57 protein-coding genes and 3 tRNA genes (2 of these 60 cut by a window edge) are annotated in these 55642 nt (G+C 71.9%); 24 read left to right on the top strand and 36 right to left on the bottom strand.

Features of this window, described 5'->3' with window-relative positions; genetic code table 11:
* The 11 genes from ABZ621_RS15155 to ABZ621_RS15105 all read right to left on the bottom strand — a co-directional run.
* Positions 1-1819: the 5' portion of a glycosyltransferase family 39 protein gene (locus ABZ621_RS15155; RefSeq protein WP_360604442.1), read on the bottom strand. It extends 407 nt beyond the left edge of the window; the window shows 1819 of its 2226 coding nt (coding positions 1-1819); it begins with the start codon at positions 1817-1819; its stop codon lies beyond the left edge, outside the window.
* Positions 1816-3099 (bottom strand): bifunctional glycosyltransferase family 2/GtrA family protein, encoded by a 1284-nt coding sequence (locus ABZ621_RS15150; RefSeq protein ID WP_360604440.1) that lies wholly within the window; start codon positions 3097-3099, stop codon positions 1816-1818. Before ABZ621_RS15150 ends, ABZ621_RS15155 begins: the two co-directional genes overlap by 4 nt.
* Before the next feature lie 26 nt (positions 3100-3125).
* Positions 3126-4706, bottom strand: coding sequence for an ATP-binding protein (locus tag ABZ621_RS15145; RefSeq protein ID WP_360604438.1), 1581 nt, complete (start codon positions 4704-4706; stop codon positions 3126-3128).
* 5 nt (positions 4707-4711) lie between these two features.
* Positions 4712-5467, bottom strand: coding sequence for a response regulator transcription factor (locus ABZ621_RS15140; RefSeq protein ID WP_169093979.1), 756 nt, complete (start codon positions 5465-5467; stop codon positions 4712-4714).
* Between the two features lie 80 nt (positions 5468-5547).
* Positions 5548-6426 (bottom strand): amidohydrolase family protein, encoded by an 879-nt coding sequence (locus ABZ621_RS15135; RefSeq protein ID WP_360604436.1) that lies wholly within the window; start codon positions 6424-6426, stop codon positions 5548-5550.
* Positions 6413-6748, bottom strand: a complete 336-nt coding sequence (locus ABZ621_RS15130; protein ID WP_360604434.1) for an antibiotic biosynthesis monooxygenase — start codon at positions 6746-6748, stop codon at positions 6413-6415. Before ABZ621_RS15130 ends, ABZ621_RS15135 begins: the two co-directional genes overlap by 14 nt.
* Positions 6749-6829: 81 nt before the next feature.
* Positions 6830-7705, bottom strand: a complete 876-nt coding sequence (locus tag ABZ621_RS15125; RefSeq protein WP_360604432.1) for a DUF2797 domain-containing protein — start codon at positions 7703-7705, stop codon at positions 6830-6832.
* A 15-nt stretch (positions 7706-7720) separates the two neighbouring features.
* Positions 7721-8542 carry a Bro-N domain-containing protein gene (locus tag ABZ621_RS15120; protein WP_360604430.1) on the bottom strand — a complete coding sequence of 274 codons (822 nt, stop codon included), beginning with the start codon at positions 8540-8542 and terminating at the stop codon, positions 7721-7723.
* A 135-nt stretch (positions 8543-8677) separates the two neighbouring features.
* Entirely contained in the window at positions 8678-9043 is a 366-nt protein-coding gene (locus ABZ621_RS15115; protein WP_043224835.1) for a PH domain-containing protein, read from the bottom strand.
* Between the two features lie 135 nt (positions 9044-9178).
* A tRNA-Arg gene (locus ABZ621_RS15110) sits at positions 9179-9251 on the bottom strand.
* Positions 9252-9589: 338 nt separating this feature from the next.
* A tRNA-Ser gene (locus ABZ621_RS15105) sits at positions 9590-9680 on the bottom strand.
* Between the two features lie 233 nt (positions 9681-9913).
* Here ABZ621_RS15105 and ABZ621_RS15100 point away from each other — a divergent pair.
* Entirely contained in the window at positions 9914-10366 is a 453-nt protein-coding gene (locus ABZ621_RS15100; protein ID WP_360604428.1) for an SSI family serine proteinase inhibitor, read from the top strand.
* Between the two features lie 155 nt (positions 10367-10521).
* The gene (locus ABZ621_RS15095; RefSeq protein ID WP_360604426.1) at positions 10522-14439 is read left to right on the top strand and encodes a PAS domain-containing protein; all 3918 of its coding nucleotides are present in this window, start codon (positions 10522-10524) and stop codon (positions 14437-14439) included.
* A gap of 51 nt (positions 14440-14490) precedes the next feature.
* Here the strand turns inward: ABZ621_RS15095 and ABZ621_RS15090 are convergent, their stop codons facing one another.
* From ABZ621_RS15090 to ABZ621_RS15040, 11 genes are all read right to left on the bottom strand, one after another.
* Positions 14491-16143, bottom strand: a complete 1653-nt coding sequence (locus ABZ621_RS15090; protein ID WP_360604424.1) for a long-chain fatty acid--CoA ligase — start codon at positions 16141-16143, stop codon at positions 14491-14493.
* Between the two features lie 149 nt (positions 16144-16292).
* Positions 16293-16904 carry a SigE family RNA polymerase sigma factor gene (locus ABZ621_RS15085; RefSeq protein WP_169093991.1) on the bottom strand — a complete coding sequence of 204 codons (612 nt, stop codon included), beginning with the start codon at positions 16902-16904 and terminating at the stop codon, positions 16293-16295.
* 303 nt (positions 16905-17207) lie between these two features.
* Positions 17208-18374, bottom strand: coding sequence for a lipid-transfer protein (locus ABZ621_RS15080; RefSeq protein ID WP_360604422.1), 1167 nt, complete (start codon positions 18372-18374; stop codon positions 17208-17210).
* Positions 18371-18769 (bottom strand): MaoC family dehydratase, encoded by a 399-nt coding sequence (locus ABZ621_RS15075; RefSeq protein ID WP_360604420.1) that lies wholly within the window; start codon positions 18767-18769, stop codon positions 18371-18373. The genes ABZ621_RS15080 and ABZ621_RS15075 overlap by 4 nt, the downstream gene beginning before the upstream one ends.
* On the bottom strand, positions 18766-19803 hold the full coding sequence (locus ABZ621_RS15070; protein WP_360604418.1) for an acyl-CoA dehydrogenase family protein: 1038 nt from the start codon (positions 19801-19803) through the stop codon (positions 18766-18768). Before ABZ621_RS15070 ends, ABZ621_RS15075 begins: the two co-directional genes overlap by 4 nt.
* 1 nt (position 19804) lies before the next feature.
* Positions 19805-20938 (bottom strand): bifunctional MaoC family dehydratase N-terminal/OB-fold nucleic acid binding domain-containing protein, encoded by a 1134-nt coding sequence (locus ABZ621_RS15065; protein ID WP_360604416.1) that lies wholly within the window; start codon positions 20936-20938, stop codon positions 19805-19807.
* Complete coding sequence (locus tag ABZ621_RS15060; RefSeq protein ID WP_360604414.1) at positions 20935-22101, bottom strand: acyl-CoA dehydrogenase family protein; 1167 nt, start codon at positions 22099-22101, stop codon at positions 20935-20937. The genes ABZ621_RS15065 and ABZ621_RS15060 overlap by 4 nt, the downstream gene beginning before the upstream one ends.
* A gap of 234 nt (positions 22102-22335) precedes the next feature.
* Positions 22336-22641: a hypothetical protein gene (locus ABZ621_RS15055; RefSeq protein ID WP_043224849.1), complete on the bottom strand. Its 306-nt coding sequence runs from the start codon at positions 22639-22641 to the stop codon at positions 22336-22338.
* 395 nt (positions 22642-23036) lie between these two features.
* Entirely contained in the window at positions 23037-23624 is a 588-nt protein-coding gene (locus tag ABZ621_RS15050; RefSeq protein ID WP_360604412.1) for an O-acetyl-ADP-ribose deacetylase, read from the bottom strand.
* Positions 23625-23704: 80 nt separating this feature from the next.
* Positions 23705-24091, bottom strand: a complete 387-nt coding sequence (locus ABZ621_RS15045) for a hypothetical protein (protein ID WP_360604410.1) — start codon at positions 24089-24091, stop codon at positions 23705-23707.
* Between the two features lie 104 nt (positions 24092-24195).
* Positions 24196-24282, bottom strand: a tRNA-Ser gene (locus ABZ621_RS15040).
* Positions 24283-24499: 217 nt separating this feature from the next.
* Here ABZ621_RS15040 and ABZ621_RS15035 point away from each other — a divergent pair.
* Positions 24500-24952 (top strand): hypothetical protein, encoded by a 453-nt coding sequence (locus ABZ621_RS15035; protein ID WP_360604408.1) that lies wholly within the window; start codon positions 24500-24502, stop codon positions 24950-24952.
* A 39-nt stretch (positions 24953-24991) separates the two neighbouring features.
* Here the strand turns inward: ABZ621_RS15035 and ABZ621_RS15030 are convergent, their stop codons facing one another.
* Complete coding sequence (locus ABZ621_RS15030) at positions 24992-25561, bottom strand: hypothetical protein (RefSeq protein ID WP_360604406.1); 570 nt, start codon at positions 25559-25561, stop codon at positions 24992-24994.
* Positions 25562-26044: 483 nt separating this feature from the next.
* On the opposite strand from ABZ621_RS15030, the gene ABZ621_RS15025 reads away from it, so the two are divergent.
* Complete coding sequence (locus tag ABZ621_RS15025; protein WP_360604404.1) at positions 26045-26446, top strand: hypothetical protein; 402 nt, start codon at positions 26045-26047, stop codon at positions 26444-26446.
* 18 nt (positions 26447-26464) lie between these two features.
* Here the strand turns inward: ABZ621_RS15025 and ABZ621_RS15020 are convergent, their stop codons facing one another.
* Positions 26465-26914, bottom strand: a complete 450-nt coding sequence (locus ABZ621_RS15020; protein WP_360604402.1) for a DoxX family protein — start codon at positions 26912-26914, stop codon at positions 26465-26467.
* Positions 26915-27115: 201 nt separating this feature from the next.
* Between ABZ621_RS15020 and ABZ621_RS15015 the strand changes: the two genes are divergently transcribed.
* Positions 27116-28333, top strand: a complete 1218-nt coding sequence (locus ABZ621_RS15015) for an amidohydrolase family protein (RefSeq protein WP_360604681.1) — start codon at positions 27116-27118, stop codon at positions 28331-28333.
* 61 nt (positions 28334-28394) lie between these two features.
* Here the strand turns inward: ABZ621_RS15015 and ABZ621_RS15010 are convergent, their stop codons facing one another.
* From ABZ621_RS15010 to ABZ621_RS15000, 3 genes are all read right to left on the bottom strand, one after another.
* On the bottom strand, positions 28395-28880 hold the full coding sequence (locus ABZ621_RS15010) for a hypothetical protein (RefSeq protein WP_360604400.1): 486 nt from the start codon (positions 28878-28880) through the stop codon (positions 28395-28397).
* Between the two features lie 271 nt (positions 28881-29151).
* Entirely contained in the window at positions 29152-29385 is a 234-nt protein-coding gene (locus tag ABZ621_RS15005) for a hypothetical protein (RefSeq protein WP_360604398.1), read from the bottom strand.
* Positions 29386-29594: 209 nt separating this feature from the next.
* A complete protein-coding gene (locus ABZ621_RS15000; RefSeq protein ID WP_360604396.1) occupies positions 29595-30128 on the bottom strand; it encodes a hypothetical protein in 534 nt (177 codons plus the stop codon).
* Between the two features lie 664 nt (positions 30129-30792).
* Here ABZ621_RS15000 and ABZ621_RS14995 point away from each other — a divergent pair.
* Positions 30793-31716 carry an FkbM family methyltransferase gene (locus ABZ621_RS14995; protein ID WP_360604394.1) on the top strand — a complete coding sequence of 308 codons (924 nt, stop codon included), beginning with the start codon at positions 30793-30795 and terminating at the stop codon, positions 31714-31716.
* A gap of 98 nt (positions 31717-31814) precedes the next feature.
* On the opposite strand, the gene ABZ621_RS14990 is transcribed toward ABZ621_RS14995, so the two are convergent.
* From ABZ621_RS14990 to ABZ621_RS14980, 3 genes are all read right to left on the bottom strand, one after another.
* A complete protein-coding gene (locus ABZ621_RS14990) occupies positions 31815-32162 on the bottom strand; it encodes a hypothetical protein (RefSeq protein ID WP_360604392.1) in 348 nt (115 codons plus the stop codon).
* Positions 32159-32896, bottom strand: coding sequence for a GntR family transcriptional regulator (locus ABZ621_RS14985; RefSeq protein WP_360604390.1), 738 nt, complete (start codon positions 32894-32896; stop codon positions 32159-32161). The genes ABZ621_RS14990 and ABZ621_RS14985 overlap by 4 nt, the downstream gene beginning before the upstream one ends.
* A gap of 727 nt (positions 32897-33623) precedes the next feature.
* Positions 33624-33926 carry a hypothetical protein gene (locus ABZ621_RS14980; RefSeq protein ID WP_360604388.1) on the bottom strand — a complete coding sequence of 101 codons (303 nt, stop codon included), beginning with the start codon at positions 33924-33926 and terminating at the stop codon, positions 33624-33626.
* A 75-nt stretch (positions 33927-34001) separates the two neighbouring features.
* Here ABZ621_RS14980 and ABZ621_RS14975 point away from each other — a divergent pair, with 75 nt between their 5' ends.
* Positions 34002-34757: a GntR family transcriptional regulator gene (locus ABZ621_RS14975; protein ID WP_360604386.1), complete on the top strand. Its 756-nt coding sequence runs from the start codon at positions 34002-34004 to the stop codon at positions 34755-34757.
* On the opposite strand, the gene ABZ621_RS14970 is transcribed toward ABZ621_RS14975, so the two are convergent.
* Positions 34747-35505: a glycosyltransferase family 2 protein gene (locus tag ABZ621_RS14970; protein WP_360604384.1), complete on the bottom strand. Its 759-nt coding sequence runs from the start codon at positions 35503-35505 to the stop codon at positions 34747-34749. The genes ABZ621_RS14975 and ABZ621_RS14970 overlap by 11 nt on opposite strands.
* An 8-nt stretch (positions 35506-35513) precedes the next feature.
* Positions 35514-36302 carry a GntR family transcriptional regulator gene (locus ABZ621_RS14965; RefSeq protein WP_360604679.1) on the bottom strand — a complete coding sequence of 263 codons (789 nt, stop codon included), beginning with the start codon at positions 36300-36302 and terminating at the stop codon, positions 35514-35516.
* A gap of 327 nt (positions 36303-36629) precedes the next feature.
* Here ABZ621_RS14965 and ABZ621_RS14960 point away from each other — a divergent pair, with 327 nt between their 5' ends.
* The 12 genes from ABZ621_RS14960 to ABZ621_RS14905 all read left to right on the top strand — a co-directional run bounded on the left by ABZ621_RS14960 (position 36630) and on the right by ABZ621_RS14905 (position 46063).
* The gene (locus ABZ621_RS14960; protein WP_360604382.1) at positions 36630-37004 is read left to right on the top strand and encodes a hypothetical protein; all 375 of its coding nucleotides are present in this window, start codon (positions 36630-36632) and stop codon (positions 37002-37004) included.
* Between the two features lie 111 nt (positions 37005-37115).
* Positions 37116-37430, top strand: coding sequence for a hypothetical protein (locus ABZ621_RS14955; RefSeq protein ID WP_360604380.1), 315 nt, complete (start codon positions 37116-37118; stop codon positions 37428-37430).
* Positions 37427-38371, top strand: a complete 945-nt coding sequence (locus tag ABZ621_RS14950; protein ID WP_360604378.1) for a DUF2637 domain-containing protein — start codon at positions 37427-37429, stop codon at positions 38369-38371. The genes ABZ621_RS14955 and ABZ621_RS14950 overlap by 4 nt, the downstream gene beginning before the upstream one ends.
* Before the next feature lie 96 nt (positions 38372-38467).
* Positions 38468-40666, top strand: coding sequence for a cell division protein FtsK (locus ABZ621_RS14945; RefSeq protein ID WP_360604376.1), 2199 nt, complete (start codon positions 38468-38470; stop codon positions 40664-40666).
* A 141-nt stretch (positions 40667-40807) separates the two neighbouring features.
* Positions 40808-41062 (top strand): hypothetical protein, encoded by a 255-nt coding sequence (locus tag ABZ621_RS14940; protein ID WP_360604374.1) that lies wholly within the window; start codon positions 40808-40810, stop codon positions 41060-41062.
* 143 nt (positions 41063-41205) lie between these two features.
* A complete protein-coding gene (locus tag ABZ621_RS14935) occupies positions 41206-41394 on the top strand; it encodes a hypothetical protein (RefSeq protein WP_360604372.1) in 189 nt (62 codons plus the stop codon).
* A 16-nt stretch (positions 41395-41410) separates the two neighbouring features.
* Positions 41411-41752: a hypothetical protein gene (locus ABZ621_RS14930; protein ID WP_360604370.1), complete on the top strand. Its 342-nt coding sequence runs from the start codon at positions 41411-41413 to the stop codon at positions 41750-41752.
* Between the two features lie 89 nt (positions 41753-41841).
* Entirely contained in the window at positions 41842-42726 is an 885-nt protein-coding gene (locus ABZ621_RS14925) for a bifunctional DNA primase/polymerase (protein ID WP_360604368.1), read from the top strand.
* Positions 42723-43322 carry a hypothetical protein gene (locus tag ABZ621_RS14920; RefSeq protein WP_360604366.1) on the top strand — a complete coding sequence of 200 codons (600 nt, stop codon included), beginning with the start codon at positions 42723-42725 and terminating at the stop codon, positions 43320-43322. Before ABZ621_RS14925 ends, ABZ621_RS14920 begins: the two co-directional genes overlap by 4 nt.
* Positions 43319-44338 (top strand): AAA family ATPase, encoded by a 1020-nt coding sequence (locus ABZ621_RS14915; protein WP_360604364.1) that lies wholly within the window; start codon positions 43319-43321, stop codon positions 44336-44338. Before ABZ621_RS14920 ends, ABZ621_RS14915 begins: the two co-directional genes overlap by 4 nt.
* Before the next feature lie 65 nt (positions 44339-44403).
* Positions 44404-44619 (top strand): helix-turn-helix domain-containing protein, encoded by a 216-nt coding sequence (locus tag ABZ621_RS14910; RefSeq protein ID WP_360604362.1) that lies wholly within the window; start codon positions 44404-44406, stop codon positions 44617-44619.
* 64 nt (positions 44620-44683) lie between these two features.
* Positions 44684-46063, top strand: a complete 1380-nt coding sequence (locus ABZ621_RS14905; protein ID WP_360604360.1) for a site-specific integrase — start codon at positions 44684-44686, stop codon at positions 46061-46063.
* A 97-nt stretch (positions 46064-46160) separates the two neighbouring features.
* On the opposite strand, the gene ABZ621_RS14900 is transcribed toward ABZ621_RS14905, so the two are convergent.
* Entirely contained in the window at positions 46161-47024 is an 864-nt protein-coding gene (locus ABZ621_RS14900) for a hypothetical protein (protein ID WP_360604358.1), read from the bottom strand.
* A 707-nt stretch (positions 47025-47731) separates the two neighbouring features.
* Here ABZ621_RS14900 and ABZ621_RS14895 point away from each other — a divergent pair.
* Positions 47732-48589: an MHYT domain-containing protein gene (locus ABZ621_RS14895; protein WP_360604356.1), complete on the top strand. Its 858-nt coding sequence runs from the start codon at positions 47732-47734 to the stop codon at positions 48587-48589.
* A 95-nt stretch (positions 48590-48684) separates the two neighbouring features.
* Here the strand turns inward: ABZ621_RS14895 and ABZ621_RS14890 are convergent, their stop codons facing one another.
* Positions 48685-50205 (bottom strand): trypsin-like peptidase domain-containing protein, encoded by a 1521-nt coding sequence (locus ABZ621_RS14890; RefSeq protein ID WP_360604354.1) that lies wholly within the window; start codon positions 50203-50205, stop codon positions 48685-48687.
* Between the two features lie 187 nt (positions 50206-50392).
* On the opposite strand from ABZ621_RS14890, the gene ABZ621_RS14885 reads away from it, so the two are divergent.
* From ABZ621_RS14885 to ABZ621_RS14875, 3 genes are all read left to right on the top strand, one after another.
* Positions 50393-51232 (top strand): glycerophosphodiester phosphodiesterase, encoded by an 840-nt coding sequence (locus tag ABZ621_RS14885; RefSeq protein WP_360604352.1) that lies wholly within the window; start codon positions 50393-50395, stop codon positions 51230-51232.
* A gap of 77 nt (positions 51233-51309) precedes the next feature.
* Positions 51310-51915, top strand: coding sequence for an ATP-binding protein (locus ABZ621_RS14880; RefSeq protein WP_360604350.1), 606 nt, complete (start codon positions 51310-51312; stop codon positions 51913-51915).
* 217 nt (positions 51916-52132) lie between these two features.
* Entirely contained in the window at positions 52133-53110 is a 978-nt protein-coding gene (locus ABZ621_RS14875; protein ID WP_360604348.1) for a DUF5926 family protein, read from the top strand.
* Positions 53111-53328: 218 nt separating this feature from the next.
* On the opposite strand, the gene ABZ621_RS14870 is transcribed toward ABZ621_RS14875, so the two are convergent.
* A complete protein-coding gene (locus ABZ621_RS14870) occupies positions 53329-54015 on the bottom strand; it encodes a hypothetical protein (RefSeq protein ID WP_360604346.1) in 687 nt (228 codons plus the stop codon).
* A 151-nt stretch (positions 54016-54166) separates the two neighbouring features.
* The gene (locus ABZ621_RS14865) at positions 54167-55018 is read right to left on the bottom strand and encodes a bifunctional DNA primase/polymerase (protein ID WP_360604344.1); all 852 of its coding nucleotides are present in this window, start codon (positions 55016-55018) and stop codon (positions 54167-54169) included.
* 492 nt (positions 55019-55510) lie between these two features.
* Between ABZ621_RS14865 and ABZ621_RS14860 the strand changes: the two genes are divergently transcribed.
* Positions 55511-55642, top strand: the 5' portion of a protein-coding gene (locus ABZ621_RS14860; RefSeq protein WP_360604342.1) for a PP2C family protein-serine/threonine phosphatase. 1362 nt of this gene lie beyond the right edge of the window; only the first 132 of its 1494 coding nucleotides appear in the window; its start codon is at positions 55511-55513; the stop codon falls past the right edge of the window.

The following is a 55642-nucleotide window of genomic DNA, read 5'->3' as shown; positions in this document are numbered from 1 at the left end:
CCATGCCGCCGCGCTCGCCGAAGGCCGGCATCCGACCGGTCTGGCCCGTGGGGGGCTGCTGACCGCCCTGGGTCTGACCGCCGCCCTGGGTCTGACCGCCGCCGGGGAAGCCGTTCGGGGGCTGCATGCCGTTGGGAGGCTGTGCGCCGCCCGCCTGGCCGCCGCCGTCCGTGCCCTGGCCGCCGTCCGCGCCCTGGCCGCCGCCGTCCATCCGCTGCGTCCCGGCCGGGAGTTCGCCGCCGCCCGGGAACCCGCGGCCGCCGCCGCCCGGTCCCCGGCCGCCGAAGCCGGCGCCCGCCGGGCCCGCCGTGACGATGGAGCCCTGGTGACCGGTGGAGAGCGTCTCCAGGGTGTACGCGAACGGGGCCGCGAGGCCCGCCGCCAGGCCGAGGCCCGCCGCCGCCAGGCCCAGGCGCCGGTCGACCCGGCCCGCGGCGAGCAGGCCGAGCACGGCCACCGCGCCCGCGACGAGCACGGTCCAGCGCAGCCAGGGGAGGTAGTCCGGCGTACGGCCAAGCAGCGTCCAGGACCACCAGGCCGTCACGCCGACCGCGGCCGCGAGGCCGGCGGAAGCGGGCAACCGGGTCCGCTCCTCCCACAGCACCGCCGCGCCCATGCCGACGAGGGCGGCGAGGTACGGGGCCAGGGCCACCGTGTAGTACTCGTGGAAGATGCCGGCCATGAAGCTGAAGACGCCGAGGGTCATCAGCAGCGAGCCGCCCCACACGAGGAACGCGGCCCGGGCCGTGTCCGTGCGCGGCGCCCGCCAGGTGACGACGAGTCCGGCGACGAGCAGCAGCAGCGCGGCCGGGAGCAGCCAGGAGACCTGGCCTCCGATGGAGTCGTTGAACATCCGCAGCAGCCCGGTCTCGCCCCAGCGGCCGCCCTGTCCGCCGCCGGGTCCGCCCCCGCCGCCGACGCTGCCGACCTCGTCGCCGTTGATCCGGCCCAGGCCGTTGTAGCCGAAGGTCAGCTCCAGGAAGCTGTTGTTCTGCGAGCCGCCGACGTACGGGCGCGAGGCCGCCGGCCAGAGCTCGACGAGCGCCACCCACCAGCCGCCGGAGACGATCAGCGCGAGCCCGGCGAGGCCCAGCTGGCCGCACCGCTTCAGCGGCCGGGAGGGCGCGCACACCGCGTACACGAGCGCGAGCGGCGGCAGGATCAGGAAGGCCTGGAGGGTCTTCGTCAGGAAGGCGAAACCGAACGCGACCCCGGCCGCGACCAGCCACTTCGTGGAGCCCTCGGCCCGCTCCAGGGCCCGCAGCACCGCGTACGCGGCCACGGTCATGAGCAGGGCGAGCAGCGCGTCCGGGTTGTTGAAGCGGAACATGAGCGCGGCGACCGGGGTGAGCGCGAGCACCGTGCCCGCGATCAGGCCGGCGCCCGCGCCGAAGCGGCGGCGGACGGCCGCGTACAGCACGGCGACCGTGCCCACGCCCATCAGCACCTCGGGCAGCAGGATCTGCCAGGAGCCGAGGCCGAAGAGGCGGACGGAGAGCGCCATCGGCCAGAGCGCGGCCGGCGGCTTGTCGACGGTGATGGCGTTCGCCGCGTCGAGCGAGCCGAAGAAGAAGGCCTTCCAGCTCTCGCCGCCGGCCTGGACGGCCGCCGAGTAGAAGGAGTTGGCGTAGCCGGAGGCGGTCAGGTTCCACAGGTAGAGCGCGGTGGTGACGGCGAGCAGGCCGAGGAAGGCCGGGCGTACCCAGGGGGCGTCGTCGGGACGGCCGCGCCACAGCCGGGCGAGCCGGCCGGGGGCGCGGGGGCCGGCGTGCGCGGCCGGCGGCGCGGGTGGGTTCACGGGCGGGGTGAGGGCGGTCATCGGGGGTCCCCCGTGGGGTGTCGGCGGTCCGGGAAGACCCAGAGCCGGAAGAGCAGGAAGCGGAGCACGGTCGCGGCGAGGTTGGCGACGACGAGCACGGCGAGTTCGGTGGAGTGCGCCGGGTCGCCGGTGGCCGCGCCGAGCGCCGCGAGGGAGCCGCTGGTCAGGGCGAGGCCGATGGCGAAGACGACGAGTCCCTGCGCCTGGTGGCGGACGGCCCGGTCGCGGCCCCGGACGCCGAAGGTGAGCCGGCGGTTGGCGGCCGTGTTGGCGACGGCGGAGAGGAGGAGGGCGGCGGCGTTGGCGAGCTGGGCGCCGGTGCCGAGCCGGAAGAGGGAGTAGAGCGCCAGGTAGAAGAGGGTGGAGAGCACGCCGACGACGCAGAAGCCGACGAGCTGGCGGGCGAGTCCGCCGGGCACCCCGGAGAGCTCGCGGTCGCGCGGGTCGTCGCCGAAGGGCCGGGCGAGCCGGTCCAGCGGCAGCGAGCCGGTCGCGAGCGCCCTCCCGACCCGCCAGACGCCCTTCAGGTCGTCGGTGGCGGTCTTCACGAGGTGCACGGTCGAGTCGGGGTCGTCGATCCAGTCGACCGGCACCTCGTGGATCCGCAGTCCGGCCCGCTCGGCGAGGACGAGCATCTCGGTGTCGAAGAACCAGCCGGTGTCCTCGACCATCGGGAGCAGCCGCTCGGCGACGTCGCGCCGGATCGCCTTGAAGCCGCACTGGGCGTCGGAGAAGCGGGCGGCGAGCGAGCCGCGCAGGATCAGGTTGTAGGCGCGGGAGACGAACTCCCGCTTGGGCCCGCGCACCACCCGCGAGGAGCGGGCGAGCCGGGAGCCGATGGCCAGGTCGGAGTGGCCGGAGATGAGCGGCGCGACCAGCGGGAGGAGCGCGTTGAGGTCGGTGGAGAGGTCCACGTCCATGTAGGCGAGGACGGGGGCGTCGGAGGCCGACCACACGGTCCGCAACGCCCGGCCGCGGCCCTTCTGTTCGAGCCGTACGGACCGCACCTCGGGCACCTCGGCGGCGAGGGCGGCGGCGATGGCGGGCGTGGCGTCGGTGGAGGCGTTGTCGGCGACGGTGACGCGGAAGCCGTACGGGAAGGTGCGCGTGAGGTGCGCGTGGAGCCGGCGGACGCACGGCTCCAGGTCCTTCTCCTCGTTGTAGACGGGGATCACCACGTCCAGAACGGGCCGGCCCGCTTCGCTCACCGGCAGGTGCTCCCGGGCGGGGAGGGTGCCGGGGGCCTGCGTCGCGGGCCCCGCGAGGGTGTGGGTTCGCATGTCCACGACCCTCGACGGGCCCGCTGTCACGGCTGTGTGATCAGCCTGTGGTCAGCCTGTGAGTGCGCGCCCACGGGGTTCTTCTCCGCCGGGAGGATCACCGAGAAGACCGTCCGTCCGGGGACCGAGGCGACGGTCACCTCGCCGCCGTGGGCGGCGACGACGGCGCGCACGATGGCGAGGCCGAGCCCGGTGGAGCCGGCCTGCCGGGAGCGGGAGGCGTCGCCGCGGGCGAAGCGTTCGAAGACGGCGGGCAGCAGCCCGGGCGGGATGCCGGGCCCGTCGTCCTGGACCTCGACGACGACGGCCGCGCCCTCGCCCCGGACGCGGGCGGTGACGGTGGTGCCGGGCGGGGTGTGGGTGCGGGCGTTGGCGAGCAGGTTGAGCAGCACCTGCTGGAGGCGGGCCCCGTCGCCGCGGACCGCCGTCTCCCGCCCGTCCCCGGGCAGTTCGAGGCGCCAGTGGTGGTCGGGCCCGGCCGCGCGGGCGTCGCCGACGGCGTCCACGACCAGCGGGACCAGGTCGGTGGTCTCGTCCGAGAGGGGGCGTCCGGCGTCGAGCCGGGCGAGCAGCAGCAGGTCCTCGACCAGGCCGGTCATCCGGGTCGCCTCGGACTCGATCCGGCCGAGCGCGTGCCGGGTGTCGGGGCCGCACTCCTCCCGGCCGCGCCGGGTGAGTTCGGCGTAGCCGCGGATGGAGGCGAGCGGGGTGCGCAGTTCGTGGCTGGCGTCGGCGACGAACTGCCGGACCCGGGTCTCGCTCTGCTGGCGGGCGTCGAGGGCCGCGTGCACGTGGTCGAGCATCCGGTTGAGCGCGGCGCCGACCTGTCCGACCTCGGTCCGTGGATCGGCCTCGGCGTCCGGCACCCGCTGGTGGAGCGCGACCTCGCCGCTGTGCAGCGGCAGCCGGGCGACCTGGGCGGCGGTGGCGGCGACCCTGCGCAGCGGCCGCAGCGCGATCCGGACGAGGACCGTCCCGGCGAGGGAGGCGGCGGCGAGGGAGGCGCCGGTGAGGCTGAGCTCGACGAGGACGAGGGTGGAGAGGGCGTTCTCGACCTCGGTGAGCGGGATGCCGGTGAGGAAGGCGCCGTGGGCGCCCTCGGTGTGGACGACCCGGTACGAGCCGAGCCCGCCGGGGAGGTCGACGGTGTGCGCCCGGCCGTCGCGGGGCACGGCGGCGAGCGCGCTCTCCTGCGCCGCGTCCAGCTCCCTGACCGGGAAGCGGGGTCCGTCGCCCGTGCCGCTGCCGGCCACCTCCGTCGAGTACCCGGCCTCGGTGACCTTCCCGTCGTCGACGACGGCGCCGAGCGTGCCGATCGGCGAGCCCGGCGTGCCGAGGAAGGCGAGCGGCTCACGGCCGCGGAGCGGGTCGGGTCCGAGCGGCGCTCCCGGCGGCCCGGCGGCCCGCTGGGCGAGGCCGGTGAGCTGCTCGTCGGCCCGGTCGTAGAGGTAGGAGCGGTACGCGATGGTGGTGACCGCGCCGATGACGGCCGCGACGACCGCGATCAGCGCGACGGCGGAGACCACGAGCCGTGTCCGCAGCGACCACGGCCGCCGGGATCCGCTCCGGGGACGGAGGAGGGGGCGGAGCCGGGGACGGAGGCGCACGGGGCCTACTCCCCCGGCTTGATGAGGTAGCCGGCCCCCCGCCGGGTGTGGATCATCGGCGAGCGCCCGGCGTCGATCTTCCGGCGCAGGTAGGAGATGTACAGCTCGACGACGTTGGCCTGGCCGCCGAAGTCGTACGACCACACGCGGTCGAGGATCTGGGCCTTGCTGAGCACCCGGCGCGGGTTGCGCATGAGGTAGCGCAGCAGCTCGAACTCGGTGGCGGTGAGGTGGATCGAGTCGCCGCCCCGGGTGACCTCGTGGCTGTCCTCGTCGAGGGTGAGGTCGCCGACCACGAGGACCGACTCGCTGCGGGCCTGCGCCGCGCCCGAGCGCCGGATCAGGCCGCGCAGCCGGGCGACGACCTCCTCCAGGCTGAACGGCTTGGTGACGTAGTCGTCGCCGCCGGCCGTGAGCCCGGCGATCCGGTCCTCCACGGCGTCCTTCGCCGTCAGGAAGAGGACCGGCACCTCGGGCAGCTCGCGCCGGATCGAGCCGAGCAGGCTGAGCCCGTCGACGTCCGGGAGCATGATGTCCAGGATGACGACGTCGGGCCGGAACTCGCGGACGGCCCGCAGGGCACCGGCCCCGTCGCCGGCGCTGCGGACCTGCCAGCCCTCGTAGCGCAGGGCCATCGAGAGCAGCTCGGAGAGGGAGGCCTCGTCGTCCACGACGAGGACGCGGACGGCGGTGCCGTCGGCACGGAGCAGATCGGCGCGGGTGCCGCGGCGGGCTGAAGTGCTGCGAGTGGTGACGGTCATGGCACCACGCTGGCCGCCGCCGCTGAGATCCCCCTTGCGCTTTCCTGTGAATTCCCTGAGAAAGCCGTGGGCCTCCCCGGTCAGGGTTTCACGTGAAACATCGCGGCGCCGTTGTCGTGCAGCACCGCCCGGAGCCAGTCGTCGCCGAGCCCGAGCCGCTCCAGGGCGTCGAGCTGGTGGACGTACGGGTACGGGATGTTCGGGAAGTCGGAGCCCAGCAGGATCCGGTCCTGGAGGTCGACGAGCCGCTTGAGCGCCTCGCGCGGGAAGGGCGCGAGCCGCTCGCTGAAGTCCGTGAACGCCATGGTGGTGTCCAGGTGCACGCCCGCGTACCGCTCCGCGAGCCCGAGGAAGTCCTCGTACTCCGGCATGCCCATGTGCGCGACGATCATCCGCAGACGGGGATGGCGGGCGAGCAGCTCCCCGGCCGGTCCCGGTCCGGTGAAGGCGCCGGGCGCGGGCCCGGAGCCGCAGTGGACGACGACCGGCGTCCCGCTCTCGGCAAGCAGTCCCCACACCTCTTCGAGGAGCGGGTCGTTGGGGTCGAAGCCGCCGACCTGGACGTGCACCTTGAAGACCCTGGCCCCGGCGTCGAGGGCCCCCCGGACGTACCCGGCGGCCCCGGGCTCGGGGAAGAAGGTCGCGGTGTGCAGACAGCCGGGCGTCCGCGCGGCGAAGTCGGCGGCCCAGGAGTTGAGCCAGGCGCCCATCCCCGGCTTGTGCGGGTAGAGCATCGAGGTGAAGGCCCGCACGCCGAAGCCGCGCAGCAGCTCGACCCGCCGGTCCTCCTCCTCGCGGTAGGTGATGGGCCAGGGCTGCCCGGTCATCGGCCCGACGGCGTCGAAGTACGCCCAGACCTTGTCGAGCACGTTCTTCGGCATGAAGTGGGTGTGGACGTCGACGAGCCCGGGCAGCCCGAGCCGGGCGGTCAGTCCCCGTACGGCCTCACGCTCGTTCAAAGCCGTAGCTCCGCTCGACCTTCCCGATGTGGCAGCTGTACGCCTCGTACCAGTGCTCGCGCCCGTACGACTTCGCCGCCAGGTGCGCGGAGTCGAGCCGCCAGGCGTCGAGGGCCTCCAGGTCACGGAAGTAGGCGACGGTGATGCCGAGGCCGCCGGGGGTGCGGGCCGACTCGTAACCGAGGAAGCCGGGGACGGAGGCGACCCGCTCGCGCAGCTCGGCGGCCGTGTCGGCGTACCCCTCGGGGGCGTCGGGCCGCAAGGAGGTGAAGACGGCGGTGTAGTACGGCGGTTCGAGCCCGGAGATCGGTTTCTGCGTCATGCGATCACCCTCGCCGGGCGGCCCGGACGCTGTCCACGGCCGCCGGCCAAAGGGATCCAAGACTTTACGAACGGGAGCCGGTCAGAACAGCCCGTCCTGCCCGCTCCCGGCGGCGGCGACGCCCACGGGCACGCTCCAGACGTCCGCCTCCCCGCCCCTTTCCAGCCCCCACCCGCCGAGCAGCCGCCCGTCGAGCACGAGATGGCGGCCGGCGGGATCACGCAGATGCAGGTCGGGGCCGGCCGCGGCGAGCACCCGCCCGGTGACGATCCCGCCGTCGACGAGCTGGGTGACGCTCCCGTCGAGCGCGGGCAGCTCCCCGAGCCCGAAGACCTCCCCGTGGTCGTACGCGGCGAACGGCAGCGCCTCCAGGGTCTCGCCCCAGCCCCCGACGCCCAGGGCCCGGCCGTACAGCTCCTCGATCTCACCGCGCCGGGCGGCGGGGTCCGGCAGCCCGACCCGCAGCGCCCGCTTCCGCTCGTACGACACCCGGTCGGGCACGCCGAGCGCCTGCCGCAGCACCTCCTCCGTCCGCCGGGCGGCCATCAGCGGCCCGCGCCCGAGCCAGCAGAAGGCGACCGCGCCCTGTTCGAGGAGACGCGCGGACCCCCGGTGCTCCCCCGTGATCCCGACCTTCACGGCGCCGGGCCCGAACCAGGCGAGGTAGACGCGGTAGGGCCGGGGGTCGTCCGCGAAGGTGTCGGCGGCCACGGAGTGCGCCCGGTCGAGCCGCGCGCACGCGGGGCAGAGCCCGCCGGTGGACCGCCCGGGCACGGCGGCGCCGAGCGGGCAGGCGTTCCCCCGCACCCCGGCGCAGACCCGGCCGCCGACGGCCCGGAAGCCGAGCGGCCGCCCGTACGCGACCGGGCTCGTCCGGCCGCCCCACCACCGCAGCACGGCCGCACCGTCGACCCACCCGACCCCGCCGCTCCGCCACACGCCCCGGTCACCTCCCATGCCCCCATCCTCCCCTCAGGGCAGGACGTAGATCCGCGTCCCGTCCGGGCAGGGGTCGCCGACCTCGCGCATGCAGCCCCGCTCGATGAGCCGCCGGACGCAGTCGCGGACGCGCTCGCCGGAGAGGCCGGTGCGCCGGGTGACGTCCTGGGGGCGGCAGCGGACGCCGCCGCGGACGAGGGCCGGGGCGAGGTAGCTGGCGACCGCCCGCATGTCGCCGCTGATCTCCCAGGACTCGACCAGCTCCTGCGCGCTGAGCGGCGGCGGACCTTCGCCGCCCCGCTGGCGGGGCACGGCGAACGAGCGCTCAAGGGAGTCGGCGACCCTTGAGAGGCTGCGCCGCGTCTCCCGCAGCAGCTCCGCGTACGCGACGAGGTCCGCGGCGCCCTCGTCGATGCGCCCTTCCAGCCGGACGAGGACGTCGACGAGCTCGGGCGGCAGCACGAACCCGCTGTGCGCGGGCGCCGGTTCGAGTCCGTAGCCGCCGTGCCGCTGCACCTCGGCGACCAGCTCGCCCACCCAGGCCCGGAACGGCCCGGCCTCCGGCGCGCGACAGGCGGTGACGAGCTGCACGAGCCCGGGGAGGCTCACCATGCGGGCGGTGCCCCGGATGCCGCTGCGCGCGAGGACGTCCGGGCTCGGGGCCAGTTCGCGGGCCGGCGCCAGGCACCAGGCGGGCAGGACCACGCTGCGCAGCGCCTCCCGCGGCCCGGCGTAGCCGAGCTGCCGGGCCACGTCCACGACGGGGAACCAGTGCGCCCCGTCGACGGCCGTCATCCGTCTCAGCCGGCCTCCCGCGGCGGCCCGAACGAAGTCATCGATGTCGATCGCGTCCAACGATCATCACCTCCACCCGCACGCTAGGCCGAAGGCATATTCAACTGACATGCAAATCTGATGGGTTCACCCAAAAGGGGAAGGCCCCGGGCAAACCCGGGGCCTTCGAAGTAATCTCCGCGTCCGCCTGCTCCGCTAGCGGGCGACGAACTGCGTGAGGATCGCCTGCACCTCGTAGATGTCCACGCCCTTGGTGAACGTCTTGGTGACCGGCAGCTGCTGACCGGAGATCCAGATCTTCAGCTCGGCGTCGAGGTCGAAGGTGCCGGCCGTCTCGACGGCGAAGTGCGTGATGCTCCGGTACGGGATCGAGTGGTACTCGACCTTCTTGCCGGTGATGCCCTGCTTGTCGACGAGCACGAGCCGTCGGTCCGTGAAGAAGATGACGTCACGGATCAGCAGGTACGCGGCGTGCACCTGCTCCCCCTGGCCGAGCAGCCGCGCGTAGTCCTGCTGCGCCTGCGCCGGATCGATGGCGTGCGCGTTCCCGAAGAGCGCCATGGCTCTACCCCCCACATTTCAGCCAAAAAATACGATCATCCGAACCTAACCCCACGCACCCCACCGCTGGCAACGCCCGAATCCCACCCGGACAACGCAAGAGGCCCGGACTCTCGTCCGGGCCTCTTGTCTGTGTGCACTCGGCAGGATTCGAACCTGCAACCTTCTGATCCGTAGTCAGATGCTCTATCCGTTAAGCTACGAGTGCTTGTTTTTAGTTCTTGTCTCCGTTTCCCGGCCCTTTCGGCCCGCTGTCCCGGCGACAGGAAGAACATTACATGAGTCCCGGCGTCATGTGAAATCCGATTAGCCCACCCCCTCTGACCTGCGGAAACGTCATCGAGGGGGGTCGGGGGCGGTGGGGTGGAGCGGGGGGTTCCAGCCCGGGGAACGGGGCTGGAGGGGGAGAAAGAGACCGGGGTCACATGAGGGCGGGGCCGGTGGCGCGCTCCCTGGCAAGAGGGCGTCTCCAGTCGGAGGGCGCGGGTGGGAAAACCGGTCCGGGAACGGCGGAAGCCCCGGCCGTGGGGCCGGGGCTTCCTGAAGCGGAGGCGGAGGGATTTGAACCCTCGATGGGCGATAAAGCCCAAACCGCATTAGCAGTGCGGCGCCATAGACCGGACTAGGCGACGCCTCCTCGCACCCCGCGCATGCGCGGATGGTGCGTGCAGATGATGACACAGGCGAGCCTCGTGTCACCAATCGCTTTCACCGTACCGGGCGGGCGGGGTGCAGGGCAAAGCCCCGGCGCGTCCCGAGGACCCCGTCCGGGCCCCCGCGCGGCGCACCCCGGTTGCGCAACGCGCCCGGGGTCGCAGCGTTAGAGAGGTGTCCCGCTCCTGCCCGTCCGCACGTCTCCGGAGTCGTTCCATGCCACTGCGCCGTCTCGCCCTCCCCGCCGCGCTCGCCGCCGCCTTCGTCACCTCCCTCACCTCCCTCGCCGGCGCCGCCTCGGCCGGGCCGCTGCCGCCGCTGCCGCTGCTGTCGCCGCCCGACGCGCTGACGGTGACCGTCACCGGGAGCGGGAACCCGCAGGCCGAGGGGAGCTGGAAGCTGACCTGTGACGACCGGCCGGGCGGCGACCATCCGGCGGCCGCGCGGGCCTGCGAGCGCCTGGCGGGCTTCGCGCGCGCCGGGGAGAACCCCTTCGCGCCGGTCCCGGCGGACGCCCTGTGCACGCAGATCCACGGCGGGCCGGTGACCGCTCAGGTGACCGGCACCTGGCAGGGACGCCGGATCGACGCCCGCTTCTCCCGCGCGAACGGCTGCGAGATCGACCGCTGGGAGAACATGGAACCGCTCCTTCCGAGCGTCCGGGGCTGACGGGACGATCGGGGGCGCCGTTAGACTCCCTCCGTGACAGGGCCGCCGCCCGAGGGGCAAGATGGGGCCGGCCCGCCGTCACGGCACATGCCGGACGGCGCACACCGCGGGCACGGCCCGCGCGCAATTGCAGGCGTCAGGGAGGAAGCGTCGTCGTGAGCAGCAGGCCATCCCGAGGCGCTGCTCGCCTCGCAGCCATACTCGACGCCCTCCCCGACGGCCTCGTGCTCGTCAATTGCAACGGCACGGTCGTCAACGCCAACACCATCGCCCTCGGCATGTTCGAGACCCCCGGCACCGCGCTCGTCGGCCGTGGGCTGCTCGATCTGCTGCCCACCTTCGACTCGCGCCTGATCCCCGGCTCGATGCGCCGCCCCGACCCGGCGGACGAGCTCGGCCGGACCAAGCCGATGCGGATGATGGCCCGCCGCACCGACGGCGGCGAGTTCCCCGTCGAGGTGACGAGCGCCAGCCTGGAGGACGGCCGCGAGGCGTACGACTCGTACGCCTCCTACACCGGCGACGAGCTGCTGATGCTCGTCGTCCGCGACCTCACCGGCACCCTCGACACCGAGGCCGAGCTGGCCCGCTCGCAGCGGCAGACCGAGATGATCCTGCGGGCCGCCTCCGAGGGCGTCGTCGGCACGGACACCGACGGCCGGGTCGTCCTCGTGAACCCCGCCTTCGCGCAGATCCTCGGCTACCGCGCCGGCGAGCTGGGCGGAGCCGAGCTGCACCCGCTGATCCTCCCCAAGCGCGCCGACGGCACCCCCTTCCCGTACGAGGAGTCCCCGCTCGCCGACACCCTCAAGTCGGGCCGCAAGCACCGGGTGCGCGGCCAGGTGCTGTGGTCGAAGGCCGGCGACCGGGTGCCGGTCGACCTGACGACCGCTCCGGTGCGCGACGGCGACCAGCTCGTCGGCGCCGTGATGACCTTCACCGACCGCCGCCCCCACGAGGAACTGGTCGCGCAGCAGGAGGAGCTGGCCGAGCGGCACGCCGCCGAGCTGGCCGAACTGACCGAGCGGCACGCCACCGAACTCGCCGACCGGGCCGAGCGGCACGCGGCCGAGCGCGAGGCGCAGGCGGAGAAGTACGCGGCCCTCGCCTCCCGGCACGCCCAGCTGACCGCCGTACTGGCCGAGTCGCTGCGCGGGCCCCTGGAGGAGCTGCGCGGCGAGCTGGGTTCGCTCGCCGCCGACGACGGCGTGCAGCTGTGGCCCGAGGCCAACCGGCTGCTGCACCACCTGGTCGCCGGGTCCGCCCGGATGACCACCCTCGTCGACAACGTCCTCGGCTACCAGCGCCTGGACTCCGGCGAGGAGGAGCTCGACCGGAAGGTCGCGCTGCTCGACGGGATCGTCACCGGCGGCATCGACGCCGCCGTGGAGCTGATCGGCCCGGGCCGCGCGCAGTTCGCCGTGCACGCGCCGCCGATCGAGGCCGAGGTCGACGCCGGCCGGCTGGCGACCGCGCTCGCCCACCTCGTCGCGGACGTGGCCGGGGTCGACGCCACCGGCAAGACCCGCGCCTCGGCGCAGGGCACCGCCGGGCCCGCCGACTCCACGATCGTGGTCGCGGCGGCGCAGCGCGGCGAGGTCGTCCGCATCGAGGTCCGCGGCCCGTACGCGGGCGGCGACCCGGTCCACGGGCCCATCGTGCGCGGGATCGTGGCGGCGCACGGCGGTGTCGTGCAGACCCACGAGGTGCCGGGGACGAGCGGCGGCGCGTACGTCCTGGAGGTGCCGATCGGCGCGGGCCGGGGAACCGTTCCCGCAGCCGAGGTGGCCCTCGCGTCCGAGTCCCCGGTCGTGCCCGAGGCCGTACCCGCGGCCCTTCCCGAGGCCGGGGCCACGCCCGCGCTCGCGCCCACGCCCACGCCCACCCCTGGGCCCGTGCCCGCTCCCGTGTCCGAGACCACGCCCGAGGCCGAGCCGTCGAGCGGACCCTCCGCCGGCGCCTCGCCGGAGGCCGGGCCCGCGGCCGGTGTGCCGGCGCTGCCCGCGCAGGCCTCCGGTCCGGTGGACGGCGGGACCGCGGGCGGTTCCGGGCGGCGCCGGGCCCGGCGCCCCTCCACGGACGCGTTCCTGGAGAGCGCGACCTCCCCGGAGGGCGGTGCCGGGGCGGTCGCCGTGCCGGCCGCGGGTGGCGGACGCCGCCGCGCCCGCACGGAGGAGGCCCCCGGGCCCGCCGAACTGATCCCCGCCCAGCAGTCCACCGGCGTGGAACCGACCGGCCGCCGCCGGGGCCGGCCCGCCGAGGGCTCCGTCGTGACCGCCGCCGAGGGCGCCCAGGAGCGGGCCGCGCTCGGTGCCGCCGTGCCGCCGCAGGGCGTGGCCCCCGTCGAGCCCACCGGTGCCCTCGCACCGGCTCCGGCCCTGCCGGCCGCGCCGCAGGGCGGCGCGATCGCCGTGGCCTCCCCCGGGGGTGCCGAGGCCGAGCGGCCGACCGGTCGCCGCCGGCGGGCGCTCGCCGCCGCGCAGGAGCGGGCCGCCGCCGCCGAGGCGGGGCCCCGGACGCCGTTCGCGCTGCCGCCGGCCGAGGCCGACCGCGACGAACCGCCGGCCGCCGACGTCGGCGAGGCCGGTGCCGCGCCCGAGGAGCGGCCGCAGCACGGAGCCGCACGGGACGTGCCCGCCGGGCACACTCCCCCGCAGCCGCACCCCCTCCCGGCGACTCCGGCGGCTCCGGCGGCTCCGGCCGCCACCGCGGTCCCGGCCACGGGACTCGCGCCCGTGCCCGCGCCCATGCCCGCACCGACGCCGGCTCCGGCGCCCGCGCCCCTCGCCGTACCGCCGGCCGCCGCGACCGCCCCGTCCGCGACGCCCGCGAACGGCACCGCCACGCCGTCCGGCACCGGCACCGGCACCGGTTCCGTACCGCTGCCTCCCGAACTTCCGATGCCCGCGCCCAAGCCCGCCACCGCGCCGTCTCCGGCGCCGTCGGTGCCGTCGGCTCCGCTGCCGAAGGACTCCACGCAGGGGCGGGCGTTCAGCGTGCGCACGCTCGGGCAGGGGGTGCCCTTCGCGCCGCCGCTCCAGGCGGGGACGCCCGTGGCCGCTCCGTCGAACGGTTCGGGCCGGCGCCGCAAGCTCGCGACGCCGCCGGAGCTCGACCCGTCGGCCTCCGCCCCGGCCGCTCCTGCCCCGGCCGCCGCGCCGGCACCGCTCCCGGCTGCCGCGCCCGTGCCCGCTCCCGTGCCCGCCGCCGAGTCCGAGGGGCGCGGGCGGGCGTTCGCGATAGGGGCGCCGGCCGAGGGGTCCGACGAGGGGCCCGAGCCGCTCGACGGCCCCGGCGGTGCCGTCGAGGTCGTGAACCGGCCCGCGCCGCTGCCCGTCGACGACGAACTGCCCCCGGAGCCGCTCGACAACCCGCGCCGGCTGCTCGTCTGGCCCGCGCCGGACGTCACCACCCAGCAGGCGCTGAGCGACCGCGGCTACCGGCCGGTGATCGTGCACTCCCGCGAGGAGGTCGACGCGCAGATCGCCGCCTTCCCGGCCGCGCTCTTCGTCGACCCGCTGACCGGTCCGATCACCCGGACCGCGCTCCAGTCGCTGCGCCAGGCGGCCGTCTCCGCCGAGGTGCCGGTGCTGCTCGCGGCCGGGCTCGGGCAGGCGGGCCGCGAGGAGGCGTACGGCGCCGATCCCGCCGTCCTGCTCAAGGCGCTCGCGCCGCGCGACAGCGAGCAGCACCCCTCGCGGGTCCTGGTCATCGAGGAGAACGAGCACATCGCCGACGCCCTCGCCGCCACCCTGGAGCGGCGCGGGATGCAGGTGGTGCGCGCCGCCACGGACACCGAGGCGGTGGCGCTGGCCGGCGAGACGCGGCCGAACCTGGTGGTCATGGACCTCATGCAGGTGCGCCGCCGACGGGCCGGGATCATCGACTGGCTGCGGGCGAACGGGCAGCTCAACCGCACCCCGCTGGTCGTCTACACCTCGGCCGGCCTCGACGCCGAGCGGCTGCCGGAGCTGTCCTCCGGCGAGACGGTCCTCTTCCTGGCGGAGCGCTCCAACAGCGCCGAGGTCCAGGCCCGGATCGTCGACCTGCTGGCGAAGATCGGCACCAACTGACGAGAGGGGGAGGGCCGCCGACGCGGCCCTCCCCCTCTCGTCGTGCGGGCCCTACAGCTGGGTGACGTCCAGCTCGCCCTCCGCGTACTGCTTGCGGATCACCTTCTTGTCGAACTTGCCGACGCTCGTCTTCGGGACCGCCGGCACGATCGCCCAGCGCTCCGGCAGCTGCCACTTGGCGATGCCGCCCTCGGTGGCGAGGAAGTCCCGCAGGGTCGCGTAGTCGGCGGTCTCGCCCTCCTTGAGGACGACGGTCGCGAGCGGGCGCTCGCCCCACTTCTCGTCCGGGACGGCGACGACGGCGGCCTCGGCGACGGCCGGGTGGGCCATGATCGCGTTCTCGAGCTCGACGCTGGAGATCCACTCGCCGCCGGACTTGATGACGTCCTTGGCGCGGTCGGTGAGGGTGAGGAAGCCGTCGGGGCTGATCACGCCGACGTCGCCGGTCTTCAGCCAGCCGTCCTCGCTGAACTTGTCCTCGGGGCGGATCGGGTCGGCGCCGATGCCGCCGAAGTACGAGCCCGCGATCCAGGTGCCGCGCACCTCCAGCTCGCCGGCGGACTCGCCGTCCCAGGGCAGGTGCTCGCCGGAGGGGCCGACGAGCCGGCCCTCGACGCCCGCCGGGAAGCGGCCCTGCGTGACGCGGTACGGCCACTCCTCCTCCGGCGTCAGCCCGGCCGGCGGGTGCGCCATCGTGCCGAGCGGGGAGGTCTCCGTCATGCCCCAGGCGTGACAGAGGCGGACGCCCAGCCTGTCGTACGCCTCCATGAGGGAGGGCGGGCAGGCGGCGCCGCCGATGGTGACCTGCTTCATGGAGGAGAGGTCGCGCGGGTGGGCGGTGACCTCGGCGAGCAGGCCCTGCCAGATGGTGGGGACGGCGGCGGCGTGGCTGGGCTTCTCGCGCTCGATCATCTCGGCGAGCGGGGCCGGCTGGAGGAAACGGTCCGGCATGAGCATGTTGATGCCGGTCATGAAGGTGGCGTGCGGCAGGCCCCAGGCGTTGACGTGGAACTGCGGGACCACGACCAGGGTCGTGTCCGTGTCCGTCAGGCCCATCGACTCGGTCATGTTCACCTGCATCGAGTGCAGGTAGATCGACCGGTGGGAGTAGACGACGCCCTTCGGGTCGCCGGTGGTGCCGGAGGTGTAGCACATGGCGGCGGCCGTGCGCTCGTCGAGCTCGGGCCAGTCGTAGGTGGTCGGGCGGCCCGCGATCAGCTCCTCGTACTCGTGGACGCGCGGGGCGGCGCCGTCGAGGAGGGAGCGGTCGCCGGGACCGGCGACGACGACGTGCTCGACCGTCGGCAGGTGCGGCAGGAGCGGGGCGAGGAGGGGCAGCAGGGAGCCGTTGACGAGGACGACCCGGTCGGCGGCGTGGTGGACGATGAAGACCAGCTGCTCGGGGGGAAGCCGCAGGTTGAGGGTGTGCAGGACGGCGCCCATGGAGGGGAGCGCGAAGTACGCCTCGACGTGCTCGGCGTTGTTCCACATCAGCGTCGCCGTGGCCTCGCCCGGCCGGACGCCCAGCTCGTCGCGGAGGGCGTTGGCCAGCTGGGCGGCGCGGTCGCCGATCTCGGCGAAGGTGCGGCGCTGCGGCTCCGGCTCGCCGGTCCAGGTCGTGACGGTGGACCGCCCGTGGACCCGTCGACCGTGTTCGAGGATGCGGCTGATGGTGAGCTGTACGTCCTGCATGGTGCTGTACACGGGGCGTCCTCCCGGTGGGCGCTACGTGGCCTACGTGGCAGTAAGGATGTGCAGATTCTGCGCACGTACCGCGCGGTATGTCACTACCCGGGAGTACCGAAATTGCCAGTGATCACTGGCAGATGTCAACGGCCGGTCTCTTCCGGGCGTCAGGCGCCGACGCCCGCCGTCAGTTCCGGGTCCTCGCGGAGGCGGCCCAGGGCGCGGGAGACCGCGCTCTTCACCGTGCCGACGGAGACCCCGAGGACCTCGGCCGTCTGGGCCTCGCTGAGGTCCTCGTAGTACCGCAGCACGACCATCTGCCGCTGCCGCTCGGGGAGCTTCATCACGGCGCGCCACATGGCGTCGTGGAGGACCTGGCGCTCGGCCGGGTCCGGCTCGGCCGGGCCGGACGGCTCGGGCAGCTCCTCGCAGACGAACTCCTCGACCTTGCGCTTGCGCCACTGCGAGGTGCGCGTGTTCACCAGCGCCCGGCGCACGTACCCGTCGAGGGCCCGGTGGTCCTCGATCCGCTCCCAGGCCACGAAGGTCTTGGTGAGCGCGGTCTGGAGCAGGTCCTCGGCGTCGCTCGGGTTCGCGGTCAGCGAGCGGGCGGTGCGCAGCAGCAGCGGCTGCCGGGCCTTCACGAAGGAGGAGAAGGACGGGTACGCGAACGGGCGCGGGCCCTGCCGCGGCGAGGTGCGCGGGGCCGTGCGCTGTCCGGGCCGGGTGGCGGCCGTCGAGGCGCCGGCGCAGACGGGGCCAGTGGGTGGCGGAGTCATGGTTCCACGCTAGGAGCGGCGGGGTCCGGGCGGATCGGCCCCAGGTCCCGAACCCGGCTCCCCCTCAGGTCGGAGTCCTCGGGGTGCCCCCACCTCCTCTGGGTGGAGCCGCCGTCACCCCGGGGTCAGGGTCGGCCCCGGCGCCGGCGGCGCGCCCGGGGTCGGCCCGGGTGCCGGTCCGGGGTCGGTCAGGGGTCGGTCCGGGGTCGGTCCGGGGTCGGTCCGGGGTCGGTCCGGGGTCGGCCCGGCGGCGCGCGCTCGGGGTCGGTCCGGTGTCCGTCCGGCGTCCCGGCCGGTGTCCGTTCAGGTGTCGGCGCCGAGGACCAGGCCCGAGGTCGGGACGCCCGTGCCGGCCGTGACCAGGGCCCGGGCCGCGCCGGGCACCTGGTTCACGGAGGTGCCGCGCAGCTGCCGCACCGCCTCCGCGATGCCGTTCATCCCGTGGAGGTACGCCTCGCCCAGCTGCCCCCCGTGGGTGTTGACCGGCAGCGCGTCCGCCGCCATGAAGTCCCCGCCCTCGCCCGGCCCGCAGAAGCCGAACTCCTCCAGCTGCATGAGCACGAAGGGGGTGAAGTGGTCGTAGAGGACGCCCACGTCGATGTCGGCCGGACGGAGCCCCGAGGTCTGCCACAACTGCCGTGCCACGACGCCCATCTCGGGCAGCCCGGTCAGCCCGTCCCGGTAGAAGCTGGTCATGGCCTCCTGCCTGCGGCCCGCGCCCTGCGCCGCCGCGAGGACGACGGCGGGCGGGTGCCGCAGGTCGCGGGCGCGCTCGGCGGTGGTGACGACGATCGCCTGGCCGCCGTCGGTCTCCTGGCAGCAGTCGAGGAGGCGGAGCGGCTCCGCGATCCAGCGGGAGGCGGCGTGGTCGGCGAGGGTGATCGGCTTGCCGTGGAAGTACGCGGCGGGGTTGGTCGCCGCGTACCTGCGGTCGGTGACGGCGACGTGCCCGAAGACCTCCGGCGTGAGCCCGTACACGTGGAGGTAGCGCTGGGCGGCCATGGCGACCCAGGAGGCCGGGGTGAGCAGCCCGAAGGGCAGCTGCCAGCCGAGCGCGGCGCCCTCGGCGGACGGCTCGCGCCGCTGGACGCCGGAGCCGAAGCGGCGCCCCGACCGCTCGTTGAAGGCCCGGTAGCAGACGACGACCTCGGCGACGCCCGCCGCGACGGCGAGCGCGGCCTGCTGGACGGTGGCGCAGGCGGCGCCGCCGCCGTAGTGGACGCGGGAGAAGAAGGTGAGTTCGCCGATGCCGGCCGCCTGGGCGACGGTGATCTCGGGGTTGGTGTCCATGGTGAAGGTGACGAGTCCGTCCACGTCGCCGGGGGCGAGCCCGGCGTCGTCGAGGGCGGCGCGGACCGCCTCGACCGCGAGGGAGAGCTCGCTGCGGCCGGAGTCCTTGGAGAACTCGGTGGCGCCGATGCCGGCCACGGCCGCCCGGCCGCCCAGGCCGTCGGGGCGGAGCAGGCTCATCGGGGCACCTCCACGGTGACCGTGCCGGTGACGTGGTGGCCGAGGCCGTTGGCCCCGGCGATCCGGACGACGGCGGTGACGGCGCCCTCCGGGCCGCCGGTCACCTCGTCCACCGTCCCGGTCAACGTCATCGTGTCGCCCGGGTGGTTGGGGGCGCCGAGCCGGATGGCGACCTTGCGGAGGACCGCGCGCGGGCCGAAGTGGTCGGTGACGTACCGGCCGACGAGGCCGTTGGTGGTCAGGATGTTCATGAAGACGTCCGGGGAGCCCTTCTCCCGGGCGGCCTCGGCGTCGTGGTGCACGTCCTGGTAGTCGCGGGAGGCGACGGCCCCGGCCACGATCAGGGTGCGGGTGACGGGGATCTCCAGCGGCGGCAGCGCGTCACCGGCCTTCATATCGAGCCCTTCCTCGCGAGCAGATCGCCGAGTTCGGCGAGGAGTTCGGTGCCGTGGCCCAGATAGGCGTCGAGCTGCCGGCCCCACAGGAAGTGCCGGTGGACGGGGTGGTCGAGGTCGGCGCCCATGCCGCCGTGCAGGTGCTGGCCGCTGTGCACGACCCGCTTGCCGGCCTCCGAGGCCCACCAGGCGGCCGTCAGCGCCGCCGCGGCGCCGTCGAGGCCGGCGTCGGACCGCCAGGCCGCCTCGTAGGCCGTGACCCGGATCGCCTCGGTGTCCATGTGGGCGTCGGCGGCGCGCAGTTGGACCGCCTGCCGGGTGGCGAGCGGCCGCCCGAACTGCTCGCGTACGGAGGTGTACGCGACGGCCCGGGCCAGCGAGCCGGCGCAGACGCCCGCCTGGAGTCCGGCGAAGGCGGTCCGGGCGGCGGCGAGCACGTCCTCGTACGCCTCCGGCCCCGTCCCGTCGCCGAGCCGCTCGGCGGGCGTCCCGTCGAGCACCGGCCGGCCGGCCGACCACGGCGCGGTCAGTTCGACCGGTGCGACGTCGGCGAGGTCCGCGACCCGCACCAGCCACAGGGCCCGGTCCTCGTCCGGTACGAGGAGATGGGTGGCGTCCCGCAGCCACGGCACCCAGCCGACGGTCCCGGTGAGCCGCCCGCCGCGGGCCGTGACCCCGCCGGTGGCGGGGAAGGCGCCGGTCGCGACGGCGGTCCCGTCCCGCAGCCACGGCAGGAGGCGGGCGCGCTGCTCCTCGGTGCCGTGCCGGGCGACGGCGAGGATCCCGTACACCCCGGTCGCGGCGAGCGGCACCTGGGCCGTCACCCGGCCCTGCTCCTCCAGGAGGAGGACGAGGCCGAGCAGGCCGATCTCCTCGACGGCGCCGGGCAGTCCGGCCGCGCACAGCGCCTTCCACAGCTCGGCGTCCGTGCCGGTGCCGGCGGCGGCCAGCCGCTCGTGCGTGGAGAGGTCGCCGAGGATCCGGGCGGCCAGCTCCCGCGCGGCCTCCTGCTCCTCGGTGGGCGTGAAGTCCATGTCAGCGCTCCCCTTCCCCGGACTCCGAGACGTCCCCGGACTCGGATGCGCCCCCGTACCCGGATTCCGAGATGTCCCCGGACCCGGACGCGCCCCCGGCCCCGGACGCGTCCCCGCCGTCCGCCGCGCGGAAGACGGGCAGCTCCAGCTCCTCGTCGAACCGCCGGAACTCCAGCCGGACCGGCATCCCGATCCGGACCTTGTCGTAGGGCACCCCCACCACGTTCGCGATCATCCGGACGCCCTCGGCCAGCTCGATCAGACCGACCGCGTACGGCGGGTCGAAGGCCGGGAAGGGCGGGTGGTGCATGACCACGTACGAGTAGACCGTCCCCTCGCCGCCCGCCTCGACGGTGTCCCACTGCGCCGCCCCGCACTCGTTGCACCCCGGCAGCCAGGGGAAGCGGAGGGTCCCGCAGGCCGCGCACCGCTGGATCAGCAGCCGGTGCGCCGCGACGCCCTCCCAGAACCCGGCGTTGTCCCGGTTGATCACCGGCCGGGGCCGCCGGGGCGCGGCGGCCTGCGGCTTCGGGGGGCGGGCGGCGGGGGCGTACTTGAGGATCCGGAAGCGGTGGGTGCCGGCGAGCTCGCCGCCCGCCCGGACGTCCATCCGGGTGGTCACGAAGTGGCCGGTGCCGAGCCTGGTGGTCTTGCGCGGCGAGACGGACTCGACAACGGCCTCGAAGGTGATCTCGTCGCCGGGCCGGAGCGGTCGTAGGTACTCCTGCTCGCAGTCGGTGGCGACCACCGAGGTGTACCCGGCGCCGTCGAGGAGGCCGAGCAGCTCCCCGTACGCCTCCGAGCGGTCCTCGTGCCCGGAGAGCCCGCCCATCGTCCACGCCTGGAGCATGGCCGGCGGCGCCACCGCGTCCGGCCCCCGGTACGCCGGGTGCGCGTCCCCCATGGCCTCGCACCAGTGCCGGATCATCGGCAGGTTCACCGGGTCCTTGCCGCGCCCCCCGACGGCCGCGGGCCGCCCCTCGTACGCCTTCAGCCGCTCGTACAGCGCGTCCTGCCCGTGCTGTCCCTGCTGCCCCTGCTGCCCGTGCTGCCCCTGCTGCCCGTGCTGACCCTGCTGCCCGTGCTGCCCGTCCTGCCCGCGCCGGCGGCTGTCCTCCCCTCCGGTCCCGCTCATCGCCGTCCCCTCCCCCGCATGCCGAGCCGGGCCCGCGCGACGATCTCCCGCTGCACCTCGCTGACCCCGCCCCCGAAGGTGTTGATCTGGGCGGCGCGGTTCATCCGCTCCAGTTCGCCGCCGTCGTACGCCCCCGGCGAGCCCGCCCGCACCGTGCCCGCGTCGCCCGCGATCTCCTGGCAGATCCGGTACACCTCCACGGCCGATTCGGTCCCCGCGAACTTCACCCCGCTGGCGTCCCCCGGGGTCAGCCGGCCGGCCCCCACGTCCCCCACCAGACGCCAGTTGAGCAGGCGCGTCGCCGCCAGCCGGGCGTGCGCCTCGGCCGCCCGGATCCGCACCCACGGCTCGTCGGTCCGGCGCCGGCCGCTCACCGGATCGGGGGTACGGGCCCGGTCGAGGGCGGCGGCGAAGAAGTCCTCGGCCTGCATGCCGATGGCGGCGAGGGCGACCCGTTCGTGGTTGAGCTGGTTGGTGATCAGCCCCCAGCCGCCGTTCTCCTCCCCGACGAGGTTCCCCGCCGGGACCCGGATCCCGTCGTAATGGGTCGCGGTGGTGGTGAGCCCGCCGACCGTCTCGATCGGGGTCCAGGAGAAGCCCGGGGCGTCGGTGGGGACGAGGAGGAGGGAGATGCCCCGGTGCGGGGGCGCCTCGGGGTCGGTGCGGCAGGCGAGCCAGATCCAGTCGGCGTTCTGCGCGTTGGAGGTGAAGACCTTCTGCCCGTCGACGACCCAGGAGTCGCCGTCGCGCACCGCCCGGGTCCGCAGCGAGGCCAGGTCCGTACCGGCCTCGGGCTCGCTGTAACCGATCGCGAAGACGCACTCGCCGCGCAGGATCCTCGGCAGGAAGGCGGCCTTCTGCTCCTCGGTGCCGTACCGCATGAGGGTGGGGCCCACGGTGTTGAGCGTGACCATCGAGACGGGGGCGCCCGCCCGGTACGCCTCGTCGAAGAACACGAACTGCTCGTCGGGGCCGCGGCCGCGGCCTCCGTACTCCTCCGGCCAGCCGAGGCCCAGGAGCCCGTCGGCGCCGATCCTCCGCAGCAGCCGGCGCTGGGCGGCGCCGTCGCTCGCGGGCGGCGGCCCGTCGGGCATCGTCTCGCGGAAGTACGCGCGGAGTTCGGCGCGCAGCCGGAGCTGCCGCTCGGTCGGGGCGAGGTGCACGGGACGGCCTCCCGGAGGGGACGACGAAGGTTTCTGACTGTCCGTCAGATTCGTCCGCCCTGTCAAGACACCCCGGCGGGCGAGGACCGCCGGAAACGGCAAAGCGGCCCCCGGCGACGGCGAGGCTCCCGCCGGAAACGGCGAGGCGGCCCGCGCGGCCGGTACCGAAGTACCGTCGCGCGGGCCGCCGTTCACACCGCGGTCACGCCCCCTCGGGCCGGGCCCGTGGGCTGGTCACCACCACGGGTAGAAGTTGACCGTGTTGTTCGCCTGCGAGATGTGGGTGAAGGCGGAGCCGTTCACGCTCGCCGTGTTGTTCTGGTTGGAGGCACCGGAGCCGGTCGCCACCTGCTGCGTGGTGGTCGAGTTGCCGTTGTTGTCGCCACCCACGCCGCTGCCGATGATCGTGGCGACGCTCGTGTTCGATCCGTCGTCCGCGAAACCACCGTTGTCGGCCTGCGCCACACCGCCGAAGAGGGCTGCGGCGAGCGGCAGGGCGACGACGGCGGCGGCGATGCGGGCGGTACGGATGCTTGCCATGTCTGTTCCTCCGGGAACTGAAGCCAGTCTGCTGTGCACGGAAATGCGGATCACTGAAGGCAGGCCGTGAACTCCGGCCCTGACCAGGGAAGTTGGCCTACCGCCCCGGTCGTTTTCTGCTCGACGTCGCGAATCCAGAGTTGCCCACCGAATCCCCGGCGAACCACCCCGGAAGGCCCGATTCCCCCGCAAGCGTGAGGACAAGCCGATAAACCCTTCGTCACCGAGAAACCCCCAGCTCACGGTGGACGGCACGTGCGAAACCACCCTGGATCCGTTACGCCGCAAGGGAGGAAGCGTTCCGCCAGAACCCCCGACAAACCGGACCGCACGGGACGAGACCCACGCCGCCGCCCCGAACGAGCCGAGAGATCTCGAACGGGCGGCCTATTCGCCTATTCCTCGTCCGAGGCCGCAACGTCGTCCGAGGCCTCGACCGCGGGCTCGAAGGCGGCCTCGGCCGCCGCCTCGACCGCGGCTTCGAAGGCGGCGTACGCGGTCGCGTCGAAGAGCACGAACCGCACCTCCTCGACCCCCGTCCCCGCCGCCGCGACCTGCCGCACGGTCTCGACCGCGATCCGCGCCCCGTCGTCGATCGGCCAGCCGTAGACCCCTGTGGAGATGGCCGGGAAGGCGACCGTACGAGCCCCCGACTCGCCCGCCACCCGCAGGGATTCGCGGTAGCAGGACGCCAGCAGCGCCGACCGGTCCTCGCTCTCCGACCACACCGGCCCCACGGTGTGGATCACGTGCCGGGCCGGCAGCCGCCCGCCCGTCGTCGCGACCGCCCGCCCGGTCGGCAGCCCCTTCCCGTACCGCGCCGCCCGCAGCTCCCGGCAGGCGCCGAGGATCTCCGGCCCGCCCTTGCGGTGGATCGCGCCGTCGACGCCGCCGCCCCCGTACAGCGACGAGTTCGCGGCGTTGACGACCGCGTCGACCGCCTCCTCGGTGATGTCCCCGCGCACCAGCACGATCCGCACCACGCCACCCGCCTCCGTCTCGCGCCCCCCCGGCCATCCTCCCGCCGCACGGCCGCCGCGGCACCCGGAGAAGCGCCCGCGCGCTACGCGCCCGCGGGCCCCTCGGCGGCCACGACCACCTGATAGGCGTCCTCGTAGAGGATCCGGCCGGGGTCCGAGGACTCCAGGCGCCGGCACTCCACGCCATGGGCGGCGAGCAGCTCCAGATAGCCGTCCACGCGCGCGATCAGCTCATGGGCGGACGCCTTGAACCAGGCCACCGCGCCGGGGTGCACGGCCGGGTCGTACACGGCGGGGTCGACATGGCTCGGATTCGGATAGTGGGCGTCGTACCAGTCGTTGGCGGCCCGCCAGAAGCGGTACTGCTCCTCGCTCAACCTGCCCTGCGCCGCAAGCTCGTTGGCGAGCACGAAGACCCCGGGAAAGTGCCCGCGCGGATGCCGGACGACCCCCTGGAACCTCACGAACACCACCCGCTCCACGCCCCTCCGCCTCCCCCGCTCCCCCTCGCCACGCCCCCGGAACGGACGAGAGCCCCCGGCCGGACTCGCCGGCCGGAGGCTCTCGCATCCCGCGGTGGGTGTGGGATTTGAACCCACGGTGACATCGCTGCCACGACGGTTTTCAAGACCGTTCCCTTAGGCCGCTCGGGCAACCCACCCTCGCTCCGCCTCACCTGCTGCGGAGCGTGCTACAGCCTACCGGCTGACTACCCCGGGCGGCGAAGACTGACCACAGGCTGACCACAGGCCTCACGGGGACGGCTGCAGCCGTCATCGCCTCGCCAAGTTTGCCATCGCCTGCCCCACTGCCGCCCTCATGGGACAGCACCGCACCGCCCTCATATGCTGACCGCCACCATCGGATGTGAGGGGCACATGAGACGCACCCTGAAAGTCGTGGGCATAGCCCTGACCGGCCTGCTCCTCGCCGGCCAGACGACTGCCCTTGTCCTCCAGCAGCAGCAGATCAATGCATTGGAAGATCGCCCACCCGTCCCCGGCCCGCCGGGGGTTCAGGGCCAGCGGGGTCTGCAAGGCGCACAGGGCATTCCGGGCCCCCGCGGCCCAGCCGGCGTTGCAGGTAAGAACGGCAGGGACGGCCTCGATGCTCCCTCCGGGAGCGCCTTTCTCGACACGCCCTCCGATACCGAGGCAAGGCAAAAGACTCAGCTTGAGGCGCGCGCTTACTGCACTGACCTCGCCGAAACGGCATATCCGGACACGCCAAGCAACGACCCGAGCATGGACGAGCTCACGGGCATGTACTCCCTCACGATGAGGGAGAAGAGTTTCAAGGAGTGCATGAGCGACGAGGGGTACCCGCAGTAGCAGTTCGCCCGTAGCCGTCGGGCGCGCCATCCCCTGCGGTCAAGCCGAACCGGTACCACCGTTCTGACGCGCGGAGGGCAGCAGGAGATCCCGCTCCGGGTGCTTCTCACCGGAGACGCTGCCGTCCACGCCGAGGTCCTTACGTGCCTCCTCGTGGAACCCATTGATCGCCCGGAACACGGCACGGTTCCGCTCGCGCCACTCCTCCAGGGTCCCCTCGGTCTTGCCGTTCGCCTGCCAGTCGACCTGGAGGGCGACGGCGTTCAGGTCGTGCGCGGCCTCGACCACGTCGTCGCCGGCGAGAAGCATGATCCGCTCGAAGGCTCGGCCGCGGGTCCGGCCGGCCTCCGACATCTCGGCCAGCAGCTCCTGATCCGACTTGTCACGCTCCCGCAGCCCCTCGCGGCACTCGTAGAGGTGGACCGCCAGGAAGATGCAGGCGCGGACACTGTCGACGTAGCCCTCGTACGCTTCGAGCTTCTTGCCGTCCCAGCGGGTGACCAGCTCATGCTTCTTCCGCTGGCGCTCCATCGCGTACGTAGTGAGGTGAGTGGTCAGCGCGCCCAACAGAACCGCTGCGATCGTGACCCATTGCTCGGCGCTTCCCATGCGTCCCCCAGACACGGCCCTCATATAGATGTCCAGAGGATCTTAGGAGTCGCCGCGACCTCTCACAGGCCGGGGTTACCGCATGGCTGAAACAGGGGGTGTCACAGGGCCGCCCTTCAGGTTTCCGCAGGTCATAACCTTGCGTGACAGTGTGACGGGTGTGACTCCCCCATGTTTCAGCCATCGCCGTCACTCCGACGTGGCCGCGGATGTGAAGCCCTCTGGTAACGCCCACCGGTCAAGGCCGTCGCCTGAGTGGCCGCTCTCGACTCGCGGGGTCCCTCCCGGCTTCCTAGCGTGGCGACATCCGCGGCGGAGGAAGTAGGTATGCCGATGAGCGAGCAGCCTGAGGGCGGTCCTCGGTGGGGAAGCCCAGGCGGAGGCACACCCCCTCCCGGACGGCGGCCGTATCCGCCTGAGCCTCCCCAGAAGAAGCGCTGGGGCCCTGGTTGCCTGTGGGGGTGCGCCGGCGCACTGGCTGCAGTGATCGCCATCGTCGTACTCGTCCTGGTGATCGCGCAGGGAGACGACGACGAGAGCACCACCCCCGCACCGGGCAGAACCGCCACCTCGTTGGGAACGACGCAGGAGCCCCAGGGCGAACGAGCCGACCTCATCAGCTTCCAGCTGGACGACCGCTCGACGGCCGGAATCATCAACATCTGGGTCGTCTGGACGATCAAGAACAACAGCAGCGAAACGTCCGACTACTCATGGGATTGGGAGGCTGTCGACGCCAGTGGCACCCGACTGGCAAACGGCACGCAGTTGGACACGAACGTGCAGCCCGGCCAAACAGCCAAGGGCGAGTTCCCCACGACGCTCAAGACCGTGAAGGGTGTCAAGCTCAACATCACCAGCTTCAACCGCACCGCCAGCCTCTGACCAGGTCCGCCCCACGCATCATCGGAAGAAGCCAAAGGCACTGTCCAGCGACCACGTCTGCCACCCCATGGTGAAGAACGCCACTGCCGAGATCAGCGCCATCATCAGGTTCTGCCCCTGCTCGCCCCAGTCATGGATCATCAGGACCAGGTAGATCAGGTTGAGGAGCAGACCCGCGATCAGCGCGACAGGGGTCAGGAAGCCGAAGACGAGCCCGAGGCCGAGGGCCAGCTCCGCGTACGCAACGAGGTAGGCCATTGCTCGCGGTCGGGGCTTCACGACGATGCCGAAGCCCCGCTGGACGAAGTTCCAGCGATGCTCTGCCGCCACGCCCGCCGCCCAGCGGATACCGCCGCCGGCGAACCAGTCCTTCTTGTCCTTGTGGCGCCAGCTCTCCAGCCACCACAGTCCGAGGCCGATCCTGAGGACCGCTATCCACTCGGCTCCGTCGAGCCAGATCGTCTCCATCGGGACTCCCTCCGAGGCATGTTCTGACGCATCGTCAGTTCAGCGGATGGAGATGCGCCTGACAAGGGGTGCGACAGCGCGTCCACCTTGCCGCTTCCGCGCCTTACCCCTAGCCTCCACCTGATGGATCGTCAGATTCTTGTCGGGTAACCGACGAACGGCAGGGGGTAAGCGACCGTGGATACCGACGAAAGCGGCACCATGGATCTCCCGAAGGTGATCAGCGTGGACGATCACGTGATCGAGCCCGCGCACCTCTTCGAGACCTGGCTACCGCGCAAGTACCGCGACCGAGGGCCGAAGCCCTTCACCGCCGGCATCGGCGAACTGGAGTACATCGGCGGGAAGTACCGGTTCACTACCGACCCAGAAGGCCAGATCACCGACTGGTGGCGGTACGAGGACGGGATCTTCCCGTACAAACGGATCATCGCCGCCGTCGGCTTCTCGCGCGACGAGATGACGCTGGACGGCATCACACGAGAGCAGATGCGCCGCGGCTGCTGGGACCCGAAGGCGCGGCTCGCCGACATGGACATGAACCATGTGGAGGCCTCGCTCTGCTTCCCGACCTTCCCGCGCTTCTGCGGCCAGACGTTCTCCGAGGCCAAGGACAAGGAGGTCGCCCTCGCCTGCGTCCGCGCCTACAACGACTGGATGGTCGAGGAGTGGTGCGGGGACAGCGGTGGCCGGCTCATCCCCCTCTGCCTGATCCCGCTGTGGGACATCGACCTGGCCGTGGCCGAGATCCGGCGGAACGCCGCCCGGGGCGTGCGCGCGGTGACCTTCTCCGAGATCCCGACCTACCTGGGACTGCCGTCGATCCACTCCGGCTACTGGGACCCGTTCTTCGCGGCCTGCGAGGAGACCGGGACCGTGGTGAACATGCACATCGGCTCGTCGTCGCAGATGCCCGCGGCCTCCCCCGACGCACCGCCGGCCGTGCAGGCCGCGCTGAGCTTCAACAACGCGATGGCCTCGATGATGGACTTCCTCTTCAGCGGCGTACTGGTGAAGTTCCCGCGGCTGAAGCTCGCGTACAGCGAGGGCCAGATGGGCTGGATCCCGTACGCCCTGGAGCGCGCCGACGACGTGTGGGAGGAGCACCGTGCCTGGGGCGGGGTCAAGGACCTGATCCCCGAGCCGCCGTCCACGTACTACTACCGGCAGATCTTCTGCTGCTTCTTCCGCGACAAGCACGGCATCGAGGCGATCGAGACCGTCGGCGTCGACAACGCCACCTTCGAGACCGACTACCCTCACGTCGACTCGACGTGGCCGCACACGAAGCAGGTCGCGGCGGACCACGTCGCCGGCCTTCCCGACGACGTGGTGTACAAGCTCCTACGGGGCAACGCGATCCGCATGCTCGACCTGCCCTTCGACCGGAACCGTCCAGCTGTGTCCGGCACCCTCTGAGCTGTACGAGCTGTCCCGGCAGCCGGCTGTGCCGCCGACCGCCGGGACGGCATGGAGTGTGCTACATCCAGCCCGCAGCCAGGGCAGCGGCTATGGCATCCGCCTCAGCGGCCTCAGCCTTGGTGTTCAGCTCTTCGTCCCGCCCCAGGGCACTTCCACCCGCTGCCGCGGCAGCCGTCAGGGAGGCCTGGACGGCGGTCTGGTAGGCAGCCACGGCAAGGCCACTACCATCACCGTGCTCCTTGGCCAGTTGGGCAGCGACAGTGGCGGCGGCAGCAGCGTTACGGGCACACCGCGCATCGGCCGCCGGATCGGGCGCCGCCTCCTTCAGGGCATCCACAGACTGACTGGACAAACGCACTGCCTGAGCCGCTTTCGACTCCAGGCTGTTCGGTATGAGCTTGGCCTGGTCACCATCGACGCCGGCGTGGCGGCACGCCGCAGCAGCGCGGTTCACCGCGCTCTGGGCACGAGCTCCATGGCGTGTACGGAGGGCATCCTCAGTCTCGCTGGCCTCTGTCTTGGCGGTGCCGTTGGATGCGGTCATGACCGTCTCCTCATCTGCCGATGCGTCTGTCGACGGAGGGTGGCACGTGCCTCACAAGGAAGCCATAGCGGTGCAGGCCCAGAATCGGATCGCCGCCCGACGGGATACGCAGATTTTCCGAAATTCCCCTTGGAACGCCAATGGGGGAGCGCCGATTCGCCTGACGCCCCCCCCAGGCGCATGTCCTGGCACGCGCCTCAACCTGCAGTGTCCCTCTCAAGGAACCGTTGGCGATCGCACCCTTCCAGGGCGCCACGCCAGTTAAATCAGATCAGTCAGGGACCTGAATATCCGCTATCCACTGGACATGACTCGTGGTCTCGATATGGAATCGACCCTTTCGGGTTTCCGCCAAATCGAGCTGATTGACTCCAATATGAGACTTGTCGCTCGGGCAGGTGATGACGAATTCGCCTACCGTGTCGATGGTCAGAGTGAGCTGCCCTTTCCCAGCGGAGGCGACGCAGTTCACATTCACCCAGGAGATTCCCTTGGTGAGGTTCACGGAACCCAGGTCCCAGGACCCGCGACGAGGTCCCCCTGACACGACCTGATGATGCCCTGGCCGGATTTCCGGAGCGGTCAGCTTTACGGCGGGGGCGGATGATGTAGTCGACGGCTGAGGCTGGGGCAGCCCTGCCTCCGAACAGCCGGCTACCGCCGCTGCCGTCGTGGCGACTACAGCACTCGTTAGGATCCGGCGGAGTGGGCTCATCAGTAGCTGGTCTCCCAGTAGCGGAATCCGATGGAGTTGTTCGCGATCTTCACGGCGCCCGAGGTTCGCTGCGACTTCGCGCAGCTGGGAAGCTCGTAGTACTTTTCCCAGGTGGCGTTGTGACCCCAGGAGCCGTACTGGGTGTTCCCGTACTTCCCCGAGGAGACGTTCCGTCGGTACTGATGCTCGGTGCCCCAACTGACCTCGTTGGTAGCCTCGCGGCTGATCTCCGCCTTCGCCTCGCCGACGGCGAAGCTGACCGATACTCCCGCAGTCCCCGTGAACGAGGTCTTCGCCGCTCCCGCGGTCGTCCTGGTGACCACGATGGTTCCACCGGGGCCATCCTTGTAGATGGGACCGCTACCGATGTGGGTGGAGCTGTAGCCGTACACATTGCTGCGCCAGCCTCCCGAGCAAACCCCTTCCGGGGCGGGTTCGGGGCCTTCCTCGGCTAACGCAACCGTCGGGGAGATTATGCTCGCCGCCATCATGGCCGCTGCCGCCAGCATAGACCCCTTGCCAAACCGGTTCATTTAATTCTCCCGTTTTCACGAAATTGAACTAAAAACGCCCTGATGCACGCATTCATCTAAGCAGTACCGGGATGTGGATTCGATGCCCCACAGGCATCCGATAATCTACCCAGCATTCCTGAGGTCGCCTATTTGCAACTATGATCGCCCCGCAGGGGGTAGATCGCGACGCCTTATCCGGCCATCAAGGCCTGCTTCAGCACAGCATCTCCCCTATGGGCACTGAAAATAGATCAGCATCCCGTCTGCGGCTGCAGGTCAAGCGGATCAACCGGCGCCCCGCCATCCGTCTCCGCCAACGAAAATCAAGCATCCGACGCGCCAGTGGGGCACCAAAGTAGTCCTCCTGAACTGCATTTCACCCCCCATTATGGTCGAGTAACGCCGCCGGTCCGGCCTCACTTGAAAGAAGTTAGCGATCGGGAAGGCGGTACGCGAGGGATTGATGGAAGTTTGAGGTTCACCTGAGGCGACATTTTTGCATAATAACGGACAGGCCCCCACACACTCCGCCCGAGAATCCCTCCATTCACCACAACTGAACTCTCGATTCCGATTGAGATTTCGGCCGATTGGCTGATTAAGGGCCTGCCGAGCAGAGTCGATCACCCTTGATGGTCCACACAACCGATACGGTTCGGATACACCCGGCGGAGAGGCGATCATGAGAACCCAAGTGTCAGAAGCCCTGGTCACCCTCGCCCGACGGTACATACGCGCAGCTCCGCTACCGGTGGGCAAGGCCTTGCTCGCGAGTCACTACCTCAACCCGCACCTCCGGGAACATCCGCGTCAGCGTGTCACCGAGACCGGATTCGGCGCCCGCGTCGCCGTCGACACCCAGGACCTCATCCAGCGGTACGTGTACCTGTTCGGGGTCTGGGAGCCGTACATGACCGGGTGGCTTCGACGACGGCTGCGCCCGGGTGACACCTACATCGACGTGGGCGCCAACATCGGCTACTACACCCTCCTCGCCGCCAAGCTCGTCGGGGACCGCGGCCAGGTCGTCGCCGTCGAAGCTTCGCCGGTGTTCCATCGGCACCTCCTGCGGAACGTCGGTCTCAACGACTACCGCAACGTCCGGGCGATCAACGGCGCCGTCTCGGACACCGAGAGGGTCTTGAAGTTCGTGCTCGCCAGCTCCGCCAACATGGGTGCGAACAGCATCGTCCCGTATGAGGGACCGGCCGAGTCGACCTTCGAGATCAAGGCGCAGCCGCTGCCGGCTCTCCTCACTGCCGGCGAGATCGCCCGAGCACGCGTCATCAAGATCGATGTGGAGGGCGCGGAGGGGAGCGTCATACGCGGAATGGCTCCGTTGCTTCCCCGTCTTCGGCACGATGCCGAAATCACCGTGGAGGTGACGCCGACCCGCATGGCGCAGCTCGGCGACTCAGTCGACGAACTGATGGAGACGATGCGAGCGCACGGATTCCACGCGTACCGGCTCGTCAACGACTACACCCCGGGGAGCTACGTGGAGGCCCTGGAGGGAGCCGGCCGCGTCCCCGAACGGCTTGTCGGCCCTGTGGCCGGCGAGAGCGACCTCGTCTTCTCCCGCGTCGACGCGGACCGCCTCCCCTGAGCCAGCGCCTCCGGCTCTCCGCCCTTGCCCCAGAGCGCCGCAACAAGGCGGCCTGGCCCTACGGTGAAGGGCCAGGCCGTCAGCAAATGCGGGTCGGATCAGCCGAAGGCCGCCGCCGGGAGCCGGGGTCCGTCTTCATCTCCATCCAGCGCGACGCCGTCCGGGATCTGCAGCCGCTGGCCGCGGCTCACCGCCACGCGGAGCACGTCCCGAAGCGCCCTGGTCAGGTCGGAGGCCACGGGCCTCAGCTGCTCAAGGGCCACGTCCTCGTCCGCGAACACGTCCGTGGCACGTTCCAGCAGTTCGGCGGCCATGCCGAGCTGGATCGCTTCGACGTTGTCAGCCACCCTGGACAGGTGGCCGTCCGGCTCATCGGTGCTCAGGAAGCAGGGCTTGCCGTCGGGTCCCGACCACGGCAGGAGCCGCAGTTCCTCGTATGCCGTCATCCTTCTACCTCCTTCTTCTCGGTCACGGTGCGGGTGATGAAGACGGCGTCGGCGCGGTCCCCGGGAAGCACCAGGAACGCCGCCTGGACTACTCGCCCGGTGGTGTCGGTGGCCACGCGCTCAACGGCCAGGACCGCCAGGGCCGAGCTGATCCGGAGAGTGGCCGCTTCCTCCGGCGTGGGGAGGCGGGCGCTGACGTGTTCCCGGATCTCGGCGAGCGCCGGGCGAAGCACTGCCAGCTCTGCGTCGATTCCTTCACCGCACGACACCTCACCGGATTCCGGCAAGGCGGCCGGCGCCAGGTCTCGGGGTACATAGATTCGGGCCAGGCTGTGCGGCGACCGCCCTTCGTGGCTGAGGCAGACGAACTCGGCCAGCGATGTGCCCGCCGGCACCCCCATGAGGGTGGCCACGCGGCCTCGCGCACGCAGGCGGGTCGCGCGCACGCTGACACAGAGGGCCGCGTTGGTCGCCGCCTGTACGTCGGGCGTATGCCCTCCGCCGGCGTAGGTGATCCTCTGGAAGGGATGCCGGACGAAGTTCCCCCGGCCGTGAACCTTCTCGACGAGCCCTTCGCCCTGGAGGACCGCGAGGGCGCTCCTCAGGGTCGGGACGCTCACCGTGTAGCGGGAAGCCAGTTGCGCCTCGGAAGGGAGACGTTCGCCGGCCTTGATCCTGCCGGTTGAGATCTGTGTCCGGAGGTCATCCGAGATGACCCGATGGCGGGAAGCCACGGAGTGAATCACCACCTTCTCATCACGCGCAGAGCGATGAAGCGGGACCGGGCGTGCATCGTCATGAACTCCCCCGAGTCGAAGCGGAGGCGCTTGGCTCCGCGGGGCAGTTGAATGAGATCGACCACGAGAGAGGGTTGGCCACCCAGTTGGATGACGTCACCGCGCTGGACGCTGTCCGCCGTGATCTCGATGGAAGCGGCCATGGCCCCGGGAGGGACTGAACTCCTCATCGGTCACCGCCCGTTGCCGATTCGACGGGGTGGCAGGCGCATACGCAGGTCTCGTAGATCACCGGGATGTCCACGGGCGCCGCAGCAGGGGCCGCGTGCACGCAGTCGCCGTGCGACCCGATGCGACACGCGCTGGAGCGGTACGGGGCAGGGGTCCGGACGTACGTCACGCGCAGGAGGGGACTCGGGCGCTTCTTCACCACGCGCCCCCGGGAACCCATCCGCCCGTGCCGACGGCCAAGCTCGTGGACGTCGCGGCGTGCCTGGCCCTCGCTTCGGCGGCCACCACGTACGGGCGGACGAGCGCCGTCTCCTCCCCGGCGAAGGCGTCCGGACCTCCCGCCGCGATGTGCTGGACCGCCCCGCCGTGGGGAACAGTCGCCGGCCGAACGGGAGTCGCCATGCCGAGACGGTGTCGCCCCCTCGTCGTCCGGCGCCGCGATCTGGTGCGCGCGAGCGCGTCACGGATACGGTTGAACATGCTGATCAGCTCCTTAGGGCTGATGGCCGTGCCCCCGGGCGGCGTGCACCGTCGCGGGGGTTTTGTCGTCGACTCCGGCCCATACGCTGCGGCCGTCCGCGCTGCTGTCGACCAGTCCGAACCGGTCGGCTGTCTTCAGCACTGCGAAGAGCTCTCGCCACAGCTCGGGGGCGAGCACGTGCGGGATGTGCGCCTCGACGCGAATGCAGCCCTCCCGGCGCGTCACGACGGACGCCAGCCCCAGGACGGACAGCCGTGCGGCCAGACGGTCGACACGACCTTCAGGGGATAACGAGATGCCATCCCTCGGCTGCACTTGGTCACCCCCACAGCTAGATAGCTAAGAGCAAGCTAGCTATCTAGATTAGAGGTAGTGGTCTAGATTTTCCATATGCGTGAGCAGCCGCCGTACCTCCACATCGCTGACGTGCTACGACAGCGCATCGCCGACCAGGAATGGACGCCGGGAGACCGGCTGCCGTCCCGTGCGCAGCTGGCGCAGGAGTGCGGGGTGGGCGAGGCCGTCATCCGGCGCGCTCAGGAGACGCTGATCGCCCAGGGCGTTCTGGAGGGCCGGGCGGGCTCGGGCACGTACGTCGCCGAGCCGCGGCAGAAGCTGCGGATGGTCCGTTCGCGACAGAGCGAGCACACCGACGGCTCGCTGTTCCGCGCCGAGATGGCGGCGTTCGGCAAGAGGGGCACCTGGGAGAGCCGGAGCGAAGCGATGGTGCCGGCCCCGGCGGACATCGCGGTCCGGCTCAGCATCCCCGAGGGGGACTACTGCGTGCGCACGTCGTACGAGTACCTGGCCGACGGCAAGCCTGTGCTGGTGTCGACGAGCTGGGAGCCGTACAGCATCACGTCCGGCACGCTGGCGGTACTACCGGAGGGCGGGCCCTACGCCGGCATGGGTGTGGTCCGCCGCATGGCCGAGATCGGCATCACCGTCAGCCGGGCCGAGGAACGTCCCGAGCCTGGACACGCGAACGCCGAGGAGGCAGCCCTCCTCGGCGTCCAGCGCGGTGCGCTCGTCACACGGATCCAGCGGACGTATTACAGCGACGAGGAACGTCCGGTGGAGACAGCGGACATCGTGATCCCCGCCGCGCTCTGCGAGATCGTCTACGAGGTCCCGATCAGTCGTTAGCCGGGTAGCTCCACCCGAGCTCGGTCAGCGTCTCCGCCCGCGCCTGGACGACCGCCATCCGCGCGTCGCGCTCGGCCGCCTCTGTGTGGGAGGCCTGGCTCGTCGCCTGCCCGGGCCACTTGCGGTAGAGGAGGCCGACCTCCGCCGAGAACCAGCCCCGGCTCGTCGCGTTCAGCGCCATCAGCAGACCGGTGTCCTCGGAGGCGGGCAGGGCCATCCAGCCCCCCAGGGCGAGAAGCAGGTCCTTGCGGATGAAGAGGGTGGCCGGGTGTACCTGGGCGCGGAAGCCGTTGGCCTTCCAGTACTCCAGGACTTCGCCGCGCTCGATCGCGCCGGCCTCCGGGTCTCCGGGGAAGCCGACGGTCGAACCGTCGGGCAGGAAGTCGAGCACACGGGACGTCGCCCAACCGATCGACGCGTCCGCTTCGAGCGCGGCCAGGTCACGGGCCAGGACGCCGGGAGCCAACTGGTCGTCGGCGTCCAGGACCTTGACGTAGTCGCCGTCCGCGTGAGCCATCGCCATCATGCGGGCGACGCCGGGCCCTCCGGGGCGGCCCTGGTGGAAGGTCACGCGGTCGTCCTCGGGGACATGCGGGGCGACCTGGTCGGTCTTGCCGTCCTCCTGGATGATCCAGCGCCACTCCCAGCCTTCTGGGAGCTCCTGCTCGCAAAGGGACTTGTACGCGTCCGGCAGGAACTGCGCCGACGGAGCGTGGACAGCGGTGACGATGATGATGCGCCGGCTCACGGCAGCACTCACCACCTTTCGAGGGAAGTGGTGAAGAGCATTTCCGTGCGATCGCCGGGCAGCGTCACGTCGGAGATCTCCACGGCGCGGTTGTCGGTGTCGTACGAGGTCTTGCGGAGCACGAGGACCGAGGTCCCCGGCGGGAGCTCCAGCTCCTCGGCCTCCTCGGGCGTCGGGGGACGAGCGATGATCAGTTCCTCGATGCGGTCCAGTTCGATGCCGATCGTCAGGAGCTGGTTCTGCGTGCCCCCGGGCCACGGCTCCTTGGTCTCGTCCAGGAGGTCGGGGTTCACGGCGACCATGTCGCGCACCAGGTACGAGGACACGAGGGCGAAGGGCGCCGTCTCCGCCGCGTACCGGGTCCGGTAGCTCCGCTCGACCAGGGCCGTGCCCTCGGGGACTCCGAACATCTGCGCCAGGGACGCGTCAGCCTTGGCCTCGCCGTAGGAGGCGTGGAAGACGAGGTCGTTCACCTGGAGGCCGGTGTCGTGCTCGGTGGCACCGGTCTGAAGGCGCTCCTGCTCGGTCTCGCGGGCGCGGTGCTTCTCCCACTGGTGGCGCAGGTTCGTACGGAGCACCCGAGTACGGGGCCGGCGGACGAAGTTGCCGCGGCCGTGCTTCTTCTCGATCAGCCCCTCGTCCTGGAGGAGGCGGAGTGCTTCCCGGATCGTCGGGACGCTCTTCTTGTGCCGCTCGGCCAGCGCGGTCTCGGCCGGAAGCTTGTCGCCAGGCGCTAGCTGACCTGCGCGGATGGCCTCTCTCAGCTCATCGGCGATCTTCTCGTACGCCTTAGCCATGTGGTGCTCACCGTTCCAGTCGAGGGACGCCGCCAGCATACGACTCCTAAAGAGGTCTTGACGACCGGAGGAGGCGTACGCAATAGTCCTAGGCAACTCCTAAAGAGGACCTGAGGACTTGACCTCTTGAGGAGTTGCGATGCCTGATGCCCGGAGGAAAGCCCGCAGGGGTGAGTACGAAGGCCGCATTCGTCCCTTGAAAACTCCACAGCGTGCCTGAAAGAACAGCGCATTTGATCTTCGGCGCCGTCGCTCCCGACGGCGCCCGTTCCACCCGGGGGCGGGTCTTCCGCCCCCGGTCCGCCATCTGTTCCCAGAGGGGGACCCATGCAGCTCGCCATCGGCGATGTCGTCCGCGACCGCGGCGACATGGCCCTTGCCACAGTGGCCGGGATGGCCACGAACTCGGAAGGCAACCTCGTCGCACTCCAGCTCTCGGGCGGAGGCGTGCGGCTGACCGCGCCCTACGACCTGGAGGTCGTGGCCCGCCACAGCCGGCCGCCGAGCGCCGCCCACACCGTCGTGTCCGTACTGACCCTCGTCGTGGCCCTGGCCGCTGCCGTCATCGGCTGGCGTTCCGCCCAGGAGCTCGGCGCCGGATGGCCGCTGGCCCTCCTGACGGGCCTCGGCTGCTGCACCGCCGTGAAGCTCACCTACGACTCGGGCAGGCGTCTGACCGGACCTCGCCGCTTCCGCGTCTGACCGCCCACTCGCACATCTCCGCACTTCCCTGCTGACGGCGGTGGTCGACGGGCCAAAACGATGCCCATCGCCGTCGGCTCTCCCATCCCATCCAGGACTCAGGAGAGTTCGATGCGTACGTACGTTGGCGGCCAAGAGGCCGTGAACGCCCTTGAATTCACCGAGCTCGCCTACGGGTTCGAGTTCGACGTCCCGATGCCCGAGGACTTCCGCGACCTGTTCCTCGGCGTGCCGGACGAGACCGACGAACAGCGGGCTGTCCGGCTCGCCGCCGCGCGTGACGTGCTCGCGGAGATGCGGGAGTCGAGCGACGCCGACGAGGTGTCGCTGCTGAACACGCTCTACGCCGAGCAGCTGATGGACGCGGTGCCGCTGAGGAACCGGGCCGTGAAGAACCGGACTCTGCGATCGAGGAAGGTCGCGTGAGCCAGCCCGACCCGCGCACCGCACCGCCCACGCAGCTCCCTCCGCTCACGAGGAGCGAGCGGGTACTCCTCGGAGCGGTCGCTCCCGCCGGCGCCGGAGTCGGAGGTCTCGGCCTGGCCTCCTCGTTCAGCTCCGTGTCGGAGGCTGCGGAACGCTGGGGCTTCGCGGAGCCCTGGATGCTGCCCATCGGCATCGACTTCGCGATCCCCGTCTTCACCGCGGCGAACCTCCTGCTCATCAGGTTCGGCATGCCGCTGGCCTGGGTCCGTGTGGTGCCGTGGGCGCTGACGCTCGTCACCTGCTGGCTGAACATCGCGGCCGGCTCGTCGACTTCGGCCCGGATCGCACACGGGACGATGCCGCTCCTCTGGGTCGTCCTCAGCGAGATCGTCGCTCACGGGTACGCCGTACGGATCGGCGCGGCCACGGGCCGTCGGATGGAACGCATCCGGCGCTCCCGCTGGCTCTTCGCACCGCGGGCAACGCTCGCGCTCTGGCGCCGCATGGTGCTCTGGGAGCTGACCGACTATCGCGAGGCCCTGCGCGAGGAGAAGCGGCGCCTGTTGGCCCGCGCCGAGCTGCGCGAGCAATACGGCCGGCTGTGGCGCTGGAACGCGCCCCGCCGTGACCTCGTGCTTCTCCGGATGGGCGAACTCGACTCGGAGGCTCCCCCGGATGAGGGGAGCGAAGAGGACGAGGCCGAACCTCCGAAGCCCCGGCAGCGGCGCCGCATCGCACGTGACAGGAACAGCCCCCGCATGAGCTGGGACGAAGCGCTCACGAAGGCCCGTGCTCTGACGGCCGGCTGGCCCTACGAGCACTTGGACGCCGAGCGGATCCGCAAGGCCGTCGGATGCAGTCAGGACCGGTCCCGCCAGCTCCGGGACGTCCTCAGGACCGAGCGCGCGGAACCGATGCTGCCCGACCCGGTCGGCGTCTGACGACGAGGACCGCTCCACCACTTTCGCCGGGCCCGGCCGCTGCTTTGGCGGGTAGGGCCAGGGCCCGGCTCTCCCTCTGTTCAGGAAGGAACCTCAGTGAAACACGAGAGCGGTGACGCTCACGAGCGCGAGCTCTTCGCACGCTTGGAGAAGGAGATCGCCGCCGACTCCCCGGAGTCGGTGTCCGCCACGGAGGGCGGAGAGTCGGGCAGCGGACGCTCCGCTGAGTCGGCTCCGGCCGGACCTGACGAGTCAGCCGACCCGGACGCCGTGATCATGGTGGACCGGCCCGGCGGACAGTCGGGTCCCGGTCTCGTGGACCGCGTCCTCGGCTCGAAGCGGCGTCCGGTGATTCCCGCCTGGGCCCGGTCCTGGGACGAGTTCAAGACCGCGGGGAAGGGCGTCGCGGCGTACGCCTGGCACGTCGCCGCGTTCCACGCGGTTCGAACGCCCTGGTACGCGCTCCGGCTCACCCTGCAGGCGCCGCTCGGCGCCGCCCGGCTCCTCGGCAGCACGATGCGATGGGTGGCGGACTCCGAGGGGAATCCGCTGCGGCTGGACGCCGCCAGGCGCGAGGACGTCGGCGACTACCTCAAGCTCTCCCGCCAGCGGGACCGCCGGGTCCGGTGGCGGACGATCGTCGCCCTCGTCGCCGCCGTGGCCGGCCCGAGCGTCGCCGCGGCCATGTACGTCATCGCCCCGACCTGGCTGACGCTGTTCGCCATCGCGGCCGGAGTCATGATGCTCGGTCGGCTCGGGCAGTCGGCCGACTCTCCGGTCATCAACAGGGCCGTGGAAATCCCGAAGGCGACCAAGCTCACGAGCGACATCGTCCTCCGTGCCCTGGGCTCCCTCGGCATTCCGGCGATCAACCAGGACCAGGCCAGGGGCGGCCCCGGATTCACCTTCACCGCCCCGATCACCCGCGACGGCCCCGGGTGGCTCGCCGAGGGAGATCTCCCGTACGGCGTCACCGTGACCGACGTCGCCGACCGACGCGAGCGTCTCGCCTCCGGTCTGCGCCGCCCGCTCGGCTGTGTCTGGCCGGAGGCCACGGCCGATGAGCACACCGGACGCCTCCGGCTCTGGGTCGGCGACCAGGATCTGTCGAAGACCCGGCAGGCACCGTGGCCGCTCGCCAAGTCGGGAACCGTGGACCTCTTCCGGCCGATCGACTGGGGGACGGATCAGCGGGGCCGCTGGGTCGGCATCACGCTCATGTTCATCGCCGGAGTGATCGGCGCCATCCCGCGGATGGGCAAGACCTTCCTCCTCCGGCTCCTGCTGCTCATCGCCGCCCTCGACGTGCGCGCGGAGATCCACACGTACGACCTCAAGGGCACCGGCGACCTCGACGCGGTCGGCGACCGGGTCGGCTACCGGCACCGGGCCGGGGAGGAAGACGCGGACATCGAGTACGCGATCGCCGACCTCCGGCAGGTCCGCGAGGAGATGCGCCGGCGGGCGAAGGTGATCCGGTCTCTGCCCAAGGACATCTGCCCCGAGTCCAAGGTGACCACCGAGCTGGCCTCGAAGCGCTCGCTCGGCCTCCACCCGATCGTCATCGGCGTGGACGAGTGCCAGGTCTGGTTCGAACACGACAAGCACGGCGCGGAGTTCGAGGAGATCTGCGTCGACCTCGTGAAGCGCGGCCCCGCGACCGGGATCGTGCTGCTGCTCGCGACGCAGCGGCCGGACAAGGACAGCATCCCGAAGGCGATCAGCGCCAACGCCTCCGCCCGTTGGTGCCTCAAGGTCATGGGCCAGGTCGAGAACGACATGGTCCTCGGGACCGGCGCCTACAAGCGGGGTGTCCGGGCCACCCTCTTCGCGTGGTCCGAGAAGGGCGTCAGCTACTTCCTCGGCGAAGGCGCGGACGCCCGGATCGTACGGGCCGCGTTCATCGACGCCGTGGAAGCCGACCGCATCGCCCTCCGGGCCCGTGCCCTGCGCGAGCGCGCCGGAACGCTCGCTGGCCACGCGGCCGGCGAGCAGCCGGCAGCCGAGGAGGCCCCGACGTACGACCTGCTCGCCGATCTTCTCGCCGCGATCCCGGACGGCAGCCAGAAGGTCTGGAACGAGGTGGCCGTCGCCGCCCTCGCCGAGCTGCGGCCCGGGGTGTACGGCGAGTGGACGGGCGAGCAGCTGACCCTCGCGCTCAAGCCGTACGGAGTCCGGTCCGGTCAGGTGTGGGGCACCGCGGAGGACGGCAAGGGTGCGAACCGGCGGGGCATCAAGCGCGCCGACCTCCTCAAGGCCGTCGCCGAACGTGACGGCGGAGCCGCCGCGGCCTAGCCGTTCGCGCCGCTAGACCTAGCGGTCCACCCCGCTAGGTCTAGCACCCCCGCTAGCGACCTCACACGCCTCTGACCTGTGCACTAACACCTAGCACCACTACCTGTGCGACCCGGTGATCCTGCCCTGAGAGGGGTTCCCATGCCCATGTGGTTCGACTTCGCCACGCTCCTCCTGCTCATCACGCTCTGCTACGCCGCCCTGTGCGCGGCCAGCCCCTTCGGTGCCTGCCGCAAGTGCAAGGGATGGGGTGCCAAGGTCCGCGTCTCCCGCTTCAGCGGGCGGCTCAAGCGCGGGCGCGACTGCCGCCGCTGCGAGGGATACGGACAGCGCGCCCGGGTCGGCCGCCGTCTCTACAACCTCGCCGTCCGGCTCCACGACGACGGCACCCGCTGAGGAGGAGGCCGCCATGCGTCGACTCGTCCACCTCTCCCTGCTCGGCCTGCTGCTCGGCTTCGCGGCCACTTCGTGCCCCGCGAGCCAGCCGCCGCCGACCCCGCCGGCCGTATCGCCCTCGCTCCCGTAACGGAGGAACGATCTTGACCCTTGCGATCTCCGCCCTGCTCCTGTTCGGGGCCTTGCTCGTCCTGCTCATCCGCTCGAAGTCGGTCGGGGGTGCGGCAGCCCTCATCGCCGTGCTCTTCGGCTACTACCTCTCCCGCACGCCGGCCGCGCCGGCCATCGACAGCGTCATGTCGGCGCTCGCCGACGCCATCCCCGACATGTGATCAAGAAGGGAACCTCATGGCTGAACGAACCGACGTCACGTATCCGGCCACCACGTACGCGGACGCGCCGCCGCTGGGCGACGAATTGGCATGGCTCCGAACCCGCGCCGGTGGCCCGGACTTTGAGTCGGACCGTGAGTTCCTCCTCCGCCAGGCGGCGTTGCTGGACCGGCTCGCCATCGAGAGCGCGGTCGGGCCGCTCGTCCGCACCGCGCTCGGCGCCGCCGGTCGGCTGGTCGCGCACGACGTCGAGCGCCACGGACTGAGCCGCCGGGGCCACGACCTCGTCGCCGCCGAGGACCACCAGGCGTACGTCCGCGAGGAGTACCGCGTCTGGCTGGTCGAGCAGAACCACTGAGTCGACCCGGGGCAGCGGTCGACGGGCCAACGAAGCCCGCTGCCCCGGTCCTCCCCATCCCATCCAAGGAATCAGGAGGTGCTCTCAGGATGCACCATTTCACCCCACCCCCGGCAGTCCTTCGTCCCGCTGAACGCGGCTGGCGCGTATTCCCGCTCATCCCCGGCGGGAAGCGTCCGGCCGTCCGCTCGTGGGAGACCCGCGCCACGACCGACCCCGCCCGCCTCACGCGCTGCTGGTCGACCGGCGTCTACAACGTCGGCATCGCCACCGGCCCGTCCCGCCTGGTCGTCATCGACCTCGACGTGCCCAAGGGCGACGAGGACCGCCCGCCGGCTGGATCCCCGGAAGGTGTGACCGACGGCACCGATGCGCTCGGCGTGCTCGCCGAGGAGCACGGCGAGCGGTACCCCAGCAACACGTACACGGTCCGGACGGGCAGCGGTGGCCTCCACCTGTACTTCACGACCCCGGCCGGTACCGCCCTCCGGAACACGGCCGGCAAGCTCGGCTGGAAGATCGACACCCGGGCGAACGGCGGCTACGTCGTGGGGGCGGGCAGCTCCGTGGACGGCAGGCCGTACCAGGTCGTCCACGAGACGATCCCGGCTCCGTTGCCCACATGGCTGGCGAAGCTCCTCGTGCCGGCGACGCTGCCGCCGCAGGGGCCGCTGAACGTGTCACTGCTCTCCACGGAGGGCCTGGACCGCTACCTCGGGGCGGCCCTCACCGGAGAGATCGAGCGGGTCGCGCGGGCCGTCGAGGGCAACCGGAACAACGCCCTTTACCAGGCCTCCGTGGCCCTGGGACAGCTCGTGGCCGGTGGAGAGCTGGCCGAGGGCCAGGTGACGGCGAAGCTCGTCGTCACGGCCATGGGCAAGGGCCTGAGCGAGACGGACGCCCGCCGCACGGTCGCCTCCGGCCTCCGCGCCGGTGCCCGCAAGCCGCGCACCATCACGAGGAGGGCCGCATGAACCTCAGCGTTCAGGACGTCCACCTCGGCTGGCGCGAGCTGCCCCACGGGGCGGAGTGCCCGCGGCCTTCGTGGACCGTCGACGTCCGCGACGACGAGCACTACCGCTCGTCGTACGGCGGAGCGACCGAGCGGCACTCCTGCCCGAACGAGGACTGCGAGCACGGCGGTTCGTACTCCCGCACGACGGTGCGCGTGGTCTGCCTCGCCTGCCGCGTCGCCCACGTCATCAGCGGTGAGAGCCGCAGCAGTTGGAGCTCGACCACGCGGGCGATCGGCTTCGGCGAGCCCCCGCGCAAGGTCGCCGGCGTCTACCTGTGGCCGGGGGAGCCCTGGTTCGACGACGAGCCCCACGAGTTCCTCGTCAGCCGCGTGAAGCCCCGCCGGCTCACGGCCGAGGACGTGATCGGCGAGATCCACGAGGGACGCGGTCCGCGCGGTGGCAAGCAGTTCTCCGCCGTCGCGTTGCCGACGCCGAACGGCGCGTACGGGCTCCGGGCCCTCCGCTGGGACCGTGCGCGGGAGAACTTCGCCTCCTGCTCCGCCGCCGCGAAGTGGATCGCGGCTCAGACCCCCGACAGTGACGAGGCGAAGTGAACGACACCCCGTACGACCCGCCTCACCTGTACTCCGCCGTACCGGCGGAGCCCCGTCCGCTCCAGCCCGCCCAGCAGCGCATCCGGACGGCCTGGACGGCCGACGAGCTGATGGCGACCGAGTTCCCGGAGCCGAAGTGGGCCGTCCCCGGAATCATCTCCGAGGGCGTCAACCTGCTCGCCGGACCGCCGAAGGTCGGCAAGTCGTGGCTCTCCCTCGGGCTGGCCCTCTCGGTCGCGGCCGGCGGCACGGCCATGGACACGATCCCGGTCGAGGGCGGCCCCGTCCTCTACCTGGCCCTGGAGGACACCCCGCGGCGGCTCAAGACCCGCATGGGGAAGATCCTCAGTGGCACCGCCGCGCCTTCGGGCCTGACACTGGCCACCTCGTGCCCGCCGCTGCCGCAGGGCGGGAACGAGGCGATCGCCCAGTGGCTTGACCGCAACCCCGAGGCGCGGATGGTCGTGATCGACGTCTTCGCGAAGATGCGCGGCAACTCGGCCCCCGGCGCCTCCGCCTACGACGCGGACTACGCGGCCGTCGGCCACGCGAAGCGGATCGCGGACCACTACGGCGTCGCCATGGTCCTCGTCCACCACGTGCGCAAGGCCGCTTCGGACGACTTCCTCGCCGAGGTCTCCGGCACGAACGGCCTCGCGGGCGCCGCGGACGCCACGCTCGTCCTGAAGCGCTCGCGCGGCCAGGCCGACGGCGTCCTGCACGTGACGGGCCGCGACGTCGACGAGGCCGAGTACGCCCTCCGCTTCTACGCGGAGGCCGGCGCCTGGCAGCTCCTCGAAGGGCCCGCCGCCGACCACACCATCGGCGACACCCGCGCGACGATCCTCCGCTTCGTCCGCGCGAACCCCGGCGCCCGGCCGAAGGCCATCGCCGAGGGCACGGGCCTGGAGTCGGACCTCGTCCGGCAGACCTGCTCGCGGATGGCCAAGGACGTCCAGCTCATCCGGCAGGACGGCGGCTACGTCGTCCCTGGCGTGACCGGTGGTGACGCGTGAGCCGTCACACCCGTCACAGCGTCACACCCGTCACTACGGTCACACGGACCCGAGGAGCCGCTCCCATGCCCCGTACCCCCACCAAGTCGGGCCGGTCCGGCGACGCGAACCTCAAGCTGCCGGACGTCCTGACGGAGCTGAGGATGTCCCGTTCGGCCTTCTACCGGCTCCGCGCCCGCGGCAAGGCCCCCCGGTGCTTCAAGCTCCCGAACGGCCAGATCCGCGTCCGCCGGAGCGACCTGGACGCCTGGTTCGCCGCCTGCGACGAACTCGCCGCCTGATCCGCCGTCCCTGATGTGGGGCGCGCCCTTGCGGGCGCGCCCCCTTTTTTTCGGAGGTATCGCATTGCTGACCTACGACGTGAAGATCTGGGGCATCCGCAGTCGACCGAGCAAGGCGTCACCGTTCCAGCTCCGGTGGAGGGTCGGGCCTGAGATCCACTACCAGCCCTTCGCGACCAGCACCCTGGCAGACGGTCGCCGTTCCGAGCTCATGTCGGCCCAGCGGAAGGGCGAACAGTTCGACACCGAGACCGGTCTCCCCGCGTCCGAGCTGCGCGCGCTCAACTCCCCTACCTGGTTCGAGCACGCCTGCGCGTACGCCCGGATGAAGTGGCCCCACGCCGCCGCGAAGCACCGCGTCGGCATCGCAGAGGCCCTGACCAACATCACGCCGGCACTGACCACGAGCCGGAAGGGAACCCCGGAGGTCAAGGTCCTCCGCCTGGCCCTGCGCACCTGGGCCTTCCAGATGGTCAAGGACGACGAGGGTGAGTGGGCGCCGAGGAAGGACGTCCACGAGCCGCCGGAGGAGGTGGCCGCCGCGCTCGCCTGGGTCGCGGCCAACTCCCTCAAGGTCAAGGACCTGGCTGTCTCGGACAAGCTCCGCCCCGCACTCAAGGCGATCTCGCTCACCTTGAAGGGCGAGAAGGCGGCGGACAACACGGTCGCCCGCAAGCGGACGGTGCTGAGCAACGCGCTCCGGTACGCGGTCGAACGGGACCTCCTCGACGTGAACCCGCTCACCCGGATCGACTGGAGCGCGCCGGAGACGGACGACGAGGTCGACTTCCGCTACGTCCCCGAACCGAAGACCGCCCGCAAGCTCATCGACGCCGTCCAGGCCCAGGGGCCCCGCGGCGAGCACCTGTACGCGTTCCTCGGATGCATCTACTACGCCGCGAACCGCCCGTCGGAAGTGGCCGACCTGAAGGAGACGGACCTCGTCCTGCCGGAGGAGGGATGGGGCGAGATGATCCTCGCCGGCAGCCGCCCGGAGGTCGGCTCCGGCTGGACCAACGACGGCAAGCCGTACGAGGAACGCGGCCTGAAGCGCCGAGCCCGCCGCGCCACCCGCTCCGTCCCCATCCCGCCGGTCCTCGTCCAGATGCTCCGCCACCACATCGCCACCCAGGGCGTCGCCCCGGACGGCCGGCTCTTCCGGGCCGTGCGCGGTGGCCGAGTCCGGTCGAACGAGTACACCGAGCTCTGGCAGAAGGCCCGTCGCACGGTCCTCTCCGAGGAGGAGGTCACCACACCGCTCGCCGACGTGCCGTACTCGCTCCGCCACGCGTGCGTCTCACTCTGGATCAAGGTCGGCGTCGATCCGGTCGAGGTAGCCAGCCGCGCCGGCCACAGCATCGCGGTCCTGTGGCGCTTCTACGCGAAGCTCCTGCGGGGCCAGCAGCACAAGGCGAACGAGCTGATCGACGCCGCGTTGGAGTGAGAGAGTCCGGGTCTGACCCCGTCCAAGGTCACGTGGCACCTGAGCCGCATAGCCAATGCCCCTCACCGCCGGTGGGGGGCATTGCTGTTTCTACCGCTCACGGGCGTTGGATGCCTCGAACCGCATCCAACACATCGAGGCCGCGGTGCGCACGGCGGCCATAGAGGAGGGCCACGATCGCAGCGCCCGCGCCGCCGATGAGGTACGTCTCCGCCGTACTGGGCAGGTCCAACAGAGCGATGCCCGCGCCAACGCCGGCTACGACCAGCGCAGTACCAGCGATCCGCCACGACTCTCTGTCCGCTACGGCAACAAGCCCGGCAAGCTCCTCTTCATCCAGCAGTGCGCCGACCTTGCCGGCGGTGTACCGCTCCGCGATCGTGAGCATCATGCGAGCCAGGTTTTTCAGGGCATCATCCGGGTCTCTGTCGATGCGGGCCTCGGCCTTATGCAGCGCGGCAACGACAAGCCCAGCATGCTCCTTCAGCGCCCGTTGCCGGTGAGATCGGGTCGGCACAGCCCCCCAAGCTCGGCGTCCGACAGTCACCTCATGAGCAACCTTCTGGACAGTCTCGCCAACGTGAAGCAGAGCATGGACCTTCCTCTCGCCGCCTGCCACGTAAGCATCCGAACAGGCGACGATGGCCTCCTGAATGCGTGACACAAGGAGGTACCGGCTGACCTCTTCCGAGCGCGCGTGCTGGATGCCAGGCACGATGCTGGAAGATCCCCTAAAGACCCTCCAGCCAGCCACCGCGGGGAACCCAACGAACATCGTCACGAACAGGGCGCTAATGATCACCTGGAACCCGACGACGAAAGCAGCACCAGCAAAGACGAATGGGGGCATCGCGACAAGATCCGTCCAGAAGCCCTTCCACGTGGTCGGGACTGCATCCCACTTCTGGTACCCGTTCACCACAGCGCGGGCCATCACGAGCGACCAGTAGATCGCCACCATCTCCACGGCCGACCTGACCAAAGTCCCTGCGGCTTCAGCCCGGTGCCATCTGCGTAGCGCGACCCTGACGCGTGAAGACGCCGGCTGCGTCAGATCTAACCGAGTCAGGCTGGCGCCGAGCGCTTCAATCGCCCTGTCGGCCTTCTGCCGCTGCCGAACGCGACGCGCCTCGGCTCCCAGTAACCCCCTCATCCATCCCCCCATGAGACGGGATCATGACATCGAGCCCGCCGCTTCCCCACCGATTCCGGCGAACTCAGGCCCCCATCACCTGACCACAGGTTGGCCACACGCACTGATCCACAGCGGGACTGGGTGGGACACGGTGGGACAGCCGGACACGTGGAAGGGGCTGCCGATCTACTCGGCAGCCCCTCTCACGTGCAGCTTTGCCAGCTGCGGAAAGTCTCTCTCGACGGGCTGGTTCAACTCGCGAAGCTGATCGCGGATTTCAAGACCGTTCCCTTAGGCCGCTCGGGCAACCCACCCTCGCTCCGGACCGCTTGGGGCGGAGCGGGCTACAGCGTACCGGGTGGGGAGAGGGGGCGGCGGGCGGCGGGACGGGTCGGGGGGATTCGCGAAGGGTCGGGGGGTGTGACCGGAATGGCGCCGTAATGCGACGGGTGCCTGAAGATCGCCGTGATCGCCGGGTTAAAGTCCCCTTCACCACATCTCCACGTTTCTTGAGAAGAACAGAGGGTCGCAGGGTGCAGGGCACGATCGACGGGTTCAGCTATGGCATGGTCACGCCACTCGTGGGCTATGTGATGGCCTGCCTGGGCAGCGCGCTGGGGCTGCGCTGCACCGTACGGTCGCTCGCGACCGGGCGGACCCGGAAGCCCGGGTGGCTCGCGCTCGGGGCCGCGTCGATCGGGTGCGGGATCTGGACCATGCACTTCATCGCGATGCTCGGCTTCCAGGTGAGCGAGGCGGACATCTCGTACGACGGCACGCTGACCTTCCTCAGCCTGCTCGTGGCGGTGCTCGTCGTCGGCGCCGGCGTCTTCACCGTGGGCTATCGCGGCGCGCGGCCCGCCCCGCTGCTCACCGCCGGCCTCTTCACCGGCCTCGGCGTGGCGGGGATGCACTACCTGGGCATGGCCGCCATGCGGATGAACGGTTCCCTGACGTACGGGCCCGGCGTCGTCGCGCTCTCCGTCCTCATCGCCGTCGTCGCCGCGACCGCCGCGCTCTGGGCCGCCGTCTCGGTCCGCGGCTTCCTCGCCAGCCTCGGCGCGAGCGTGATCATGGGCATCGCCGTGACCGGCATGCACTACACCGGCATGGCCGCCGTCGGCGTCACGGTCGCCCATGACGCCCACGCCACCACGGGCGACGGCTCCTCCGTCATCGACGTGCTGCCGCTGCTCGTCGGCCCGCTGATCTTCCTGGTCCTGGCCGCCGCCGTCGTCATGCTCGACCCGATGCTCATCATGGGCGAGGACGAGACCGCCGCCCGGCCGGCTCCGCGCATCGACATCGGCGACCTCCGGACCGGCCTGAACGCCGGCAACAACTGGGGCGTCACCGGCGGGAGCCCCGAGAGGGAGAGCCGGAGTCTCTGAGGAGCGCGGAAACGGCGCCGGGGTGTTCCCCCGGCGCCGTTTCCGTGTCCTCACGCGCGCGTGCGTCAGCGTGCGTCAATACGCGCCCATGCGCGTCAGCTGTCGCCGGTGCGCTCGCCGAGGACCACCGTCGTCTTCGCCGTCTTGCCGTCGCGCTCGTACGTGATCTCCACCGAGTCGCCCGGCTTGTGGGTCCAGATCTCGCCGATGAGCGACGGGCCGCTGTCGATGGGGTGGTCGCCGAAGGCGGTGATCACGTCGCCGGGCTTCAGGCCCGCCTTGGCCGCCGGGCCGCTCGGCATCACCGCGTCCGTGCCGCCCGCGCCCTGCTCGGCGATGCGCGCGCCCTCGCCCTTGTCGTTCATGTTCACGGTCGCGCCGATCACCGGGTAGACCGGCTTGCCGGTCTTGATCAGCTGCTCGGCCACCGTCTTCGCCTGGTTCACCGGGATCGCGAAGCCGAGGCCGATGGAGCCCGCCTGCGACTGGCCGTAGCCGCCGGTGGACTGGATCGCCGAGTTGATGCCGATCACCGCGCCGGCCGCGTCGAGCAGCGGACCGCCCGAGTTGCCGGGGTTGATCGAGGCGTCCGTCTGCAGGGCGCTCATGTACGAGTTGCTGCCGCCGCCGTCGCCCGAGGCCACCGGACGGTTCTTGGCGCTGATGATGCCGGTCGTCACCGTGTTGGAGAGGCCGAAGGGCGCGCCGATCGCGATCGTCGAGTCGCCGACCGCCACCTTGTCCGAGTCGCCCAGCGGCAGCGGCTTCAGCCCCTCCGGGGCCTTCTTGAGCTTGATCACGGCCACGTCGTAGCCCTCGGCACGGCCGACGACCTCGGCGTCGTACGTCCGGCCGTCCGAGAAGGTCGCGGAGAGCGTGCCGCCCTCCGCCGCCGACGCCACCACGTGGTTGTTGGTGACGATGTGGCCCTGCTGGTCGTAGACGAAACCGGTGCCGGTACCGCCCTCGCCCTGCGTGCCGCCCGACTTGGCCTGGATGGTGACCACGCTCGGCAGCGCCTTCGCGGCGACCGCCGCGACCGTGCCCGGCTCCCGCTTGAAGGAGGCGGGGGCTTCGCCGGAGGAGACCGTCGTGGACGCCGTGCCGCCGTCCTCGCGCTGGGCCGCCCAGTACCCGATGCCGCCGCCGATGCCGCCGGCGACGAGCGCCGCCACCAGGACCGCCGCGACGAGCCCGCCGGTGCGCTTGCGCGGCGCGGCCTGGTCCGCGGGCAGGGCCGGGACCGGCTCGCCCCAGGACGGGACGGCCGGGGGCGCCGGCGGCCAGCCACCGCCGCCGGCGGCCGCGGGTTCGGGGGCGTGCGCGGGCGCGTACGGGGCGGAGGCGGGCATCGAAGGCACGGGAGCGGGAGCCGGGGGCGCGGGCGGGACCGGCGGCTGGATCCGGGTCGTCGCGTCCGCGCCGGACGGCGCCGCAGGCTGCTGGGGCTGCGGCTGCGCGGCCTCCTGAGGCTGCTGCGGGTGCGGGGCCTCCTGCGGGACCTGCGCCGCCGGTGTCGCGGCGGACGGCGGGGTGGCGGGGGCGGGCGGCGTGGCGGGGGCGGACGGGGCAGTCGGGTCCGCCGGAACCTCGGTGCCCTCGTTCTCGGTGCTCACAGCTCGCTCTCCTCGTTCACGGCGCGGGGACGGTGACGGTCGCTCCAGGGTGCTGGACACAGCTTTTCCCACCAGGCGTCAGGCCGCTGTAAGGCGGAGCTGTGCGTACGCACCTCATTCTTTATATCCGGACAGAACGGACAGGTCCGGTGTGCCCTGGCCGCCCTGCCAATGGCACCATGACGCGGTGACCCACGCACGGCAGCAACCGCACCCCGGCCCCGTCCAGGTCGTCGCCCACCGAGGAGCCTCGGAGGACGCGCCGGAACACACCCTGGCCGCCTACGTGAAGGCCATCGAGGACGGCGCCGACGCCCTGGAGTGCGACGTCCGGCTCACGGCCGACGGGCACCTGGTGTGCGTCCACGACCGCCGCGTCGACCGTACCTCGAACGGCCGCGGGGCCGTCTCCACGCTCGAACTCGCCGACCTCTCCGCGCTGGACTTCGGCGCCTGGAAGAAGTTCAAGGAGCGCGAGGACTCCGGCGAGCCCGGCGAGATCCCCGACTGGGGCGACCCCGAGTACACCTCGGTCCTCACCCTGGAACGGCTTCTGGAACTGGTCTCCGACGCGGGCCGGCGGGTCGAGCTCGCCATCGAGACCAAGCACCCCACCCGCTGGGCGGGCCAGGTCGAGGACCGGCTGCTCGCGCTCCTGGAGCGTTTCGGCCTGCACGCGCCCGTGGCGCCCGAGGAGTCCCCGGTACGGATCATGAGCTTCTCGGCCCGTTCCCTGCACCGGATCACCGCCGCCGCGCCGACGCTCCCGACCGTCTCGCTCGCCCAGTTCGTCACCCCCCGGCTGCGCGACGGACGCCTCCCCGCGGGCGCGCGCGTGGCGGGTCCCTCCATCCGGATCGTCCGCCACCATCCGGCCGTCATCCTGCGCCTGCAGAAGGCCGGCCACCAGGTCCACGTCTGGACGGTGGACGATCCGGAGGACGTCGAGCTCTGTCTGCGCCTGGGCGTCGACGCGATCATCACCAACCGCCCCAAGGCCGTCCTCGAACAGCTCGGCCGCTCCTGAACCACGGGCCCGGCCGCCCCGCCGGGCCGGCCGGGGGGTGCGCACCGGCGCGTTCGGCACGTACGCGATCGTCACTTGTGCTCCACCCCACCCGGAACAGGCGGTTTCCGGTCGCGGTCACCGGGGCATCCACACGGTGGCGTGGGGCGAAGGAGGTCTCGGGGGTGGCGTTGGTGGTGGCACAGAAGGTGCCCACGTCGTCGAGCATGGCCGTACCCCATGGCCCTGCGGGCGTGGGGGAAGCGCGACACCGGATGCGGGACGAGCTGTACCGCAGCGGGGTGTCGGAATCGGTCGTCGACGACGCGGTCCTGATCCTGTCCGAACTGCTCAGCAACGCCTACCGGCACGGCAGGCCGCTGGGCCGGGCGGACCGGGGAGAGGGCGACGTGCTGGCGGCCTGGCGGCTCGACGCGTCGGGCGGGCTCACGGTCGAGGTCACGGACGGAGGCGGTCCCACGAGACCCGTCCCGTCGACGCCCTCGGTCACGGCACGCGGCGGACGCGGGCTCAACATCATCGGCGCCCTGTCCCAGGACTGGGGCGTGCGCGACAGCGCGGCGGGCGAGGTCACGGTCTGGGCGATCGTCACGGAGGGCCACCGCCGCGAGGACTTCGCGGCCCGGGTCGGCGCCGGCGGCTCCGGCTTCGACCTCCTCGACGCGTACGACGACCTGGACTGACGCGACGGCCCCGAACAGGCATGCGGGGGTGCGTTTCCGGCCGGTTCCCGGATACGGCTCCGGGGCCGGCGGCCGCGTCGGCGGAGCCCGTGAACGCTCCGCGGGCGGGGACCGTATCCGATCCGTCGGGTGGTCATGGCACGGCTGAGCTTGCCGCGGCGTCCGGGCGGCTAGGCTCGCGCCCGACACAGCACCGCGATCGGGAGAAAGCCACACCATGGCCAAGAAGCGCCCCCAGACGAAGGCCGGCAAGAGCGGCCAGGCACAGGTCACGAACGGGGAGATCCCGGTCGTCGGCGCGCGCGAGCCGTGCCCGTGCGGTTCGGGCCGCCGCTACAAGGCGTGCCACGGCCGGGCGGCCGCGCACGCCGTGACCGAGCACGTCCAGCGCCCCTTCGAGGGCCTGCCCGGCGAGTGCGACCTGGTCGCGCTGCGCGAGCTGGTGCCCGCCGCCACCGTGCCGCTCACCCTCAAGGGCGGGCTGCCCGAGGGCGTGCCGTCGGTGACGCTGGCGACGGTCCTGCCGATGGCCTGGCCCGCGCTCCGCCGCGACGACGGCTCCGTCCTGCTCGCCCTGCAGAACGACGGCACCTCCGGCGACCTGTCCCGCGACCTCGCCGACACCCTCCAGCGCGCGCTGGAGACCGAGCCCGGCAACCCGGTGCCGCCGCGCCGCGTCGAGCCCGAGGGCCCGCGCCTCCAGGACCTGCTGGACACGGACGCGCCCTTCGAGCCCGAGGTCCACACCGGCTTCGAGTTCTGGATCCCGAAGTCGGCGGACGGCGCCGAACCCGAGGTCGCCGCCTCCCTGGAGCGGGCCAACGCCGCCGCGATCCCCACGGAGAAGCTGGCCTCGGTCGACGCCGCCTACTGGTGCGAGACCCCGGACAAGAACCACCTGCGCTGGGTCATGCCGCACCCGGAGGAGAAGCTCCTCGACGCGCTCGCCCGCCTCCAGGCCGCCGGCACCACCTCGCTCGGCCCGGACACCCGTCTCGTCGGCTCCTTCCGCGCCCACGGCCTGATGGTCCCGGTGTGGGACCTGCCGTCGGCGATGACCGCCGAGCAGTGCGAGAAGCCCGCCGCCGAGTTCGCCGGGCGACTGGCCGAGGCGCTCGCCGTGGACACCCCCCTCACCGCCGAGGAGCGTCGCGCGCGCGGCGGCCTCACGAACCGTCAGGTGACTCTCAGCTGATACCCCAGGTGGTATCGGTGACTGACAGACCGACCAGTCGGTGACTTCCGCCACAGCGGAACCTACGGAGCGGTAAATCCCTGTCCGAATAACCGAGATCGAATTTGCGAACCGCAGATCTCTTGTTACCGTTCTGGAAGCCCGGTCGCTGGTGCATCCCCCGTCGCCAGCGACCGGGCGTTTCCATGTCCGCCCCGCCGTCGCGCCGGGGCGGTTTCTCAACTCGCTTCGTCCTCGGCCGTGTTGCTGCCCGAGCGGAGCAGCAGCGGTGCGTCGCCGCCTTCTTCCTTCCCCGCGAATTCCGCCACCGCCGTATGCGCGCGAGCGGCGCCCGTACCCGGCTCCCTCGGGGTCTCGCAGGTATCCGGCTCGTCCCGCGCGGGGACCGCGCACCGCACCTGGATCGTCCGGCCACCGGGCGCCATGAGGGTCAGAATCGCGTCGATCTCGCGGCCGGTCGCATTGCGGTAGTAGGTCCGCGCCCAGACGTCCGGACCCTCGGACAGGACGCACGTCTGCGCCTCGACGCCCTCGGGCGAGGCGAGTTCGGGACCGCAGCGGCTGACCCGCTCGGGCGCCCCCGCGGCCTCCGCGTCGGCGCGCGCCGACGGGGGCGCCTGCCGCGGGGCGGCGGGCCGGGCGCTCTCGCCGGTACGGTCCTCCCCGCCGGTACGGTCCTCCCCGCCGAGCCCGAGGTCGCCCAGCAGCCCTCCGGCCGCACCGCCCGGCTTGGCGTCGCCCGCCGGGGCCTGGCCCGCCGGAGCGTGGGGCGCCGCCGCGTGGGCGCTCGGCGGTGGTGCTTCGTCCTGCTGGCCCGCCTTGGCGGCCAGGGGGACGAGGACGGCGATCGCGACGGCGGTGCCGAGGCCGGCCATGCGGAGTTGCGCCGGGCTCAGCCGACTCATGCGACCCACCTGCTCTGTTCGGGGACCGGTCCCGGGCCGGGAACGATCACGGACGGTGGGCCGAACCTACCCGCGCCGGACGGGCGCCCGGCGGGCCGCGCGCCGGATTCCCGTACGCGTCGGCCCGGGACACACCCGTTCGGGTGAACGGTCAGTAGGCGAGCCTGCTCCCGCCGCCGGGGGTGGCCGTGCTCGCCGCGACCAGGGCGTCGACGACCGCCTCCACGTCCGGCAGCCAGGGGCGGGCCGAGCCGGCGAGCGGCTCCCGCTCCCAGCGGACCTGCCCGGTGCCCGCCGTGGACGGCGGCAGCAGCAGATAGCCGCCCTCGCCGTGGAACCGCAGCGAGCTGGGCACGCTGTCCTTCGCGTACAGCAGCTCGCCGAGCCGTTCGAGGCCGTACGGGGCGACCAGGATCGACCAGCGGGTCGGCGTCGCCACCACCGGGCCGAGCCGCATGCCCATCGCGTCGAGGTCCCGCAGGGCACGGGCGCCCGCGAGCGCCGGGAGGCTCACCGCGCAGGGGGCGCGGCCACCGGTGGCCAGCACGACGGGGGCGTCCGGGCGCCGGGTCCACCACCAGCGGATCATCCGCTCGTCGGTGGTGGCGGCCAGCAGGCCCGGGTCGAAGGGGTGGGCGCCGGGGACCACGCAGTCCGGGTCGGGGCAGGCGCACACCGGGCCGTCGCCGCCGGTCCGCGGCGCACCCCCGGACCGCTCGGCCGTACGGCCGGCACCGGCCCTCTCCGCACGGCCGGCCGCGCCACCGGTGGCCGGCGGCTCCGCACGGCCCGCGCCGGAGCGCTCCGCTCTGCCGGCTCCCGAGACGGCCCGCAGGCCGCCGCGGCCGGAGGTCTTCGCCCCGCCGGCGGGCTCGGCCAGGCCCACTCCCGGCAGGACGGGCCAGTCCCACTCGACCGCGAAGGTCACCGCCGCGTCCTGCCGTGCGGTCCTCGCCTTGCGCCGGAACCGGAGCCTGCGTCGCCTTCCGAGGATCTCGCGCATGAGCGCTCGTTCCTTTCCGTTGAACGCCGAATCCACATCACACCATGTGCAGATCTCTTCACCGTGCGTATCAGCGCGTACAGCGTCGGCGGTGCGTCGTCCCGCCCGGGGCGGGGCCGGCCGGAACGGGGCCGGGTCACAGTCGGGTCGAAGCCGGTTCAGAACACGATCCCCGCCACGCGGGGAGGGGCTGCGGCCTGCGGCACGTACGACGCCGGGGTTCCGCTTCTCGATCCCGGGGCGGCGTCAACTGCCCCTGCCTGTCATCGATTACGTACCCCACACGCTCAAAATGACGCGCTTTCAAACGACGCCAGTCGACCGCAAATGGTGCACAGCAGGGTCAATTTTCAGCCAACTTCCAGCTCACTTCAACCCCTGCGCACGAGCTCGCGGAACGCCACTCGGACACCACAAGTCCCATGGGGACAATGCTGGACATCGCTCCTCGGGTGCGTGTACATGTGGAGACATCGAGCGGCGCAATATGACATGGGGGTTTGCGATGCCATGGCGTCAAACGCACCGGTCGGAAAGCCGACCGAGATGAGCTCCCCACACCTGCCGAAACACCTGCAGCAGCACCTTCCGAAAGTGGCCGGAATCGACTCCACGGTTCCCGCG

The sequence above is a fragment of the Streptomyces sp. NPDC007863 genome, from assembly GCF_040633895.1.
Taxonomy (GTDB): Bacteria; Actinomycetota; Actinomycetes; order Streptomycetales; family Streptomycetaceae; genus Streptomyces.
Note: the sequence above shows the minus strand (reverse complement) of the source record. Positions and strands in the feature narration are given on the sequence as shown.

What these genes read in the sequence shown, in the direction of transcription:
- ABZ621_RS15150 (WP_360604440.1), bottom strand. Translation starts at nt 3,099, where the DNA reads ATGCGAACCCACACCCTCGCGGGGCCCGCGACGCAGGCCCCCGGCACC.
- ABZ621_RS15140 (WP_169093979.1), bottom strand. Translation starts at nt 5,467, where the DNA reads ATGACCGTCACCACTCGCAGCACTTCAGCCCGCCGCGGCACCCGCGCC.
- ABZ621_RS15130 (WP_360604434.1), bottom strand. Translation starts at nt 6,748, where the DNA reads ATGACGCAGAAACCGATCTCCGGGCTCGAACCGCCGTACTACACCGCC.
- ABZ621_RS15125 (WP_360604432.1), bottom strand. Translation starts at nt 7,705, where the DNA reads ATGGGAGGTGACCGGGGCGTGTGGCGGAGCGGCGGGGTCGGGTGGGTC.
- ABZ621_RS15115 (WP_043224835.1), bottom strand. Translation starts at nt 9,043, where the DNA reads ATGGCGCTCTTCGGGAACGCGCACGCCATCGATCCGGCGCAGGCGCAG.
- ABZ621_RS15100 (WP_360604428.1), top strand. Translation starts at nt 9,914, where the DNA reads ATGCCACTGCGCCGTCTCGCCCTCCCCGCCGCGCTCGCCGCCGCCTTC.
- ABZ621_RS15085 (WP_169093991.1), bottom strand. Translation starts at nt 16,904, where the DNA reads ATGACTCCGCCACCCACTGGCCCCGTCTGCGCCGGCGCCTCGACGGCC.
- ABZ621_RS15080 (WP_360604422.1), bottom strand. Translation starts at nt 18,374, where the DNA reads ATGAGCCTGCTCCGCCCCGACGGCCTGGGCGGCCGGGCGGCCGTGGCC.
- ABZ621_RS15075 (WP_360604420.1), bottom strand. Translation starts at nt 18,769, where the DNA reads ATGAAGGCCGGTGACGCGCTGCCGCCGCTGGAGATCCCCGTCACCCGC.
- ABZ621_RS15070 (WP_360604418.1), bottom strand. Translation starts at nt 19,803, where the DNA reads ATGGACTTCACGCCCACCGAGGAGCAGGAGGCCGCGCGGGAGCTGGCC.
- ABZ621_RS15065 (WP_360604416.1), bottom strand. Translation starts at nt 20,938, where the DNA reads ATGAGCGGGACCGGAGGGGAGGACAGCCGCCGGCGCGGGCAGGACGGG.
- ABZ621_RS15055 (WP_043224849.1), bottom strand. Translation starts at nt 22,641, where the DNA reads ATGGCAAGCATCCGTACCGCCCGCATCGCCGCCGCCGTCGTCGCCCTG.
- ABZ621_RS15035 (WP_360604408.1), top strand. Translation starts at nt 24,500, where the DNA reads ATGAGACGCACCCTGAAAGTCGTGGGCATAGCCCTGACCGGCCTGCTC.
- ABZ621_RS15030 (WP_360604406.1), bottom strand. Translation starts at nt 25,561, where the DNA reads ATGGGAAGCGCCGAGCAATGGGTCACGATCGCAGCGGTTCTGTTGGGC.
- ABZ621_RS15020 (WP_360604402.1), bottom strand. Translation starts at nt 26,914, where the DNA reads ATGGAGACGATCTGGCTCGACGGAGCCGAGTGGATAGCGGTCCTCAGG.
- ABZ621_RS15015 (WP_360604681.1), top strand. Translation starts at nt 27,116, where the DNA reads ATGGATCTCCCGAAGGTGATCAGCGTGGACGATCACGTGATCGAGCCC.
- ABZ621_RS15010 (WP_360604400.1), bottom strand. Translation starts at nt 28,880, where the DNA reads ATGACCGCATCCAACGGCACCGCCAAGACAGAGGCCAGCGAGACTGAG.
- ABZ621_RS15000 (WP_360604396.1), bottom strand. Translation starts at nt 30,128, where the DNA reads ATGAACCGGTTTGGCAAGGGGTCTATGCTGGCGGCAGCGGCCATGATG.
- ABZ621_RS14995 (WP_360604394.1), top strand. Translation starts at nt 30,793, where the DNA reads ATGAGAACCCAAGTGTCAGAAGCCCTGGTCACCCTCGCCCGACGGTAC.
- ABZ621_RS14990 (WP_360604392.1), bottom strand. Translation starts at nt 32,162, where the DNA reads ATGACGGCATACGAGGAACTGCGGCTCCTGCCGTGGTCGGGACCCGAC.
- ABZ621_RS14975 (WP_360604386.1), top strand. Translation starts at nt 34,002, where the DNA reads ATGCGTGAGCAGCCGCCGTACCTCCACATCGCTGACGTGCTACGACAG.
- ABZ621_RS14965 (WP_360604679.1), bottom strand. Translation starts at nt 36,302, where the DNA reads ATGGCTAAGGCGTACGAGAAGATCGCCGATGAGCTGAGAGAGGCCATC.
- ABZ621_RS14960 (WP_360604382.1), top strand. Translation starts at nt 36,630, where the DNA reads ATGCAGCTCGCCATCGGCGATGTCGTCCGCGACCGCGGCGACATGGCC.
- ABZ621_RS14955 (WP_360604380.1), top strand. Translation starts at nt 37,116, where the DNA reads ATGCGTACGTACGTTGGCGGCCAAGAGGCCGTGAACGCCCTTGAATTC.
- ABZ621_RS14940 (WP_360604374.1), top strand. Translation starts at nt 40,808, where the DNA reads ATGCCCATGTGGTTCGACTTCGCCACGCTCCTCCTGCTCATCACGCTC.
- ABZ621_RS14930 (WP_360604370.1), top strand. Translation starts at nt 41,411, where the DNA reads ATGGCTGAACGAACCGACGTCACGTATCCGGCCACCACGTACGCGGAC.
- ABZ621_RS14925 (WP_360604368.1), top strand. Translation starts at nt 41,842, where the DNA reads ATGCACCATTTCACCCCACCCCCGGCAGTCCTTCGTCCCGCTGAACGC.
- ABZ621_RS14920 (WP_360604366.1), top strand. Translation starts at nt 42,723, where the DNA reads ATGAACCTCAGCGTTCAGGACGTCCACCTCGGCTGGCGCGAGCTGCCC.
- ABZ621_RS14910 (WP_360604362.1), top strand. Translation starts at nt 44,404, where the DNA reads ATGCCCCGTACCCCCACCAAGTCGGGCCGGTCCGGCGACGCGAACCTC.
- ABZ621_RS14900 (WP_360604358.1), bottom strand. Translation starts at nt 47,024, where the DNA reads ATGGTGGCGATCTACTGGTCGCTCGTGATGGCCCGCGCTGTGGTGAAC.
- ABZ621_RS14875 (WP_360604348.1), top strand. Translation starts at nt 52,133, where the DNA reads ATGGCCAAGAAGCGCCCCCAGACGAAGGCCGGCAAGAGCGGCCAGGCA.
- ABZ621_RS14870 (WP_360604346.1), bottom strand. Translation starts at nt 54,015, where the DNA reads ATGAGTCGGCTGAGCCCGGCGCAACTCCGCATGGCCGGCCTCGGCACC.
- ABZ621_RS14865 (WP_360604344.1), bottom strand. Translation starts at nt 55,018, where the DNA reads ATGCGCGAGATCCTCGGAAGGCGACGCAGGCTCCGGTTCCGGCGCAAG.